Source organism: Streptomyces sp. NPDC027663, from assembly GCF_055566415.1.
The window spans coordinates 777495-833198 of record NZ_JBVHSK010000001.1; the positions used below are offsets into that span (position 1 = coordinate 777495).

Below are 55704 nucleotides of genomic sequence, written 5' to 3' on the forward strand. Positions count from 1 at the left end.
GACCACCGCGTCCGCCGATCCGGCCGCGACCTGCGCCTCCGCCGTGTAGGCGGCCGGATCTGCGTCCGCCGGCCGGACCCGGGAGCCGGCGAAGCCCACCTGGGCGCCCGGGAGGGCCAGGACCACGTCGGCTCCGGCGCCGAGGGTGGCCCAGCCGCCGCCGGTCGTCGGGTCCCGCAGGACCGCGATCTGCGGCAGGCCCGCCTCCCGGGTGAGCGCCGACTCACGGGCCACCCTCTGGAGCTGGGCCAGGGCGAGCATGCCCTCCTGCATCCGGCTGCCGCCGGTGGCGATCAGCGGCACGACCGGGAGCCGGTGCGCGCGGGCGTGGTGGTAGGCCGCCTCTATGCGGTCGCCGGTGCGCTGCCCCAGCGAGCCGCCCAGGAAGCCGAACTCGAAGGCGATCAGCACGGCCCGGGTGCCCCCGACGGTCGCGGTGCCGCAGACCACCGACTCCTGTTCACCGGTGCGGTCGGCGGCACGGGCGCGCGAGGCGTCGTAGCCCTGCCAGCCGAGCGGGCCGTCCGGCTGCGGCTGCCTTATGACACCGGGCAGTTCCCGGAAGGCCGACTCGTCCGCGACCAGCGCCAGGATCTCCCGTGCCGTGAGCCGCTCAGGCATCGGCCAGCGCCCGCTTCATGATCTTGCCCATGTCGTTGCGGGGGAGAGCCTCCAGGTAGCGGACCACGCGGGGGCGTTTGTGCGGGGCCAGCCGCCCGGCCACATGGTCCGCCAACTCCCCGGCGGCGGGCGGGGACTGCGGGTCGGCCGGGACGATCCAGGCCACGATCCGCTCGCCCAGGTCGGCGTCCGGTTCCCCGGTGACCGCCGCCTCCCGCACCCCCGGATGCTCCAGCAGGGCGTTCTCGATCTCACCGGCCCCGATCTTGTAGCCGCCGCTCTTGATGAGGTCGGTGGCCTTGCGGCCCACGATCCGGACATACCCGTCGGACTCCCGCACAGCCATGTCGCCGGTGCGGAACCAGCCGTCGGCGGTGAACGCGGCGGCCGTGGCATCGGGCCGGTTCAGGTACTCGGTGAACAGGTTCGGACCGCGCACCTGGATCTCGCCGACGCTCTCCCCGTCGTACGCGGTGATCTCCGTACCGTCCTCCTCCACCAGGCGCAGCTCCACGCCCGGCAGCGGCACCCCGACCGTGCCGGCCCTCGCCTCCCCGTCGGCCCGCACGCTGGTGTTCATCAGCGTCTCCGTCATGCCGTACCGCTCGATCACCCGCCGGCCGGTCGCCGCCGCGATCCGCTCGTGGTCGTGCACGGGCAGCGCGGCCGACCCCGACACCAGCAGCCGGGCCCGCCCGAGGGCCTTGGCCAGCTCCGGGTCGTCCGGCAGGGCCTCGGCGATGCGGTGGTACATCGTCGGCACCCCGAACACCATGGTCGCGCCCTCGTTCAGCTCGCGGGCCACCCCCTCGGTGCTGAAGCGGCCCAGGTGCCGAACCGATCCGCCGCGGCGCAGCGGCCCGAGGACGCCGAGGACCAGCCCGTGCACATGGAACAGCGGCAGCCCGTGCACCAGTACGTCGTCCCCGGTCCACTGCCAGGCGTCGGCGAGCGCGTCCAGGGTGGTGGCGACGGCCCGGCGGGGGAGCACCGCGCCCTTGGGCGGGCCGGTGGTGCCGGAGGTGTAGACGATCAGCGCCGGGTCGCCGTCCGCCGCCCGCTCCCCGGGCGCGGTGCCGGTGGCGGACGCGTCCACGTCGATCCTCGGCACGTCGCCGAACACCGGCGGGAGCCCGGCGCCGGGCGCGGCGAGAACGAGCGCCGGCGCACTGTCGGCCAGAATGTGCGCCAGCTCCTTCTCGCCCGACTTCGGGTTGAGCGGCACCGCGGCCACTCCGGCGAGCAGCGCGCCGGTCACCGCGACCGCGGTCTCCAGCTCCGGGGTGGCCCACACGGCGACCCGGCCTGCATCCCGGACCCGGGCGGCGACGGCACCCGCGGCGCCCGCGAGTTCTCCGTACGTCAGGGTCCTGGGCCCGAACCGCAGGGCGACCCGCTCGCCCGGACCGTCCGCCAGGGCGGGGAAGAGAGAGGACACGCGGCGTACTCCTTACTGCCGGCACCGCCGACGGTGCCGGCCACCGGGGACGACAGCACTTTCCTACACCAGGAGCGGAGCGTTCCGTGGATGGGCACCGTGCGACGGCGGGGTCGGCCCCGGTATTCGGTACCTCTCTTTTGGACCTCCCTCCCTGATCCTGCCGGACGGCGCAGGCCCGGGGTCAGGCCGCCGTCACGACATCGGCGACCACACAGCTGACGTCGTCCGGGACGCCGCCCGCGTTCGCCGCGTCCACCAGCGCGCGCACCGCGGCGTCGGGGGCGGCAGCGGCGGCTGTGTTGCTCGCGAACGCCCCGATCGTCAGCAGTTCCCTGCGCACCTCGTGCCCCTCGTCGTCCGCCACCGATGCCGGGGCTTGCCCGGAGGCGAAGGCCAAATGAGCTGCTCCGGTTCTGCGGCGTTGTTAGCCTCACAGCGCATCCGCCCAGCCAACCGCCGTACGACAGGGAGCCCGCCGTGCCCCGCATCGCCCTCGCCACCTACGACCCCGGAGCCGAGCCGAGCTTCGACACCGACCTGCCGGTGCTGGTGCAGGCGCTCAAGGACGCCGGCGCCGAGGCGGAGGCCCGGCACTGGGACGACCCGGAGGCGGACTGGGGCGGCTACGACTTGGTGGTCATCCGCTCGACCTGGGACTACAGCTGGCGGGCCGCGGAGTTCGCCGCCTGGGTGGAGCGGGCCGGCGCGCTCACCCGGCTGGCCAACCCGGCCCCCGTCGTGCGCTGGAACACCGACAAGCGCTACCTCGGCGAGCTGGCGGCGGCCGGCGTGCCCACCGTCCCCACCCGCTACATCGCGCCGGGCGAGCCGGCCGACCTGCCCGCCGGCCACGAGTTCGTGATCAAGCCGACCTCGGGCGCCGGCGCCCGGTTCGCCGCCCGGTACACGCCCGCCGAGCACGACACGGCGGTACGGCAGCTCGCGCGGATGCACGCGGAGGGCTTCACCGCGATGGTGCAGCCGTACATGCCGGGCATAGACGTGGGCGGGGAGCGGGCGCTGCAGTTCTTCGGCGGCCGGCTGCTGCACGCCAGCCGGAAGGGGGCCGTCCTCACACCCGGCACCCCGTACGACGCCGACAAGGTCGCCCACCCCGATCTGCAGCCCTGGCAGCCCAGGGAGGCCGAACTCGCCGTCGCCGAGAAGGCGTTGGCGGCCGTACCCGGCAGGGACGGGCTGCTGTACGCGCGGGTGGACCTGGTCGACGGGGACGACGGCGAACCGCGCCTGATGGAACTGGAGCTGGTCGAGCCGAACCTGTTCCTGTGGCTGCACCCCGGCTCGCTGCCGCGCGTGACGGAGGCGATCCTGACCGCGGCCGGGACCCCGGCCTAGCGCGTCCCTTCGGGCCGCCAGCGGCTCAGCTCTTCCGGCCGGGACGCCGTGGCCCCTTCAGGGCAGGACCGCCGTCCGCTGGAGCAGCCCCCAGGTGAACTCGGCGACCACCTCGTGCCGTACACCGTCCCTGTCCGGCGCGGTGAACGCGAGCCCCCACCGGGTGGGGGCCGTGCCCTCCAGCGGGCGGGCCGGGGCGAAGGCGCGGGCGGCCTCGTCCACCGTGCAGGACCACGGAGTGAGGTCCTCCAGGGTGCGCAGCTGCGGGGCCGGTGCGTCCGGGGCCCGCACCAGCCACTCGTTCCACACCCCGCCGTCGGGCCCGACGAGCACCTCGAAGCGCAGGCCGGGCCAGAGCGGCAGGTCCCACTGCCGGGCCTCGCAGTCGACGTCACCGAGGCGGCGGGGCAGGACGGCGTCGGGTTCGCCGAGCACCGAGCGGTAGCGGGCGGCCGCGCCCCGGGCCCGCGGCGAGCGGACCATCGCCTGCCAGCGCTTGTTCGTCTCCCGCATGTCCGCGAGCGAGGCGCCCAGTTCCCGCCGGGCGTCCTCGACGAGGCCCGGGTTGTGGTCGGCCATGCGGCGCAGCAGCACCAGCTGGAAGTCGAGACGCATGACATCCATGGTGCCCGGCCCGCTCCCGACCCATTGCCCGGGCAACTCCGCATGACTAGCCTGTGTTCGTCATGCCGATCGCCTGTTGATATCTCGAACATTCATCGCGGGGTATCCCACACAGACGCTTAGACCCAAGGGAGGGGGCCGGACGTGGGACGCCTCGTGCCTGCCGTGACCCGGGCTCTCGACATTCTGGAGCTGTTCCTCGACGGAGACGGGACGCTCTCCGCCCCCGACATCGTGCGCAGACTGCAGCTGCCGCGCACCACCGTGCACGAGCTGGTCACCACGCTCGCCGCACGGTCCTACATCGTGCCGGTGCCCGGACAGCCCGGACGGTACCGCCTCGGCGTACGGCCCTACCAGCTCGGCAGCCGCTACGCCGAGCAGCTCGACCTCGCCGCCGAGGGGCAGCAGGTGGCCCGCTCGGTCGCCGAGACCTGCGACGAGACGGTCCACGTGGCCATCCTCGAAGACACCGACGTCATCTACATCGCCAAGGTCGACTCCACGCACGCGGTCCGCATGGTCTCCGCCGCGGGCCGCCGGCTGCCGGCCCACTGCACCGCGGTCGGCAAGATGCTGCTCGCCTCGCTGCCGGAGCAGGAGCTGGCCGCACGGATCCCGGACGGTGCGGAACTGACCGCGATGACCCCGAACAGCATCACCGACCCGGCCACCCTGCGCGAGGCCCTCGCGGACATCAGGCGGCACGGGATCGCCGTGGAGAGCCGCGAGTCCAATCCGGACGTGTCCTGCGTGGCCGCGCCGGTCCGCGACCGCACCGGCCAGGTCGTCGCCGCGCTGTCCGTCTCCGTCCCGATGATCCGCTGGAGCGACGAGCGCCGGGCCGAACTGGAGCAGCTCGCCGCGAAGGGCTCGGAGGAACTGTCGGAGCGGCTGGGCCACCGGAGCGGGGCATGACCGCGTACGAGGTCGCGGTGCAGGCCGAGGCGACGCTGGGCGAGGGTCCCACCTGGGACCCGGCGACGGGCCGGCTCGTCTGGCTCGACATCCTGGGCATGCGGGTGTACACGTACGACCCGGCGACCGGCCGCCGCACAGTCCGTGCGACACCGCAGCACGCCGGCGCGGCCAGGCCCCGCGCGGGCGGCGGCCTGGTCCTGAACCTGCGGGACGGCGTCGGCCTGCTGGACCCCGACGACACGTTCCGCTGGCTCCACCACGAGCCGGTGGCGGGCCGCCGGGGCAACGATGCCGCCGTTGCCCCCGACGGTTCCCTCTGGGCGGGCACGATGCGGTACGACGAGGCGCCGGGGGGTGGCACGCTGACCCGGCTGACCGGCGACGGAACGGTACGGACGGTCCTCGCCGACGTCACGGTCAGCAACGGCACGGGCTGGAGCCCGGACGGCGGCCTGATGTACTACACCGACACCCCGACGCGCCGCGTGGACGTCTTCGATCACGACGCCGAGGGCATCCACGACCGGCGCCCGCTGGTGGAGATCGAGGAGGGCGCGGGCTTCCCGGACGGCCTCACGGTCGACGCGGAGGGCTGTGTGTGGGTGGCGCTGTGGGACGGGGGAGCGGTACGCCGCTACACGCCCGACGGCGAGCTGGACCGGGTGATCGGCTTGCCGACCCCGCGGACCACGGCGTGCGCGTTCGGCGGCGCGGACCTGACCGACCTGTACATCACGACAGCCCGCACGGGCCTCTCCGCCCCCCACCCCCTCTCGGGCTCCCTGCTGGTGGTACCGGGAGCCGGAAAAGGCCTACCCCAATCGGCATTCACAGGCTGAACGGGACACGCGCCTCGCTCCCCCGCGCAGTGGTGGACAGCGGACGGTGTTGCAACTTCCCAGGGGCGCGGGGAACTGCGCGACCGGCCACAACGCACCCGCAGCCGGCGGCCCGCCCCAGCCGGTCCCCACTCCCTCGTGGCGACGGTGGTGGACGGCGGACGGTGTTGCAACTCCCCAGGGGCGCGGGGAACTGCGCGACCGGCCACAACGCACCCGCAGCCGGCGGCCCGCCCCAGCCGGTCCCCACCCCCTCGTGGCGACGGTGGTGGACGGCGGACGGTGCTGCAACTTCCCAGGGGCGCGGGGAACTGCGCGACCGGCCACAACGCACCCGCAGCCGGCGGCCCGCCCCAGCCGGTCCCCACCCCACCGGCCCCAGCTCCACCGCTGCACCCCACCCTGCTACAGAACCCCCGCAGCCCGACGCTCCTCCACCGTCAACGGCGGAGCCGCGAGCGGGCGTTTGAGGGGCCCGACCGCTGCCGCGAGGGCAACGCTCGGGGCCAGCAGCGTCTCCGCGCCCCGTTCCAACGCCGTCACGGCGGTCACCCGGCGGGCGACCCGGCCGTTGCCCGTCGCGGTGTACAGCAGCCGGCCGACGTACGCGGCCATGACCCGGTCCCGCAGGGTCGGCCCCTTCTCGGTCGCGCCGGGGTAGAACGCGTCCGCCCCGACGGCGAGATCCCACGCGGCCCGGACCGTCCGCCCGACCTCTTTCTGCACGCCCCGGGCGAGCCCACGGCTCCCGAGCCCCTGACTCCGCACCACCTCGCGGAGCACCCGTGCGGACCGGGCCGCGACCGCCATCCCATGGCCGTAGAGAGGGTTCAGCGCGCACACCGCGTCGCCGAGGACCACGAAGTTCTCCGGCCACGCCGGCATCCGCTCGAAGTAGTGCCGCCGGTTCGCCGTCGTACGCGTGACCGCGACCTCACCCAGTGGCTCCGCGCCCCCGCCCAGCAGCTCCCCGATCAGCGGGTGCCGCAGCTCCTCACCGGCGTACCGGGCGAACTCCTCGCCGGTGGACGGGGGTTCGTCCCCGCGGCCGCCGAACAGCGTGACGATCCACTTGCCGTCCTCGACCGGCATCAGCACGCCCCCGCGCCCGGTCCCCGTACCCTTCGGATCCGGCTCGACGTTGACGATCGGGAAGCCGTGCCGCGCCTGCTTGGGCGCCCGGAACAGCCGGCTGGCGTACACCAGCCCGGAGTCGACCTCGCGCCGCTCGACGGCGGGCAGCCCCAGGCAGGCCAGCCACTGCGCCGCCCGGGAGCCGCGGCCCGTGGCGTCCACCACCAGGTCGGCCGTCAGCGTGCGCTCGGTGTGGTCGTGGGCGCGGATGCGGACGCCGGTCACCGCACGTTCCGTGCCGGCGAGCCCCGTCGCCTCGGCCCGCTCGGCGAGTTCGATCCGCCCGTCGGCGAGCACGAGCTGCCGTACCACCCAGTCCATCAGATCCCGGCTGGCGGGCAGCATGAACGCGGACTCGGCCCAGCGCCGGTACCAGCCGTACGGGGACAGCGCCACCATGTCCGTGGTCATCGGCACCCTGCTCACCCCGGCCGCGCGCAGCCGCCCGATCGCCCCGGGCAGCAACTCCTCCAGTGCGCGCGCCCCGCCCGACCACAGCTGGTGCACATGCCGGGCCTGCGGCAGCCCCTTGCGCGGCTCGGGCCCGGCGGGCAGCGTGTCCCGCTCCACCACGGTCACCCGGGCTCCGCCGGTGGACAGGGCACGGGCCGCGAGCAGGCCGGCCAGGGAACCGCCGAGCACGACGGCGGTGGGTCTGTGATCACTCATGTACGGCAACGCTCTCTGCTGGGACGGCCGCCAGCGTGCGGACCGCCTCGATGTCGTCGGGACGGCGGAGGGCTCGGGAGACGGCCCCGATCTCCTGGAGCAGGCTCGTGGTGTCGGGCCCGGCGGCCGGCTCGGACGGCTCCGGGGTACGGGCCCTGGTCTCGACGGCGTCGAGGATGCTCACCGCGGCGGCCAGCGCGCGGGCCCGCTCGGCCGGGTGGCCGAGCCCGAGAGCGGCCTCGTACGCGCGTCCCCCCAGGCCGGTGTCGATGTGCCGGGCCAGCGGCAGCAGCACGTCGCGGATGAACGTCTCGCGCCGGGTGAGCCGGAGTTCGGGCGTGGCACGCAGCAGGAACGGCACGCCCTCGCCGCTCGTGGTGCGCATCAGCTGGTACAGGGGCCGCAGTTCACGGTGGGCGAGCCGGACCTGCCAGCGGTCGTGCAGGTACTGGCCGGCGTGCGGGAGGATGAAGCCGACGGCGATGAGGATGGCGGACAGCGCGGCCACGGGCGGGGCGAGGTCGGTGCTGAGCCAGTCCAGGTCCTGGCCGCACCAGCGGGCGGTGACGGCGGTCAGCTTGATCGCGTCGAAGTTCAGGTTCAGGACGTACCCCGCGCCGAGCAGTTTCAGGCCCCAGCGCAGCCAGGCGTCCAGGCCCTCGGTGCGTACCCAGTTCCAGATGAGCCGGGAGGTGATGAGGCAGGCCACGGCGTGCGCGACGAGGTAGAGCAGGATCTCCTCGCGCATGAACGGCGTGGTCGCGTAGTAGGTGTCCAGGTCCCGCAGCCGCTCCTCGGGGCAGTCGGCGAGCAGGAACAGCACCCACAGGGCGACGATCACCCCCGCGTACATCGAGATCACCCAGCGCATCGCGCGCCGGGTGGCGGCCGAGCGGTCGGACAGACCGTTGCGCCAGGTGATGATGAGCAGCAGGCAGGAGCCGCAGAACGCGGTGAGCAGCGAATAGCACCAGGGCGCCGAGATGTTGGGCACGCCGGTGAGCCGGTTGACCCGGGCGATCGTGGACGGTGTGCAGAAGACGAACACCGCGCAGGCGAGCAGCAGCAGTCCGCCGACCGCGCGCAGCAGCGGGTCGCGCCACAGCCGGATGATCGTGGGCAGCTTGATGACCAGGGCCGCGGTGAGGACGGCGGTGGGGATCCAGAAGGAGATGTAGAACTCGCTGAGGAATCCGGAGGGGTCCAGCGCCAGCACGGTCACCGCCCGGCTTCCCTTCTTCTCGGCGCTCGGTCCGCCCGCTCGCCTCCTCGATAGCCCAGGGAACGCTGGAGCGGGTCCAGGGGCGTGTCGCGGGCCCCCGAGAGGTGGGACCTGAACCGGGTGGCCAGGCGGTGGCCGAAGTCGTCGGCCTCGGCTTCGTCGGCCTCCCGGGAGCCGTTGCGGGCGGCCACCGTGAGGGCCGCCTCCCGCCAGTCGGGCGCGTCGGCGAGGGCACGGGCGGCGGTGGCCTCGGCCAGGTGGTGGTGCCGGTGCCCGGCGTGCAGATGCCACAGCTCGTGGCCGAGGATGACCAGTTGCTGCACGGCCTCGGCCCGCTCCTCCACGATGACCAGGTCGAAGTCGGCGAACTCCACCCACAGTCCGGTGACTTCGATCTCGTCCGGGAACCGTTCGAACCGCAGCTCCACGGGCCGTCCGCCGCGCAGCGCGCTCATCTCCTCGCACAGCGCCAGCCCCAGCTCCCGTACGCCGCCGGGCCGCTCGGGCCGGGTCCGGACGGCGGCGGCGAGGTCGCCGGCCAGGGAGCGCATCGCCGATCCGGAGCGGGGGCGACGCAGCCGCGAGGCGAGCCGTGCAACTCGCCGTCGCGCGCCCGCGATGCTCATCGGTCCCCTTTCGCCCTCCCGGTCACGGCTGTTCCGAGGGTACGCGCCTGGATGTGCCCACGTCATGCGTTCCCGGCCACAGTCGTTCAACGGAGAACGGTGAGCGGGCCCTGCCCGGCGCCGGGGATCAGACGGGGCTGACCGGCAGTCCGCCGGTCGCCCGGCCGAGCAGGGTGAGGCGTGCCGAACCGGGGCCCGAGAGCGTGGTGAACTCCGAAAGGACCGCCAGCGCCAGGGTGTTGTCGCCCCGGGTGCGCAGGATGCCGTTCGGCAGCACGAAGGTGTGCTGCGGGCCGACGTTGTTGATGTACTGGCCCAGGTTCCAGCCGTTGAGGAAGATCTGCGCGCGGTAGGCCCGGTACGGGTCGTCGTCCAGGGTCAGGCCGATCGACGCGTCGATGTCGGCCGGCACCGCCAGCCGGAACGCGGTCCGGTACCAGGTCACCCCCTGCCGCCGCTCGGCGCGCGGGAAGGTCACCTTGTCCCAGTCCCGGTCCCGGAAGCCGGGCAGATGCCAGCCCTCCCGCTCGCCGTACAGCCCGCCGTTGTTCATCGGCCCGCGCACCGGGTCGGCGACGCCCGCGCCCTGGATGCGCCAGCTCACCTCGGGGGACGCCCCCTTGAAGGTGACCGCCGTCAGGCCCCGGGCCACCTTGTGCGTGTCGAGCGCCTTGCCGTCCTGGTCGTGCTGCATGCGCCGGACGAGCACCGACAGCACATGCCGGCCGGGCGAGCGCAGCTGCTCACGCACCGGGAAGACCGCCGTGTCCGCCCAGCTGCCCTTGCGGACCGTGACCTCCTTGTCCGGCACGGGCATCCGGTGTGTGCCCAGCGGCTCGCCGTCCAGCCAGGCCATCAGCAGCCCCTGGGTGCCGGTGCTGTAGGCGAGCGAGACCTCTTCGATGCCGCTGGTGCCGCTGAAGGAGCCCCGGTACCAGACGTCTCCGTAGTGGAAGCCGTAGTCGTCGGCGAACAGCACCGGACCGCCCTTCGGCACGGCGGTGGTGCTGTACGAGGAGGTCTTGTCGGCCCGCTTCCACGACGAGTCGTCGAAGCCCGGACCCGCCTCGGGGTTCTCCGTGCGCATCCGCCAGCCGCCCAGCTCGGGCAGCCGCACCTCGGGGACGGCCTGCAGCACACCGGTCGTCATCACGCTGCCGGACAGAGTGATCCGGGCGGGCAGCCTGCGCCCGTTCCACACCAGGGTGTCGATACCGCGCGGGCCCCACACCTCCACGTACGTCTCCTCGGTGACGTCACCGGTCAGGTGCACCTCCGAGCCGCGCAGTTCGACGTTCCGCAGCAGTGCCGGGCCGTAGACGAGCAGGGTCCCGGACGGGGTGTCGTACGGGAACAGGCGGACGGCGGTGGCGTCGTCGGCGAAGAGCAGCAGCAGCGGGGTCTCGGTCTCGCCCTTCTGCACCAGCACCCGGGTCAGGCCGCCCTGGCCGAGCGGCGCGTTCACGAGAAGCTCGCCCCGGTCGTAGACCCAGGCGCCCTCCGGGTCCAGCCGCTGCACGTACGGCTCGACGGGGCACTTCAGCACCAGCTCGGCCATGTCGTCGCGCCGGCCGGTGAACACGGCGATGTCCTGCCGGCCCGCCGTCAGGCACATCATGGGCTGGGCGGTCGCGTACTTCAGGGTCCGCCGGCCCAGCGGGAGCCCGGTGGTCAGCAGCCTGGCGTCCTTGCCGGGCACGGTGATCCGCAGGTCCCCGGCCTCGGTCGGCAGGTCGGTGGTCACGTCGTCCGTGCCGTCGTTGCGGGCCACGTACACGTGCGTGCCGGTGTCCTGGTTGGTGAGGTGGTAGACCTTCAGCCCCTCGGCCTTCACGTCCGCCGCCCGGTCCAGCTTGGCGAAGTCCGGGACGCGCTGCAGCAGGTGTCCCAGCTGGTGCATCGGGGCGATCTTGTCGGTGACGTTGCGGCCCTCGTCGATCGCGGCGCCGTAGTCGTAGGACGTGTAGACGACGGGCGCGGGCAGCCAGCCCCAGGAGGTCCCGCCGAATGTCATGTACACGTTGTGCAGGGTGAGCCCGTTGGCGAGGTTGGTCAGGTAGAAGCGGCGCTCGTAGGCCGCGTCCCGGGTGCGCCGCGACTCGGCGTACCCTTTGCCGTCGAACCAGGCCCCGCCCCACGGGTCGAACCAGCCGCCCCCGAACTCGGGCACGAACCCGGGCGTCGACGGCGAGGCCGTGGCCCCGCCCTTCGGCCCGCCGGGCCCGTAGTGCCCCCAGTCCGGCGGGGTCTGGGACGGTGACGGATACCCGTCGAACCCGTACAGCCAGCCGCCCTTCTCCCCGCCCGTGTCGAACGACCCGGGGATCCAGTACCCGTTGCGCCCCTTGTCGTTGTGGAACAGCGGAACGTCGATGCCGTCGGCCCGCACCTTCCGGTACAGGTGGGACATGTAGTTCCGGCCGGCGGCCTCACTCACATGGGCGTCGTACTCGTTCTCGATCTGGTAGAGCAGGACCGTGCCGCCGCCCTGCGTGAACAGGTGCCTGCGGGCGATCCGGTTCACCTGGGTCAGCCACTCGTCGACGTGACGCAGATACTCCGGGTCGTCGGTCCGGGCCCTGCCCTTCGTCGCGGTCAGCCAGCCGGGGAAGCCGCCGCCGTCGACCTCGGCGTTGATGTACGGGCCCGGCCGCAGGATGACGTACAGGCCGGTCTCGGCGGCCATGCGGAGGAAGAGGCCGAGGTCCCGCACGCCGGTGAAGTCGTAGGCGCCGGGCGCGGGGGAGTGGTAGTTCCAGGCCACGTAGATGCTGACGGCGTTGTAGCCGTGCGCCCGCATCTTCTGCAGCACGTCCCGCCACAGGGACGGGCTCGGCAGCCGGAAGGGGTGCAGCTCGCCGGACCACACCACCAGCCGGCGCCCGTCCACGAGCAGCGAGTACCGGTCGTACCCGATGGTGTGACGCTCGCCGTCGGCACTCGGGGGGGCCGGCGCCGGGCCGGTCGGCGCGCTGCTGCCCGCAAACGCCGAAGGTGCCCCGGGGCCGCCGCTGCCGCCCAGGGCGAGCCCCAGGGCGGCCGAACCGGCCAGGGCACTGAAGTTACGTCTGCTGAGCGCCAAGGTGGATCCTCCGGGCGATCTTGCGGGGGCGGGCCCGGCCATTCTCCATGGACACACGGCCCACAATGGACGCATGAGGATCTCGGCACGGGCGGATTACGCGGTACGGGCGGTACTGGAACTTGCCGTACGGCAGGGTGACGGTCCGGTGAAGGCGGAGGAGATCGCCGCCGTCCAGGACATTCCGCACAAGTTCCTCGAGGGAATTCTGGGTGATCTGCGGCGGGGCGGGATCGTCGACAGCCGGCGTGGCGGGGGCGGCGGCTACCGGCTGGCGCGGGAGGCCGCCTCGATCACCGTGGCGGACGTCATCCGGGCGGTCGACGGCCCCATCGTGTCGGTGCGCGGCGAGCGCCCGACGGGCCTCGCCTACACCGGCACCGCCCAGCCCCTGCTGCCCCTGTGGATCGCCCTGCGCGCCAACGTCCGCCGGATCCTGGAGGGCGTCACCCTCGCCGACCTCGCGGCGGACGCGCTGCCCGAGCCGGTCCGCGCGCTGGCGGCGGAACCGACGGCCTGGGAGAACCCCTAGAGCGGGCCACGGGCCCGGCCGGCCCTGCCGCGGGAAGCCTTGGACGGGCCGTCGGGGACCCGGTCGGCGCAACGGCGGTTTCCCCGGCCGGGCGCCACTCGTTGGGTCGTGCATGATCAAGAAGATTGCCTGCGTCAGTGTCCTGGCCGCCGCTCTGCTGGCCTCCGCCCCCGCCGCCGAGGCGGCGCCGAACCCCGTCCCGTCCGCCGGCGTCCCGGGAGCGCCGCTCCTGACGGCTCTCCTCGGATCGGTGGAGGTGGGGCACCCGGCCGCCTCCCTGAAGACGCTCCTGCCCGCGGGCGTCCAGGGCGCCTGAAAGGCATGGCCGCGCGGCCGGCGTGCGGTGCGTCCGGCCCGCCGGGCGCTCCGGCGTGGCGGCCCGCGGCACGCAGCGCACACCCGTGAAAACCCCGGTGTGAATGGCCGGAGTTCGCCCTCCCGGGCCCGAGCGGGGCTTCCTACGATGCCCACGCCTCCATCCCCGTTTCACAGGCGACACACAGTTTCTTCACCTTTGAACGGTCAGGGGAGGGAGACCGACCCCCCACTCGACAACCGGGAGAAACCATGGCTGGTGGACTCCTCCTGAGCGGCGCCGTCGCCGCTCTCCTCACCACCGCGCTGCCCTCGCAAGGCCCCTCCTCCGTCTTCGACGACCCGCCCCCGGACAAGATCGTCATTGACGTGGCGACGGTGAACGGTTCGGGCTGCCCCGCCGGTACGGCCGCCGTGGCGGTGTCACCGGACAACACGGCCTTCACCATCACCTACAGCGACTACCTGGCCAAGGCCGGCGGCAACGCCGACCCCACGGACTTCCGCAAGAACTGTCAGCTCAACCTGGTGGTCCACGTCCCGCAGGGCTTCACCTACGCGATAGCCAGCGCCGACTACCGCGGCTTCGCCTCGCTCCAGCGGGGAGCCTCGGCCACGCAGAGGGCGTCGTACTACTTCCAGGGCTCCCCGAGCACCGTGCCCAGGACCCACCCCTTCAACGGCCCCTACAACGACGACTGGCAGGCCACCGACTCCACCGACTGGGCCCAGCTGGTCTGGGCACCCTGCGGAGTGCTGCGCAACTTCAACATCAACACCGAACTGCGCGTGAACGCCGGCACGGCCAACCCCGACAAGGTCAGCTTCATGACCATGGACTCGACGGACGGGGAGATCAGCACGGTGTACCACCTGGCGTGGAAGGAGTGCCCGAAGCCCTAGCGGACCGCACGGGCGTACGGGAGCCCGCGTCCCCTCGGCGGAGGGGACGCGGGCTCTCGCCGGTGCCGGACGGCGAACCGCCCGGCTCGCTGCCGGCGTCGAGCACCGCGGTGCCGGCCGGCGCCCAGGTTCGGTGGCGCACCGGCTCGCCGTCAGCCTGCCGCTTGCGCGCCTGCCGCGTTCGGCCAGCTCTGGGCGTTCGGCCAGCCCGTCGCCGGGGCGGGGGTCAGGCCCGTGGGCGGGGCGGGCGCCGTCATGCCGCGGACCTGGGCGGCGGTGAGCCCGCCGCGGGCCGGCACACCGGGCGGGGTGGGAGCACCGACGACGGCCGGGACGGGGGCGGCCGGGACGAGGGCGGCCGGGACGGGGGCGGCCGGGACGGGGGCGGCCGGGACGGGGGCGGCCGGGACGGGGGCGGTCGGGACGGGGGCGGCTGGGACGGGGGTGGTCGGGACCGCGGCCGGTACGGGGGCCGGACTCGGAACCGGCGCGGGCACCGGAGTGGGCGTCGGCAGGGGTGTCTGCATGGGCACGGGAGTGGGCGTCGGCATGGGCACCGGCATGGGGGTCTGCATGGGTACGGGCGCGGGTGCGGGCGCCGGCGCCGGTGGGAACGGCGGCTGCGCGGCCGGGGCGGCCATCGGCTGGGCTGCCGCCGGCATCGGCATCCCGCCGCCGGCCGGCGCGACGGCGGCGGGGAGCGGCATGCCGGTGCCGACGGCGGGAGCGGGGGCGGCCGCGGTGAGCTGCAGGCCGGCCCCGTTGGTCTCGCTGACCAGCCGGTCCACCGCCGCCGTACCCGAGCTGTAGCTGGTCCCGGTGCCCAGCTCGGGTACGGCGGCTCCCCTCCTGGACCCGTAGAGCACCTGCTCCAGGCCGGACACCAGGCGACGCACGTCGACCTGGGGGCGCACCACGAGCCGCAGGAAGCGGCTGGAGGATCCGATCTTGTTGCCGCACTCGCGGACCAGGATCCGGTGCTCGGTGAGCATCCGGTCCCGGACCACCGTGCCCTCGGCGCCGACGGGCAGGCGCACGAAGAGGAAGTTGCCCTGGGAGGGGTACACGGTGAGGCCGGGGAGTGCGGAGAGGCGGCTGGCCATCTCCAGCCGGTCGCGGCGGACCTGCATCAGGCTCTGCGCGTACTCGGTGCCGTGCTCCTTGAGCATGAACACCACGTGCTCGGCAAAGGAGTTGAGGTTCCACTTCGGCAGCATCGAACGGACCTTGCCGGCCAGCGCCGGGTTGGCGACCAGGTAGCCGAAGCGTATGCCGTGCAGGCCGAAGTTCTTGCCGAGGCTGCGCAGGACGATCACATTGGGGCGGAGCATGGCCTCCTGGACGACGCTGGGCTCGGCCTCCGCGTCGGCGAACTCCAGGAAGGACTCGTCGACGACCACCAGGTCCAGATCGGCCATCGCGTCCATGAACTGCACCAGCTGCTGGCGGCGCAGATAGCCGCCGTCGGGGTTGTTCGGGTTGCAGACGACCGCGACCCGGGTGCCCCTGGCCCGGATGAACTCGGCGTACTGCGCGAGGTCCAGCGCGAAGCCGTTCACCTCCTGGAGCGGGAACATGTCGACCCGCTTGCCCGTCTCCATCGGCTGGTCGGTCCAGCGGCCGAACGTGGGAACCGGGATCGCCAGGGACTCGCGGACCAGCAGATGGTCGATCCAGGTGATCAGCTCGGTGGAGCCGTTGCCCATCGCCACGCACTGCGGCGGCAGCTGCAGGAGACTGCACAGCTCGCTCGTGATGGTGTCGGCGCCGCTCGGGTAGTACGTGACGATCTCCCGCAGCCGGGCCGACATCTCCTCGAACATGGCCGGTGTCGGGAAGTACGGATTGCACGGGATGCAGAAGTCCACCGGGCCGGATCCGTCGCCGCCCTCTCGCGTCAGCGCCGCCATCGAGGGGCTGTGCGCGGCGGTGCCGCGGAACAACGAGGTGACGTTGCCGGCCAAGGGGACCTCCGTTCAGGGTGGCCCGTGCGGGGGAGCACGGGCCACCCTTGGATACGGAGGCGGGTGAGGTGGCGTTCAACTCGCGGGATACGTGAGCGGGTTCACTGCGTGAGTGATGCTCACGTCCCGAACGTGTGGATCGTGGCCGACGGTACATCTGTCCCGGTCACGAACCGGACCTGCGCTTGTTCCATACGTCGAACCCGACCGCCACCAGCAGGGCGAGGCCCTTGATGACCTGCTGCCAGTCGGTGCCCACGCTGAGGAGGTTCATGCCGTTGTTGAGCACGCCGAGGACGAGACCGCCGATGATGGCACCGAGCACGGTGCCGACACCGCCGCTCATGGACGCGCCACCGATGAACGAGGAGGCGATCGCCTCCAGTTCGAAGTTGACGCCGGCCTTCGGCGAGGCCGCGTTCAGCCGGGCGGCGACCACCAGACCCGCCAGGGCCGCGAGCACGCCCATGTTCAGGAAGACGTGGAAGGTGACCTTCTTGTCCCTCACGCCGGACAGCTTGGCCGCCGGCAGGTTGCCGCCGATGGCGTAGACGTGGCGGCCGAAGACCGCGTTGCGCATGACGTAGCCGTAGCCGACGACCAGCGTGCCGAGGATGATCAGCACGATCGGGGCGCCCTTGTAGCTGGCGAGCAGCAGGGTGAGGACGAGGATCGCCGCCACCAGGGCCGTCAGCTTGAGCAGGAACAGACGGGTCGGTACCACCGCCAGGGCGAACTCCTGCTGGCGCCGCCGGTCCCGGAACTCCTGCCACACCACGGAAGCGATCAGGACGAGCCCGAGCAGCAGGGTGAGGTTGTGGTAGTTGGTGCCCGGGCCGGCCTCGGGCAGGAAGCCGTTGCCGAGCTTCTGCAGACCGCCGGGGAACGGGCCGAGGGTCTGGCCCTTGAGCAGGATCTCGGTCAGGCCGCGGAAGAGCAGCATCCCGGCGAGGGTGACGATGAAGGACGGTATGCCGAGATAAGCGATCAGACAGCCCTGCACCGCGCCGGCGACCGCGCCCACCAGCAGGCACAGCACCAGCGCGACCGGCCAGGCGACCCCGTGCTGCACCGTCAGCACGGCCGCGAAGGCGCCGACGAACGCCGTGAGCGAGCCGACCGACAGGTCGATGTGCCCGGCGATGATCACCAGCATCATGCCGATCGCGAGGATCAGGATGTAGCTGTTCTGCAGGACCAGGTTGGAGACGTTGCGCGGCAGCAGCAGGTCCCCGTCCGTCCAGATCGCGAAGAGGACCACGATCAGGCCGAGCGCGATCAGCATGCCGTACTGGCGCATGTTGCGGCGCAGCCCGGTCAGCACGAGCCGGAGCAGTCCGGTGCCGGCGGCCTCCGCGCTCCCGCCCGGCGGCGCGGGGGCCGGGCTCTTGGCGGTCACGTCCGTGCTCATCGCGACACCTCTTCGTCCTTCGCGTCGTCCGCCGGCGCCTTGTCCTTCGTCATATGGCGCATCAGCACTTCCTGGGTGGCCTCGGCCCGCGGCACCTCGCCCGTGAGCCGGCCGGCGGCCATCGTGTAGATGCGGTCGCACATGCCGAGCAGTTCGGGCAGCTCGGAGGAGATGAAGACGACCGCCTTGCCCTGGGCGGCGAGCCGGTCGATGACCGTGTAGATCTCGTACTTGGCGCCCACGTCGATGCCACGGGTCGGTTCGTCGAGGATCAGCACATCGGGGCCGGCGAAGATCCATTTGCTGAGGACGACCTTCTGCTGGTTGCCGCCCGAGAGCTTGCCCACCGGTTCGAAGACCGTCGGCGCCTTGATGTTCATGGACTTCCGGAAGCCCTCGGAGACCTGCCGCTCCTCGTGCTCGTCCACGATTCCGCGCCTGGCCACCTTGTCCAGCGCGGTCAGCGAGATGTTGCGGTTGACGGTGTCGATGAGGTTGAGGCCGTAGTGCTTGCGGTCCTCGGTGACGTAGGCAATGCCGTGCCGGACCGCCTCCGGGACGGTCCTTGTCCGGATCTCGGTGCCGTCCTTCAGGACCGTGCCGCCCGCGTACCGGCCGTAGGTGCGCCCGAAGACGCTCATCGCGAGTTCGGTGCGGCCCGCGCCCATCAGGCCCGCGATGCCGACGATCTCCCCGCGGCGCACCAGGAGCGACACGTCGTCCACGACCTTGCGCTGCTGGTCGACAGGGTGGCGCACGGTCCAGTCGCGGATCTCCAGCGCCGGTGGCGCGCCCTCCTCCGGCCGGTGCGGGGTGCGTTCGGGGAAGCGGTGGTCGAGGTCGCGGCCGACCATGCCGGCGATGATCCGCTCCTCGGTCGTCTCCGGCGCCTTCACGTCGAGGGTCTCGATGGACCGGCCGTCCCGGATGATCGTCACCGAGTCGGCGACCTCGCGGATCTCGCCCAGCTTGTGCGAGATGACGATCGAGGTGATGCCCTGGTCCTTCAGTTCCAGGACGAGGCCGAGGAGTTTGCCGCTGTCCTCGTCGTTCAGGGCCGCCGTCGGCTCGTCCAGGATCAGCAGCCTCACCTCCTTCGACAGCGCCTTGGCGATCTCCACCAGCTGCTGCTTGCCCACGCCGATGTCGGCGACCCGGGTCTCCGGGTGCTCGTCCAGGCCGACCCGGCGCAGCAGTGCGGTGGCGTGGCGCAGGGTGTCGCGCCAGTTGATGAGTCCGCGCCTGGCGTGCTCGTTGCCGAGGAAGAGGTTCTCCGCGATGGACAGGTGCGGCACCAGTGCCAGCTCCTGGTGGATGATGACGATGCCGTGCTGCTCGCTCGCCCGGATGTCCCTGAACCGGCAGACCTCCCCCTCGAAGAGGATGTCGCCCCCGTAACTTCCGTACGGGTGGACGCCGGAGAGCACCTTCATCAGGGTGGACTTGCCGGCGCCGTTCTCTCCGCACACGGCGTGGACCTCGCCCTGCCGGACGGTCAGGGTGACGTCCGACAGCGCCTTGACGCCGGGAAAGGTCTTGACGATCGAGCGCATCTCCAGGACGGGTCCCGCCATGGTCGTGCCTTCCAATCCGTGGGGAACAGGGGCGGGTTACTTGAGGTCGGCTTCGGTGTAGTAACCCCCGTCGACCAGCACCTTCCGGTAGTTGCTCTTGTCGACGCTGACCGGCTGGAGCAGGTAGGCGGGCACGACCTTGGTCCCGTTGTCGTAGGTCTTGGTGTCGTTGACCTCGGGCTTCTTGCCCTTCAGGGAGTCGTCCAGCATCGTGGCGGCGACCTCGGCGAGCTTGCGGAGGTCCTTGTAGACGGTCTGCGTCTGCTGGTCCGCGATGATCGACTTCACCGAGGCCAGTTCGGCGTCCTGACCGGTGAGGACCGGCAGCGGCTTGCTGCCCGAGCCGTAGCCGTCCGACTTCAGGGCGGACAGGATGCCGATGGAGATGCCGTCGTACGGCGAGAGGACCGCGTCGACCCGGCCGCTCCTGTAGGCCGAGGTGAGGATGTCCTCCATGCGCTTCTGCGCGGTGGTGCCGTCCCAGCGCAGGGTGACGACCTTGTTCAGCGCGGTCTGGCCGGATCTGACCACCAGCTGCTTGTTGTCGATGTACGGCTGGAGGACGCTCATGGCGCCGCCGAAGAAGTACTTGGTGTTGTTGTCGTCGTTGGAGCCGGCGAACAGCTCGATGTTGAACGGGCCCTTCCTGCCCTTGCTCAGCCCGAGCTTGTCGACGATGTACCGGCCCTGGAGCCTGCCGACCTTCTCGTTGTCGAACGAGGCGTAGTAGTCGACGTTCTTGCTGCCGAGGATCAGCCGGTCGTAGGAGACGACCGGTATGTTCGCGTCCGCGGCCTGCTGGAGCACGCTGTTCAGGGACTTGTTGTCGATGGCCGCGATGATCAGGCCCTTGACGCCCTGCGTGATCAGGTTCTCGATCTGCGAGACCTGCTGCTCCGGGTCGTCCTCGCCGTAGACGAGCTTGGTCTTGTAGCCCTTGGCCTCCAGGTCCTTGACGACGTTCCTGCCGTCGGCGATCCAGCGCTCGGAGGACTTCGTCGGCATCGCGATGCCGATGGTGGCGCCCTTGACGTCGCCCGGCTTCTCCTTGCTGCCGCCCGCACCGCTCTGCCCGCAGGCGGTGAGGGCGAGGGCGAGCGAGGCGGCTGCGGCCATGGCGGCCAGGGCGCTTCTGCGAGTAGGCATGGTGATCGTCCTGTTCTTCTCATCGTCGAGGGTTCGGTGAGGTCGGGTTGCAGCGCCCTGAAGGGGCGCGGGGACTGCGCGACCGGCCACACACGGCCCGCAGCCCCCTCGGTCATCCAGGGGCACCTTCGGAGGGGAACCGGTTCAAAGACCCCGGCAGCCGGGAGCCGAGCGGCGCCATGCCGCCGTCCGCGCCGTGCCGGGCGAGCAGGTCCAGGGCGAGCCGGCCGCGCCGCACCCGCTCCCGGGCGGTGTCCAGGGCCAGGTCCCGCAGATGGGCGCCCCACGGGTAGATGCCGGGGGCCCTGGACAGGCCGAACTTCAGGTAGAGCGGTGCGCCGCGCCGGATCAGCTCGGCGACCTCGTACATCCGGACGTAGCCGCCGAGGTCGTCGGGGGCCTCGATGTACATGTCCATGGGGGCGCCGGACACCCGGCGGATCTCGGTGAGGTGGTCCAGCGTCAGATCGCTGGGCACGTTGACGGAGTCGGCGCCGAGCCGCTCGAAGACGGCGTACGAGGCCGGGTTGACCGGGCCGATCAGCGCCGAGACCTTCAGCGTGGTGCCGGCCGGGATGATGCCCGTCTCGCGCGCCCGGTGCAGGGTCCACAGCACGCCCTCGTCGGCGACCAGCAGACACCTGACGCCCAGCTCGGTGGCCCGGACTGCGTCCTCCACGCAGCCGGCGACGGCGTCGTGGCCCCGGGCGCGCAGTCCGGCCCCCCGCGAGTCGGACCGCACCGAGCCGCCGGTGTCCCAGGTGCCGCGGGGGCCGGTGAACAGGCAGAGTTCGATGTCGCGTTCGGCGGTGGCCTCGGCCATCTCGGTGATCTCGGCGTCGGTGAGCATCCACACGCCGCTTCCCTGGCTGATCCGGTGGATCGGCACATCGAGGCGCGAGGCCTCCTTGAGGACGACCGCCAGCGCTTCGGGACCCTCGCACGAGGGGATCTCGGTGCGCCAGCGGCCGCCGCCGGGGAAGCTGTGGGCGGAGGCGTCGGCGGGGTCGAGGGCAGGCGCGCCCAGGCCGAGTGCGGTGAGCAGCTGCTCGCCGGGCCTGCGGACTGCCGGGGCGGATGCGTCGGTCACAAGCCGTCCTTTAGTGTTCGGTATTTCGGACAAGGTTCGACTCTCAGGGCAGGGAAAACGCCGGGTGGTACGCCGGTCAGGGCGCCGCCGTACCAGCGCCGACCGGCGTACGGCGGACCGTGTCTTCCGCATCAGGGCTCGGCGTGACCCGGAAGACACGGGCCTAGGGGCGCAGCAGCACCTTGCCCACCCTCGGATCGCCGGCCCCCACCAGCTCGACGGCCCGCGCGAACCCGGTCAGCGGCAGCTCGTGCGTGACCAGCGGCAGCGGGTCCAGCAACCCGGCCCCCAGCATCCGGACGGCATGGGCCCAGGCGGCAGGCGGCGCCCCGAAGACCGTGTGCACCTCCAGCTGCCGAACGACGAGAGCGGTCGGGTCGAGCCCGTCCGCGCCCGGCGCCGGGATCCCGGTGAGGACCAGACGCCCGCCGCGCCGGAGGAGCGAGGCGGCGGTACGCGCGGCGGACGCGGACCCGGCGGTCTCGATCACCACGTCGACGTCGTCGGGGAGTGCGGGACCTTCGGCGTTCGTGATCCGGAAATCGGTGGCCCCGAACCGCCGGGACAGCGCCTCCCGGTCGCCCCGCGCGCCCACCACCAGCAGCTGGGCCGGTGACACGGCCTTCAGGAACTGCACGGCGAACATCCCGAGCGTGCCCGTGCCGACCACCGCGACCCGCTCACCCGGCCGGGTGTCCGCCTTCAGCGCGGCGGCGGCGACGCAGGCGGCCGGCTCCAGCAGTGCCGCGGCGGTGAGGTCGGCGTCGTCCGCCAGGACGTGCAGCAGCCGGGCGGGCAGCGTCAGCGTGGCCGCCATGGCGCCGGGCCGGGTGAACCCGGTCTCCTCGTACCCGGCGGTGCACAGCGTGGTCTCGCCCGCGTGGCAGCGGTCGCAGACCTGGCAGTTGCGAAAGCCCTCGCCGACCACCTTGCGCCCGACGAGCGCCCCGGGCACCCCGGCGCCCACCGCCGTGACCGTACCCGACCACTCGTGGCCGGGAGTGAGCGGATAACGGACGTACCCCTCGGGCCGGTTGCCCTGGTACACCTCGCGGTCGCTGCCGCAGACGCCGGCCGCGTGCACGGCCACCAGTGCCTCGCCGGGACCGGGCTCGCGAGGCGTGTGGGCCTCGATCCGGTGCACGCCCGGCGCCTCGACCAGCACCTGGGAACTCACTTCGTCCCCTCCGGCCTGCGCTGCTCCCAGCCCTCGGCCCACAGGTCGAACCGGGCCTGCTGCTGCGGGAACTCGGCAGCTGCGTCCACGTCCAGCTCGACGCCGAGCCCGGGCGCGTCGGACAGCTCGAAGTACCCGTCCACGACCTCCGGCGCCCCCTTGACCACCTTCTTGATCTCCGCGTCCGCGAAGTCGTTGAAGTGCTCCAGGATCTTGAAGTTCGGCGAGGTGAAACCGACTTGGAGGGAGGCGGCGGTCAGCACGGAGCCGCCCACGTTGTGCGGGGCGACCAGCATGTAGTGCGTCTCGGCGGTCGCGGCGAGCTTCCGGGTCTCCCAGATGCCGCCGATGTGGCCGACGTCGGGCTGGATGACGTCCACGGCCTGGCTCTCGAACAGCTCGCGGAACTCGATCCGGTCGTGGATGCGTTCACCGGTGGCGACCGGCATGTCGACCTTGGCCGCGACCTTCTCCAGCGCCTTCAGGTTCTCCGGCGGCACCGGCTCCTCCAGCCAGGCCGGCCGGAAGGGGGCCAGCTCCTTGGCCAGCCGGACGGCGGTGGCGGGGGAGAAGCGGCCGTGCATCTCCAGCATCAGCTCGGCCTCCGGGCCGATGGCGTCCCGCACGGCCTCGATCAGCGAGACGGCGTACAGGGTCTGCCGGTGGTCGAGTTCGAAGTGTCCGGTGCCGAACGGGTCGATCTTCAGCGCCTTGTAGCCCCGTTCCACGACCCCCTGCGCGGCCTTGTGGTACGCCTCCGGCGTTCGCTCGGTCGTGTACCACCCGTTGGCGTACGCCTTGACCCGGTCGGTGACCTTCCCGCCGAGCAGCTGCCACACCGGCACGCCGAGCGCCTTGCCCTTGATGTCCCAGCACGCCATCTCGACCACCGCGATGCCGGACATGACGATTTCACCGGCTCGCCCGTAGTCGCCGTACTTCATGCGGCGCACGAGATCCTCGGCCGCGAACGGGTCCGAGCCGAGAACGTGGTTGGCCTCGGCTTCCCGCAGGTAGCCGATGAGCGCGTCGGTGCGACCGAGCATCCGGGTCTCGCCCACTCCCGTGATGCCCTCGTCGGTGTGCACCTGGACGTAGGTCAGGTTGCGCCACGGCGTGCCGACCACGTGTGTGCTGATTCCGGTGATGCGCACGGCAGTTGCCTCTCAGCTGTTCGAGATTTCGTCACACGTTCGAAATGTTGGCGTGACAGTAAGGAGGGGGCGGCAAGGGTGTCAATGGGGCGAACAGGTAACGGTTTCGGCAAAGGTTTCGACCACTCTTTCGGTCCCGCACGAAACCTTCACAGGGGCGCCTGGAACCTGACCCGTGCGGACTCTAGTCTTCCCGCGTCATGGACTACTGCCTCCCGTGCCAACGGCACCTCAATGGCGCTCTGGCCTGCCCGGGGTGCGGAACTCCGGCCGACCGGCTCGCCGTCGCGGCGGGCGCGCCGGTCGCGCACGCGCGCGACTACGCACAAGGCCCCGCGCAGCCGCCGCCGGCACCGTACGGGGGGCACACGCACGAGCGGCCGTACCACGGGCCGTACGAGGAACACGCGTACCAGGAGCACGCGCACGGGGGGCATGCGCACGAGGAGCCGGCGTCCGAGGGGCACGCGTACGAGGGGCCGTACGACGAACAGCACGAACAGCATGACGAGCGGCACGACGGTCCGGACGGGTCCGCGGAGCCGTCCTGGCCGGCGGATACGGACGAGGACGAGGACGACCAGGAGGCGGCCGAGGACGGCGCTCCCGCCGTCCGGCGTGCCCGTTCCGGGGTGAGCCGGCGGGACCGCAAGGCCGCCGTGCACCGGCGCCGCCGACGCCGTACCGTGCTGGTCGCCGCCGGATTCGTGCTCGCGGCGGGCGGACTCAGCGTCGCCGAACTCGGCACGGACGTACCCTTCTCGCCCTTCGCCGGCGACACACCGGCCACGGCGGGGGACACCGCGGCGGACGGCGGCGCCGCCTCTCCCGCGCCGGACCGCCCCGCCGACCCGCTGGACGCCTCCTCCGGCGCGACCCCGGGCGCGGGCGGCTCCGCCTCCCCGGACGTCTCGTCCTCCGCGTCCGCCTCGAAGTCCCCCAAGGCCGAGGACTCCGCCTCGCCCTCCGCCGAGGAGACCGGCGAGGCCCAGCATTCGGCCACGACGGGCTCCGGCACGAGCGTCACCACCACCGCCGCCCCGGCCCCCAGCCGGCCCGCCACCACCCCGACCGCGGCCCCGACGACCGCCGCCCCCACCCCCGAGCCGTCGCCCACCAAGACCTGCAACCGCTTCCTGTGGTGGTGCACCTGACCGGTACGGCGCACGCCGTGCCGCCCTCCGGAAGACGGGCTCCGGCAACGACCTGAAGGGGCGCGAGGAACCGCGCGGCCGGCCGGACGCAACCCGGCCCCGGAGGTGCACCCCACCCGGCAGACGCGAACCGGAACGACGCAGCCGCATCCCACGTCCAGGGATGCGGCTGCTGTCGTGGTGAACGACCGGCGTCAGACCAGCGTCACGGTGATGTTCCCCCGCGTCGCCTTCGAGTACGGGCACACCTGGTGCGCCTTTTCGACCAGGTCCTTCGCGGTCGCCGCGTCGACGTCCGGAATGCTCGCCGAGATCTCCACGATGATCCCGAAACCCTCGTCGTTCTTGCCGATGCCGACCTTGGCCGTGACCGTCGAGCCGGACACGTCGGCGCCTTCCTGCCGGGCCACGACACCCAGCGCCCCCTGGAAGCAGGCGCTGTACCCCGCGGCGAACAGCTGCTCCGGATTCGTGCCCGCACCGTTGCCGCCCATCTCCTTGGGCGGGTTCACGACGACGTCGAGCCTGCCGTCGTCGGTGGCTACGCGGCCGTCGCGGCCGTTCTCGGCGGTGGCGACGGCGGTGTACAGGACGTCGGACTGCGTGATGGGCATGCGGTTGTCTTCCTCCTCGGTCCGCCGCGACTCGCGCCCACGATCGCCGACGGATTTCGGAAAGAAGTTACCGCATGCCGAAATCGACGGGAAGGCCGTCAGAGCTTGACGACCATCTTCCCGATGTTGTCGCCGCGCAGGACCCCGAGGAACGCCTCCAGGTTGTTGTCGATGCCCTCGACCACGGTCTCGCGGTACTTCAGCGCGCCCGAGGCGACCCACGGGCCCACCTCCTGGACGAACTGGGGCTGCAGGTCGTAGTGGTCGCCGACCAGGAAGCCCTCGATGCGGCCGCGGGTCTGGATGAGGCGCGCGAGGTTCCTGGGGCCGGGGGCGGGCTCGGTGTTGTTGTAGACCGAGATCATGCCGCAGACCGCGATCCGGCCGCCCTGGTTCAGCGAGCCGATGGCCGCCTCCAGGTGGTCCCCGCCGACGTTGTCGAAGTACACGTCGATGCCGTCGGGTGCGGCCTGGCGCAGCTGCTCGTCGACCGGGCCGCTCTTGTAGTTGAACGCGGCGTCGAAGCCGTACTCCTCCACCAGCAGCTCGACCTTCTCGTCGGACCCGGCCGAGCCGATGACCCGGGAGGCGCCCTTGAGCTTGGCGATCTGGCCCACCTGGCTGCCCACGGCACCGGCCGCGCCCGACACGAACACGACGTCGCCCTCCTTGAAGGAGGCGGTGCGCAGCAGGCCGGCGTAGGCGGTCAGGCCGGTCATGCCGAGCACGCCCAGGTACGTCGACAGGGGCGCGGCCTGCGGGTCGACCTTGACCGCGTTCTTCGCGTCCAGCGCCGCGTACTCGCGCCAGCCGAAGAAGTGGAGCACGTGGTCGCCGACCGCGATGCCCTCGGCGTTGGACTCGATCACCTCGCCGACCGCACCGCCCTGCATGACCTTGCCCAGCTCGTAGGGCGCGGCGTACGACTTCGCGGCGCTCATCCTGCCGCGCATGTACGGATCGACGGAGAGGTACTTGTTCCGCACCAGCACCTGGCCCTCGCCCGGGGCCGGGACCGGCGCCTCGACCAGGGCGAAATCCTCGGGCTTGGGCCAGCCGACGGGACGGCTGAGCAGGTGCCACTCGCGGTTGATCATGACAGAGCCTTTCTCGGTCTTGCAGAGGGTTACTTCAGTACCTGAAACAACCATGCTCCTGAATATTTCATGATGTCAAGTAACCGGCTATCCTGGTGGGCATGTCCACCCCATCGAAGACCCACCGCCCCGACGCGCTGACCCTGGAGGTCGTCGAACTGATCGGTGACGTCGTGGCCCGGTTCTACGCGGACTACGAGAAGGCGGCGGGCGAGCACACCCTCACCGGCCCGCAGGCCCGGCTTCTCAGCATGCTCGCGCTGGAGCCGCTGCCCATGCGCAAGCTGGCGCAGAAACTGAAGTGCGAGCCGTCGAACGTGACCGGGATCGTGGACCGCCTGGAAGCCCGCGGCCTGGTCGAACGCCGCCCGGACCCGGCCGACCGCCGGGTGAAGGTGGCCGCCGCCACCGAGGAGGGCCGGAGCGTCGCCCGCGATTTGCGCGAGGGCCTCCACTTCGCCCGCGAACCCCTCGCCGGCCTCTCCGACGACGAACGCCGCTCCCTGCGGGACCTGCTCCGCCGGATGCTGGACGACTGACCGCCCGCACTGTCACACCGAGCCAGTAAAGTCCTCGCCATGCGCGATCTTGGGGTGGGTTTCGGTTATCTGCTGAAGGGCCAGCGGTGGGTGGCCCTTCACGGCCGGCAGTACGGGTTCGGGCTGCTGCCCGGCCTGATCACGCTGGTGCTGTACGCCGGCGCGCTCGTCGCGCTCGCCCTGTGGGGCGAGGACGCGGTCACCTGGGCGACGCCGTTCGCGGACGACTGGGCGAGCCCCTGGCAGGGCCTGTTCCGCGGCTTCCTGACGGCCGTCCTCTTCGCCCTCGGGCTGCTGCTGGCCGTGCTGACCTTCACGGCCGTTACCCTGCTGGTCGGCCAGCCCTTCTACGAGAACCTCTCGGAGAGGGTCGACGCCGACGTCTCGCCCGACGGCACCGCCCCCCGCTCGGACCTGCCGCTCTGGCGCGAACTGTGGATCTCGGCCCGGGACAGCCTGCGCGTCCTGGTCCGAGCCGGCCTGTGGGGCCTGCTGCTCTTCGCCCTCGGCTTCCTGCCCGTCGTCGGGCAGACCGCCGTCCCCGTGATCGGCTTCTTCGTCACCGGCTTCTTCCTCACCGAGGAACTCGCCGCCGTGGCCCTGCAGCGCCGGGGCGTCGAACTCCGCAGCCGCCTCACCCTGCTCCGCTCCCGCAAGACCCTGGTCTGGGGTTTCGGCACGCCCCTGGGTGTGGCCTTCCTGGTGCCGTTCGTCGCGGTGTTCCTGATGCCGGGCGCGGTCGCGGGTGCCACCCTCCTCGCCCGTGACCTGCTGGGCGAGGAGAGCGCGGACGACGAGACCGGGCAGGAGCAGGAGGTCACCTCCTGAACGCGGTCTCCGCGGCCACCGTCACGATGGACCGCACCTGCGCGATGATGTCCAGCCGGTTCTGCACGAAGTCGGGATCGGTGACCTCGGTGGTGTTCCCGGCGCCGAACTGCAGGACCGGCGTGTGCACATGCCCGCCGGGCAGCGTGTCGTGCAGCCCGAGCCGGTCGCGCAGCAGGGTCGCCCGGTAGGCGATCTCGTTGGAGAGGTAGTCGCCGCCCGCCCCGGCGCGGGCGGTGGAGCCGGGGGTCGGCCCGTCCGGGCGTACGACGGGGCCGGTCCCTCCCGCCGGGATCTCGGTCACCTCCGTGTGGTCGTACACCGGGAACCGGCCCGTGGGTGCGGCCACGACGGCCGCGTACGGCAGGGTCGTGCCCGTCCACTGCGGCTGTGACGCCGGGTCGGCGACCGGGACCGTCCCGGTCCGGGAGACGTCGTCGTTGTCCGGGAAACCGCCGCGCCAGGCGCCGTTGGTGCGCTCGATGTCGAACCGTCCGGCGCGGCCCTGGCTCACGGTCGTGAACAGGTCTACCTCCGGCAGGTACGGCCGCAGTGTCCGCTCCACCGTGCCCTCGGCGAAGTCCTGCCAGCGCACCGGGAACACCGCGGTCTCGATGCGTGCCGGCCCCTGCGCGGTCTCCACGACCGTGCCGTCCAGCGCGAGCGCGGTCGCCCCCGACGGATTCGAGATACGGATGTCCCGGTCGAGCGTGAAGGGGTCGAAGCCGGTGAGCAGGATCCGGCGCAGATGACCCCCTTCCGGGTAGCGGATGTCGGTCTGCCCGCGCGAGGTCCGCTCCAGCCGGTCCGACAGCGAGGCCCGTTGCCCGTCCGTGAGTCCGAACTCCGGCTGCCAGGTGCGCACCTGACGGGTCAGCCCCAACCGCGCCCAGTACAGGGGCCGGTCGTCGTCCCGGGACAGGTCCGCCCGTCGCCCGTCACCAGCCTTTCGGCGAAGCGCTCCGCGCCCTTCCGGTCCCGTCGGCTCCCGTCCCTGCGCCCGGTCCACGGCCCGCCGCCACAACGCGGAGCCCTCCCGTTCGACGATGCGGCGGGCCTGCGCATAGGAGTGCGCGCGTGCCAGCGACCGGCCGAACTCCGGGGCCACGTCGTCGAATCCGGAGCGCCGGAGGATCTCCTGCGGCACGGCCCTGTCGAGCCGCTGTTCCTCGACGGTGGGGGAGGGGGCGGCCGGGCCGGCAACGGCCACGGGTGTGGGGGCGGACAGGCCGGTCAGCAGGGCCAGTCCGAGAACGCCGAGGCGAAGGCGCATAAGGCTCAAGGGAGTTCGGGTCCTTCCGTCGCTGTGGGGCGCGTGGTGCGGTGGACGCCGGCAGTATCGCGTGACGGAAGCGGCCTACGCCATGGTGCGTGCGATCTCCCCGGCCTGCGCACGCAGCACCCCGAGGAACGCCCGCACCGCCGGCGCCGTCGGCCGGCCGCGTACGGGGGCCGCGTACACCGCCCGCGCCGGCGCCTCCGCACCTCTCAGGGGCGCTCGTGGGCCGGCACCCTCAGTCCACCCGTGCCCCCAGCAGCCGCAGGAAGTCGCGGAACGCCCCCGGCATGTCGACCGACTCCGGGTCCAGCAACCACTGGTACTGCAACCCGTCCATCACGGCGACGGAGCAGCGGCGCGACCCGCTCCGGCGTGAGCCCGTTCGGCAGCCGGTCCCCGCACTCGGCCCGCAGCATCCCCGCCATCGACTCCCGCACCCGCGCGTACCGCTCGCCGGAGTACCGCCGGGCCGGATGTCCCTCGCCGCCCTACAGGTGGCGCATGCACGATGGGAGGCACCTGCACGGACTCGACGAGGAGGAACCGATGGCGGCATCCCAGCCCAGCCCGGCCGAGAAGGCCCGCGAGGCGGTCGTGGAGGCCGCCCTCGGCAGACTCGGCCTCGACGCCAAGGCCCGGCTGCTGGCCGGCCAGGACACCTGGAGCCTGCCCGCGCTGCCCGAGATCGGCCTGAAGTCCCTGGTCATGTCCGACGGCCCGATCGGCGTCCGGGGCGTGCGCTGGACCGCCGACGACCCCTCCGTCGCCCTGCCCTCGCCGACCGCGCTCGCCGCCACCTGGGACCCGGAACTCGCCCGCCGGGCCGGGGTGCTGCTCGCCCAGGAGGCCCGCCGCAAGGGCGTCCACGTCCTGCTCGCGCCCACGGTCAACCTGCACCGCTCCCCGCTCGGCGGACGCCACTTCGAGTGCTACAGCGAGGACCCGTACCTCACCGGCGCCATCGGCACCGGTTACGTCCGCGGCGTCCAGTCCGGCGGAGTCGGCACCACCGTCAAGCACTTCGTCGCCAACGACGCCGAGACCGACCGCTTCACGGTGAACAACCTCGTATCCGAACGCGCCCTGCGCGAGTTGTACCTGGCCCCCTTCGAGGCGATCGTCGAGAACGCCCACCCCTGGGGCATCATGACCGCCTACAACAAGGTCAACGGCACGACGATGACCGAGCACCACCACCTGGTCAACGAGGTGCTGCGCGGCGAATGGGGCTTCGACGGCTGCAACGTCTCCGACTGGACGGCCGCCCGGGACACGGTCGCCGCCCTCGACGGCGGCCTCGACATCGCCATGCCCGGCCCCGGGACCGTGTACGGCCTGGCCCTCGCCCGGGCCGTACGGGAGGGCAGGACCGACGAGGCCACGGTCGACGCCGCCGTCCGCCGGGTGCTGCGGCTCGCCGCCCGCGTCGGCATCCTGGACGGCGCCGGACCGGCCGTCACCGAACTCCCCGCACCGGTCGACGGAGAGGCCCTGGCCCGTGAGATCGCCCGCCGGTCCTTCGTCCTCGTCCGCAACGAACGGGGCGCCCTCCCGCTGAAGGCCGGCACCGTGGCCCTGATCGGCGCCGCCGCCCGTGACGCACGCATCCTCGGCGGCGGCTCCGCCACCGTCTTCCCGGCCCGGATCGTCTCCCCGCTCGACGGCCTCACCGCCGCGCTCCCCGAAGGCACCCTCACCTATGCCGTCGGCGCCGACCCGGCCACCGAACTGGCCGCCGCCGGGCAGGGCTTCCGCCTGCGGGCCGTCTGCCGGGACGCGGACGGCGAGGTCATCGGCACCCGTTCCGCGCCGGGCGGCCTGATCCAGTGGACGGGCACGGACCTTCCCGACGGTGTCACCCTCCCCCGGGCTCTCGGCTCCGCCCGGACCGAGGGGTCCCCCGCCACCCTCCACACCATCGAGCTGACCGGCACCTTCACCCCGCGCGAGTCCGGTCCGCACACCTTCGGCATCAAGGGAACGGGCGCCTTCACCCTCACCATCGGCAGGACGACGTACTACGACGACGTCCAGCGCCCCGACAAGGAGACCCCCTTCGAAGCCTTCTTCGGCGCCCCCGTGCCCCGTGCCCGGGCCGAACTCACCGCCGGCGAGCCCGTCGACGTCTGTCTCACCCACGTCGTCCAGCTGCCCGACGACATGCCGATGCCGGTGGTCGCCTTCGCGCTCGCCCACTCCGCGCCGCGGCGCGACGCCGACGAGCTGATCGCCGAGGCCGTCGAGGCGGCCCGCGCCGCCGACACCGCCGTCGTCGTGGTCGCCACCACCGACCGCGTGGAGTCCGAGGGCTTCGACCGCGGGGACCTCAAGCTCCCCGGCCGGCAGGACGACCTGGTCCGGGCGGTCGCCGCCGCCAACCCGGACACCGTCGTCGTCGTCAACTCCGGCTCCCCGGTGGAACTGCCCTGGCGCGACGAGGTCGCCGCGGTCCTGCTCAGCTGGTTCCCCGGCCAGGAGGGCGGCGCCGCCCTCGCCGACGTCCTCACCGGCGCCCACGAGCCCGGCGGGCGGCTCCCCACCACCTGGGGCTCCCTCGCCGACGCCCCGGTCACCCGGGTCGTCCCGGTCGACGGCGAGCTGCCGTACAGCGAGGACGTCTTCATCGGCTACCGCGCCTGGGAACGGGCCGGGCGCGCCCCCTCGTACCCCTTCGGCCACGGCCTCGGCTACACCGACTGGGCCTACGACTCCCTCGACGTCGACGGCACCACCGTCCGCGTCCGGCTCCGCAACACCGGTGAGCGGCCCGGGCGCGAGGTCGTCCAGGTCTACGTCTCCCCGGCCGGGCCCGGTCCTGAGCGCCCCGCGCGCCGCCTGGCCGGCTTCGCGTCGGTCGAGGCCGGGCCCGGCGAGAGCGCCGAGGTCACCGTGGAACTCCCGCGCCGGGCCTTCGAGGTCTGGGACGAGACGGCGAAGGCGTGGGCATGTGTGAAGGGTTCGTACGAGATCTCCGCCGGACGCTCCATCGCCGACCGCAGGCTCACCGCGCCGATTAACGTCTGATCCGGGACAGTCCCCGCACACCGGGGACAAAGCCCCCCATGAACAGCCCCGGTCCGGGACCTGACACCTGGACCGGGGCTGCACGGCCCCCCACCACGGTGCCGGGCGGTGCCGGAGGACGGCACCGGACGTCGGATCACGGATTCCTCGCCGTGATCGTCCGGTACGCGATGTCCGCCAGCCGGGCCTGGCCGTCCTTGCTGGGGTGGAACCAGTCCCAGTGGCTGAGCTGATCCGTGCCGAACCGGTAGTCGTACACCGCGTTCCGGTCGAAGCGGCAGCGGCGGTCCTTGGCGCAGACCTCCTTCAGCACCTTGTTGTACTCGACCACCCGCTGCTGCACGGAGTCCCGCCGCAGCATCGCCGCGCTGGTCAGATCGTCGGCGTCGCCCAGCATCGACGGACAGATGCCGAGCTTCCACACCTGCTTGCCCAGCATGTTCGTCCGGCCCTCGGACCACAGCCGCTTCAGATTCGGCACGCTCGCCACGTACACCTGTGTCTTCGGCAGCGCCGAGCGCAGCGTGCCCATCGCCTCCTCGAAATCCGCGCGGAAGGCGGACACCGAGGTCATCGCGGACGCCGACGAACGGCAGGCGTCGTTCGCCCCCACCATCACCGTCACCAGCTCCGGACCGTGGGCGACCGCCTGCTCGATCTGCTCCGGCAGATCGGCCATGCGGGCACCCGTCACCGCGTAGTTCCAGCTGCGCTCCGCCGCCCCCTGCGCGCCCAGCAGCCGCACCGCCAGGCTGTCCACCCTGGCGTCGCTGCCCGTCGCCCACGACACCTCCGGACAGTCCGACAGCACCGTGCACGCGTCGAAGCCGCGTGTGATGGAGTCGCCCACCGCGGCGACCGAGTCCGGGCTGCGGTCCCACACCGGAGGCCGGGCCGCGTGCGCCTTCGTGCCGTCGGGCGCGGGCGCACTGCCGCCCATGCCGTCGCATCCGGCGGCGCCCAGCAAGGCGGCCGTCACGACGGCGAGAACGGCCCGCACACGGTGGCTTCGCTTCCGCATCCCTGCAGTTCCCCTCGGTCGACGGTCCGGCACTCCCTCCCATAACAACGTGCGAGGGTTCCCGGCCGGGCACCCGGGAACGGCGCACCCCCGTACAAGCGTCCCCCTGGGTGAATGGCAGCGTTTCCTGGCAGCGGGACCGACGGTACGTCACACTCCTTGCGCCGCCGCAGGGTAGCCTCGCCATCAACGCGGCCGTCGCGCCACTGCCGCCCAGCCAGTCCGCAAGATGTCCCGCTCTGCCCGGAGGTTCCGGTGACGACACGTGGAGTTCTGTACGTGCACTCCGCGCCGCGCGCGCTGTGCCCGCATGTCGAGTGGGCCGTCGCCGGGGTGCTCGGCACGCGCGTCAACCTCGACTGGATCCGTCAGCCCGCGGCCCCCGGCACCTGGCGCTCGGAGTTCTCCTGGCAGGCCGAGGCCGGCACCGCCTCCAAGCTCGCCTCCGCCCTGCGCGGCTGGCAACTGCTCCGCTTCGAGGTCACCGCCGAGCCCTGCCCCACCGCCGAGGGCGAGCGCTACAGCTGCACCCCCGACCTCGGCATCTTCCACGCCGTCACCGGCATCCACGGCGACATCCTCATCCCCGAGGACCGCCTCCGCGCGGCCCTGACCAGGTCTCAGCGGGGAGAGACGGACCTGGAAGCCGAGCTGGCCAAGCTCCTCGGCAAGCCATGGGACGACGAACTGGAGCCCTTCCGCTACGCGGGAGAGGGAGCCCCGGTGCGCTGGCTGCACCAGGTGGTGTGAGCATCCGGACATGAGTGAAGGGCCCCACCTGCAGGTGGGGCCCTTCACTCATGGTCCTCAGACGGTGCGGAAGGCCAGCACCACGTTGTGCCCGCCGAAGCCGAACGAGTCGTTCAGCGCGGCGATGCGGCCCTCGGGCAGCTGACGCGCCTCACCGACGACGACATCCGCGTTGACCTCGGGGTCCAGCTCACGCACGTTGATCGTCGGCGGAGCCGTACGGTTCACCAGCGCCAGGATCGACGCGACGGTCTCGACACCACCGGCACCACCGAGCAGGTGACCCGTCATCGACTTGGTCGCCGAGATGGCCATGTGGTCGACGTCGTCGCCGAAGACCTTGCGCAGCGCCTTGATCTCCGCGACGTCACCCTGCGGCGTCGACGTGGCGTGCGCGTTCACGTGCACGATCTCGGCCGGCTTCAGGTCCGCGTTGTCGAGCAGGTTCTGCAGCGCGTGGGCGATGCCGTTGCCGGACGGCTCGGGCTGCGTGATGTGGTGGGCGTCGGCAGAGATGCCCTGCCCGACCGCCTCGGCGTAGATCCGCGCGCCGCGGGCCTTCGCGTGCTCCTCGGACTCCAGCACGATCACACCGGCGCCCTCGCCGAGCACGAAGCCGTCACGGCCGGCGTCGTAGGGACGCGAGGCGCCCTGCGGGTCGTCGTTGTTCTTGGACATCGCCATCATGTTGCCGAACGCGACGATGGGAAGCGGGTGGATGGCGGCCTCGGTACCACCGGCGACGACCACGTCCGCACGCCCGGTGCGGATCATCTCGATCGCGTACCCGATGGCCTCCGCGCCCGAGGCGCAGGCCGAGACCGGGGTGTGCACACCGGCGCGGGCACCCAGCTCGATACCGACGTTGGCCGCCGGGGAGTTGGGCATCAGCATCGGCACGGTGTGCGGGGAGACGCGGCGGACGCCCTTCTCCTTGAGCACGTCGTACTGGTCCAGGAGGGTCGTGACACCACCGATGCCGGAGGCGATGACGGCACCGAGACGGTCCGGGTTCACGGACGCGTCCTCGCCGGCCCTGGCGGTGAAACCGGCGTCCTTCCAGGCCTCCTGAGCGGCGATCAGCGCGAACTGCGCGGACCGGTCCAGCTTGCGGGCCTGCGGCCGGGGGATGATCTCGCCCGGCTCGACGGCGATCTGCGCGGCGATACGGACCGGCAGCTCGGCCGCCCACTCCTGCTCCAGGAGGCTGACACCGGACTTGCCGGCGACGAGGGCCTCCCAGGTCGAGGCTGCGTCGCCACCCAGCGGTGTGGTTGCGCCGATACCGGTGACGACCACGGTGCGATTGGTCGGGCTCACGGGAATTCTTTCTCCAACGGATGCGGGATTCGACGGCGCCACCGCCGGGTGGCGGGGCCTTGCAGCCTGACGGCCTACAGCCTGGCTCAGGCCTGGTGCTTGAGGATGTAGTCGGTCGCGTCGCCGACGGTCTTGAGGTTCTTGACGTCCTCGTCCGGGATCTTCACGTCGAAGCGCTCCTCGGCGGCGACGACGACCTCGACCATGGACAGCGAGTCGACGTCCAGGTCGTCGGTGAAGGACTTGTCCAGCTGGACGTCCTCAACCGGGATGCCGGCGATCTCGTTCACGATTTCGGCGAGACCGGCGACGATCTCTTCCTGAGTGGCGGCCATGTCAGGCGCTCCTTCTTAGATATTCCAGACGGTTTGTGGCATTTGCCCCCCTGCCGAATCGCATGATCCGGCACGGAGTGCCTAGGGGAGGGTAACGACCGTGGCGGCGTAGACGAGACCCGCCCCGAATCCGATGACGAGCGCGGTGTCGCCGCTCTTCGCCTCCCCGGTCGCCAGGAGCCGCTCCATCGCGAGCGGGATCGAGGCGGCCGAGGTGTTGCCGGTGGTGCGGATGTCACGGGCGACCGTGACATGCTCCGGCAGCTTGAGCGTCTTCACCATCGAATCGATGATCCGCACGTTGGCCTGGTGCGGGATGAAGACGTCCAAGTCGTCCGCGGTGATTCCGGCCGCGTCCAGCGCCTGCTGGGCGACCTTCGCCATCTCGAACACGGCCCAGCGGAACACCGCCTGGCCCTCCTGCGTGATCGCAGGGAACTTGACGTTGCCCTCGCTGTCGACGGGCAGTTCGGTGAGGTCGCCGATCCTGAAGCGGTCCCACGGGACGGTCTGCTTGATCGTCTCGGACTTGTCGCCCTCGGAGCCCCACACGGTCGGGCCGATGGCCGGTTCCTGTGAGGGGCCGACGACGACCGCGCCGGCGCCGTCACCGAAGAGGAACGCGGTCGCCCGGTCCTCCAGGTCGGTCAGGTCGCTCAGCCGCTCCACGCCGATGACGAGCACGTACTCGGCGGAACCTTCCACCACCATGCCCTTGGCGAGGGTGAGGCCGTAGCCGAAGCCCGCGCAGCCGGCCGAGATGTCGAAGGCGGCGGCCTTGCCGGTGCCGAGCTTGTCGGCGATCTCGGTGGCGACGGCCGGGGTCTGACTGAAGTGCGAGACGGTCGAGACGACCACGGCACCGATCTGCTCGGCGTCGATGCCGGCGTCCGCGATCGCCTTGCCGGAGGCCTCGATCGCCATCGCGGCCACGGTCTCGTCGGGACCCGCCCAGTGCCGGGTCTCGATGCCGGAGCGCGAACGGATCCACTCGTCGGACGAGTCGATCTTCTCGAGGATCACCTCGTTCGGCACGACCCGGGTCGGCCGGTAACCGCCGACGCCGAGGATGCGCGCATACGGGGAGCCCTTGCTGGGCTTGATCTTCGCCATGCTGCTCGGACTCCTTGTCAGGCCGTGTGCTCGGCGATGAGCTCGCGAGCCGCCTCGAGGTCGTCGGGGGTCTTCAGGGCCAGCGTCTTCACGCCGGGCAGGGCGCGCTTGGCCAGGCCGGTCAGGGTGCCGCCCGGGCACACCTCGACCAGTGCGGTGACGCCCAGCCCCTTGAAGGTCTCCATGCACAGGTCCCAGCGCACGGGGTTGGCGACCTGGCCCACGAGGCGCTCCAGCACCTCGGCGCCGGAGTCGACGGTCTGCCCGTCCTTGTTGGAGACGTAGGTGACCTTCGGGTCGGCCGGCGACAGCCGCGCCGCGGCCTTCGCCAGCGTCTCGACCGCGGGGGCCATGTGCCGGGTGTGGAAGGCGCCGGCGACCTTCAGCGGGACGACCTTGCGGACGCCCTCGGGCTTGTCCTCGTTCAGCGCGGCCAGCTGCTCCAGCGTACCGGCGGCGACGATCTGGCCCGCGCCGTTGATGTTCGCGGGGGTCAGCCCCAGCTTCTCCAGGTGCGCGACGGACGTGTCGGGGTCGCCGCCGAGCAGCGCCGACATGCCGGTCTCGGTGATCGCGGCGGCGTCGGCCATCGCCAGACCCCGCCTGCGGACGAGACCGAGGGCGGCCGTGTCGTCCAGGACCCCGGCGAACACGGCGGCGGTGATCTCACCGACGCTGTGCCCCGCGACGGCGCCCGGGACGATCACGGTGCCCGCCGCGTCAGCGGTCAGCGAGTAGGCACCGAGTGCCGCGGCGGACAGGATCCCGGCGGCGACCAGCAGCGGCTGGGCCACCGCGGTGTCACGGATGGCGTCGGCGTCGGCCTGGGTGCCGTAGTGGGCGAGGTCCAGTCCGATGGCGTCGGACCACGCGGCGACGCGGTCCGCGGCGCCGGGCAGTTCGAGCCAAGGAGTCAGGAAGCCGGGCGTCTGGGCGCCCTGGCCGGGAGCGACGAGTACGAGCACTCTCACACTCTCTCTTGGGGACGGGCACGGCCGCCCGTGAGGACAGGGACGAAGAACACGGAGGGCTTTTGTGGGCCCTCGACAAAACCCTATGCCTGGGCTTCGGCGTCGGCCAGACGCCCCAGGATGAGCGCAATCCGCAGTGTGAAGGCGGATCGTACATCGGAAGGCGACCATCCGGTGACATCAGTCACACGTCGGAGCCGGTAGCGCACGGTGTTCGGGTGAACGAAGAGCATCCGGGCCGCGCCTTCCAGGCTGCTCGCCTGCTCCAGGTAGACACTCAGTGTTTCCAGCAGCGCCGACCCCGCCTCTTCCAGCGGTCTGTAGATCTCCTCCACCAGCTGTTCGCGGGCGCTCGGATCGCCCGCCATGGCACGCTCCGGCAGCAGATCGTCCGCCAGCACCGGCCGCGGCGCGTCCTGCCAGGCGGAACAGGCCTTCAGCCCGGCGGCGGCGGCCTGCGCGGACCGGGTGGCGGCCAGCAGATCCTGTACGACGGGCCCCGCGACCACGGGCCCGGCGGCGTACGGGCCGATCAGCGACTTGGCGACGGCGAGCGGATTGGCACTGCCGCCGGCGATGACGACCAGCCGGTCCCCGAGCACCCCCGTCAGCACCTGCAGCTTGGCGTGCCGGGCGGCCCGCCGGATGGCCTCCACGGTCAGCTCGCTGTCACCGTCGGGCGCGGTGCCGAGCACCACGCACACGTGCTCGGGCGAGTTCCAGCCCAGCGCGGCGGCCCGGCTGACGGCCCCCTCGTCGGCCTCCCCGCTCAGCACGGCGTTCACGACCAGCGACTCCAGCCGCGCGTCCCAGGCACCGCGTGCCTCGGCGGCCTGGGCGTACACCTGGGCGGTGGCGAAGGCGATCTCGCGGGCGTACACGAGCAGCGCCTCCCGCAGCACGCTCTCGTCTCCCGGCGCGGCCACCTCGTCGATGGCGCTCTCCATCACCTCGATCGTGGTGCGCACCATCTCCACGGTCTGCCGCAGCGTGATGGCGCGGGTCAGCTCGCGCGGTGCGGTCCCGAAGACGTCCGTGGAGATCGCCTGGGGCGCGTCCGGGTGCCGGAACCACTCGGTGAACGCCGCGATGCCCGCCTGGGCCACGAGCCCGATCCAGGAACGGTTCTCCGGGGGCATGGCCCGGTACCACGGCAGGGTCTCGTCCATGCGCGCGATGGCCTGCGCGGCGAGACTCCCCGAGGACTTCTCCAGCCGCTTCAGGGTCGCGGTGTGCTGGTGGGCGTCGGATGGTGAGGGACCGCTGCTGTGGGATTCGGGTTCGGGCACGGGGACAAGACTGCCTTATCGGGACGGGCCCGTGCGCCGCCGGGGTCGGCGCCGAGCTGCCCGGCGGGCCTCGGGCCGGGTCCGCGGTGCGGCCGCCGCGCGGTCTACGGTGGTGCCCGTGATGGACGTACGGCGCGCCGTGGAGCGCTACCGAGGCGGGGACCCCGAGGCCGGGATCGAGACCCGCCACGCCTTCTCCTTCGGCCCGCACTACGACCCGGACAATCTCCGCTTCGGCGCGGTGATCGCCTGCAACGAGGAGCGGCTCGCCCCCGGCGCCGGTTTCGACGAACACCCGCACAGCCACACCGAGATCCTCACCTGGGTGGTCGAGGGCGAGCTGACCCACCGTGACTCCACGGGCCGCGAGACCCGGGTCCGCGCCGGAGACGTCCAGCACCTCAGCGCGGCGGCGGGGGTGCGCCATGTGGAACGCAACGACGGCGAGCTGCCGCTGACCTTCCTCCAGATGTGGCTGGCCCCGCTGCGGCCCGGCGGTGAACCGTCGTACGACATCGTCCACGGGATCGCCGACGCGACGCCCTACGCGGTCCCGGCGGCCGGCGCGATGCTCCACGTCCGCCGCCTGGGCCCCGGCGAGCGTGCGGCACTCCCGGACGCGCCGCACCTCTACGTCCACGTGGTCCGCGGCGACGTGCACCTCTGCGGAGACCGGCTGGGTCCCGGAGACTCGGCCCGGATCACCGGGGCGGAGGGTATGGAGACGGTGGCGACGACACCCGCGGAACTGCTCCTGTGGGAGATGACCTGACCCCGTGAGCCGGCCGTCGCCCGCCTGCGGGTGAGCAGTGGCCGGTCGCGCAGTTCCCCGCGCCCCTTGCGGGGTGCTGCGGTCGTCGCCTACCTGCGGGTGGGTGGTGGCTGGTCGCGCAGTTCCCCGCGCCCCTTGCGGGACGCGGTCCGCCGTCCTCAGCCTGCGGGCCGTCGTGGGGCCGCGTAGTTGCCCGCGCCTCTGGTGGGGTGCGGTTCGCCGGCCCCAGCAGCCTGCGGGCAGTCGTGCCGCTGGGGCGGCACGGGTGGGCGCGGGCGGCACCCCGCAAGCGCGGGTGAGTGAATCCGGCCCCGGTTCGCCGCAGGAGGGGTCAGCCTCGTAGTTCCGTGAGCAGCGCGTCGGTGAACGGCGGCCACGCCTCCGTCGCCCAGGGCCCGAACGCCCGGTCCGCCAGGGCGACCGCCGCCAGCCCCGCGTCGGGATCGACCCACAGGAACGTGCCGGACTGCCCGAAATGACCGAACGTGCGAGGCGAGGACGCGCTGCCCGTCCAGTGCGGGGACTTGCCGTCCCGGATCTCGAAGCCAAGACCCCAGTCGTTCGGGTTCTGGTGGCCGTACCCCGGCAGCACCCCCTTCGTCCCCGGATACTGGACCGTCATCGCCTCCGCGACCGTCCGCGGATCCAGCAACCGCGGCAGCTGCACCTCCGCCGCGAACCGCAGCAGATCCGCCACCGTGGAGACCCCGTCCTTCGCCGGTGACCCCGCCAGCGACGTCGACGTCATGCCCAGCGGCTCCAGCACGGCCTGCCGCAGATACTCGGCGAACGGAATGTCCGTCGCCTTGGCGATGTGGTCCCCGAGCTGCTCGAACCCGGCGTTGGAGTACAGCCGCCGCTCCCCGGGCGGAGCCGTCACCCGGTGCTCGTCGAAAGCCAGCCCGGACGTGTGCGCGAGCAGGTGGCGGACGGTCGACCCGGGCGGACCGGCCGGCTCGTCCAGCTCGATCGCGCCCTCCTCGTACGCGACCAGTGCCGCGTAGGCCGCCAGCGGCTTGGTGACGGAGGCCAGCGGAAAGCGGTGCCCGACGGGGCCGTGCGTCCCGAGCACGGTCCCGTCGGCTCGTACGACACCCGCCGCGGCGGTGGGGACGGGCCAGTTCTCGATCAGCGCCAGACTCTGCAACGACATGCGCCCGAGCCTATGCGGCTCACAGCAGCAGCCGCATCGACGGGTCCGGATCGCGCCGGAAGCCGAGGGAGGCGTACAGCGGCTCGGCCTCCGGGGAGGCGTTGAGCAGCACGTGCCCGGCACCCCGCGCCCGGAACCAGGCCAGCAGCTCCTCCATGCACGCGCGCGCATACCCCCGCCGGCGGGCGTCGGGGTCGGTCGCGACGCAGAAGACGTACCCGACCCGCCCCTGCGGACTCCTGGCGTTCCCGATCCGGTAGTCCACCGACCCCGCCACCAGCGCGGCCAGCGTCCCCGGCCGGCCGGACCGTTCCACGACGAACGCGGTGAAGTCCCCGTTCTCCTCGGCGAGCCGATCCCGTAGCGTCGGCAGCGACTCCGCGTGCCACTCGGCCGGGCCGGCGCCCCCGCCGGCCCACAGGGAATCGATCATCACCTGGCGCAGTCGCAGTACTTCCGCGGCGTCCTCGGGCCGGGCCCGGCGTGCAACACTCATGCGCCGCACGGTAGTTGCCCAACTCCTGGACGTCCTGCGGTTTTCTTGCCGGACCGGCTTGCTTGGAGTGCACTCCAACGTCATAGCGTGGGGGCCATGACGGTGATGCAGACCACGCCAGCGGCCACCCAGCTCGCAACCCCCGCCGACATCTGCTCCGCCCCGCCCCGGCGCCATCCCCGGCCCGACGGGCAGGACCGCTACACGATCAGCGAGGTCGTCGCCTTCACCGGCCTGACCGCGCACACCCTGCGCTGGTACGAGCGGATCGGCCTGATGCCGCACGTCGACCGCTCGCACACCGGGCAGCGCCGCTACAGCAACCGGGACCTGGACTGGCTGGAGTTCGTGAACAAGCTCCGGCTGACCGGCATGCCGGTGGCGGACATGGTGCGGTACGCGGAACTCGTCAGGGAGGGCGAGCACACCTACGCCGAGCGGCGGGACCTGCTGGTGTCCACCCGCAGCGACGTCCTGGACCGGATCGCCGAACTGCAGGACACGCTCGCCGTGCTCGACCGGAAGATCAGCTTTTACGCGACGGAGGGGACCACTCGATGACCGACCTCAGGATTCCGACGGTACGGCTCGGCACACAGGGGCCGGAGGCCGGCGTCCAGGGACTCGGCTGCATGGGCATGAGCGCGGTGTACGGCCCCACCGACAAGGACCAGGCACGGGCGGCGCTGGACCGGGCCCTCGAACTCGGCGTCACCCTCTACGACACCGCCGACTTCTACGGCACGGGCGACAACGAGCGGTTCCTCGCCCCCTTCTTCCAGGCCCACCGCGACGAGATCGTCATCGCGACCAAGTTCGCACTGTCCTACGACCCGGCCGACCGGACCAAGCGGATCATCCGCAACGACCCGCCGTACATCCGTGACGCCGTCGAGGGCAGCCTGAAGCGGCTCGGCGTCGACGTGATCGACCTGTACTACATGCACCGCCGCGATGTGAACGTCCCCATCGAGGAGACCGTCGGGACGATGGCGGAGCTGGTCACCGAGGGCAAGGTCAAGCACCTCGGCCTCAGCGAGGTCACCGCCGAGGAGCTGCGCGCCGCCCACGCCGTGCACCCGATCGCGGCCGTGCAGTCGGAGTGGTCCCTGTTCAGCCGGGACATCGAGGCACGGGTCGTACCGGCCGCACGGGACCTGGGCGTCGCTCTCGTGCCGTACTCGCCGCTGGGCCGCGGCTTCCTCGCCGGCTCCTTCACCGATGCCGGCCGGGACCTCGCCGGCGACGACTTCCGCCGCCTCCAGCCCCGCTTCACCGGCGCCAACGCGACCGCCAACGCGGCCCTGCTGGAGCCGGTCCGCAAGATCGCCGAGGCGCACGGCGCCACGCCCGCCCAGATCGCGCTGGCCTGGGTCCAGCAGCGCGCGGCGGTCGACGGCCTGACGGTGGTCCCCATTCCGGGCACCCAGAAGCCGGGCCGGGTGGCGGAGAACGTGGCGGCGACCCGGATCGTGCTGACGGAGGAGGAGCTGGCCTCGCTGGAACCGATTGCGGCGAAGGTGGCGGGCGACCGCTACGCGGACATGACCTTCGCATCCGCAGGCAGGGAGTAGCGCAGCGCCCTGCCGGGCGCGGGGCTGTGCAGACCTGTGGCTCCGGCGTGTGGCCGCGGTCAGTCGCTCGCGATCCGCACGATCTGCGGCTCCGCCGCGTGGGCGCGGTCGCCCGTGGTCCGTAGCCGTCGGCGAACCGGACCGCGGCAGGCGCTACAGCTCGGCCAGCAACTCGGCTTTCTTGGAGGAGAATTCCTCGTCGGTCACCAGCCCGGCCTGATGCAGCTCCCCGAGATGCCGGATCCGCTCGGCGATGTCGGCGGGGTCACGCCGTGCCGGGGCCGGTGCCACGGGTACCGGCCCCCGCGAGCGCACGGCGGCGAGCACGGCCGCGGCGAACGGCAGGGACTCGTGCACCGGCCCGTACCCGAGGCCGAACACGACGGCCGCCGGATCCTGGTCCGGCTGCGTGGACCGGCCGGAGCCCGGGTCGCGGGGAAGCAGCCGCAGATGCCCCTCGAAGACCTCCGGTGAGCGCCACTCCACCCCGCTGAGGTCGGTGACCGCGAAGCTCTGGTCGCCGGCCTTCCACTTCGCCGAGGACGCGCCCGTCCACGACCAGCGGAACTGCACCGACGTACCGTCGAAGGACGCCTTCCCGTCGTACGCCTTGAACTGCAGCGGCACCTCGGGCGCCGCCACCAGGTGTCGCTCGGCGGGCCCGGACTCGGTCAGCAGGCCCTTCAGCTCGTCGGCGTAGTACTCGGCGAGGGTCTCCCGCTCGGCCGGCAGCACCAGCCGGTACGGGTCGGACCCCTCCTTCAGCTGGCCGTCGGCCGCCTCCATCAGCGGGTCGGCGCCGGGGCGGGGCCGAAGCCGCAGGACGACCGTGCCACGCTTGCCCGGGGCGAGGGTCACCTGTTCGATCGCGGACAGCGGGATCCGCCGTTCGCCGAGCGCCTGGAACAGCTTCGGTGATCGAATCCCCCGTTCGTAGCGGATGAGCACGGAGCCGGACTCGAACTCCCAGACGGCATGAAAACCCGCCAGTACGTCACCCATGCGGCTCATCGTATGCGGCACGTGCTCCTCCGTCGCCACCCGCGCAGACCGCACTTCCTGCTGTTTCTACGCGCGTCCGGCCGTCGTCGCGCCGGACAGACCGGACCGGCACGCATCGTTCTCCCGTGCGCACGTCACCGCCTCGTACGCGCCCACGCCGACGTCGGCGAGGTTGCGCAGGCTGTCCGTGCCCGGCAGGAAGTATCCGCTGTGGCCCTGGGCGTCCCGGGCCGACAGCACCCGCGCCCCGAACGACGAGGCCACCGGGTCCGCGCCGTGGCCGAGGCCGCCCAGTTCCAGGTACGGCACGTCCTGCACCCAGTCGGTGGCGTCGCGCATGGCCCACACCCGGGCCGTGGTGCCCAGGTGGGCGGCGCTGGCGGCGCGCATGCCGGGACTCGCGGCGACGGCTATGTCGGCGACCCGGCGCGGCATGCCCTGCGCGGCCACCCCGCAGACCACCGAGCCGTAGCTGTGGCAGAACACCGACACCGGGGCCCGGCCGGGCAGACCGCGTAGCAGCGCGTTCAGCCGTACGGCTCCCTCCTCGGCGCGCAGGCCGGTGGCCGCGTCCACGCCGAGCCCGTCGGGGGAGGTGTAGTCGGCCCAGGCGATCACGGCGGTGCGGGTCGCGGGGCTCGCCGCGCGCTCCGCCGCGTGCAGGGCCTTGGCCATGCCGACCGGGGCGCTGTACTTGCGGTTCGTCCGCTGGAAGGTCAGCAGGTCGGTGTCGACGCCGGGGACGACGACCGAGATCCGCTGTGCGGTGGTGAGGTTCCCGAACACCTCGGCGACCCGGCCCGAGCCCTCGGGGTCGAAGGCCAGGATCTTCCGGCCGGGGCTCAGCAGGTCCTCGTAGCGGTGCATCCTGCGGCCCGCGTCCTGCTGGCCCGCCGTGCTGAGCCGGCTGTCGTGCATGCGTTTGCGCTCGACCTTGCGGGCCTGACCCAGGGCGATGCGGTTGGCCTTGTAGCGCAGGGAGACGGGAGCGCCGTTCATGTTGCCGACCGCGAGCGGGTAGCGGCGGGCGAGGCGGTCGTGCTCCTGCGGCGTGAGGGAGGCGAAGAAGCGGGTGAGGCGGGCGGGGGAGGCCCCGGGGTCCGGCAGGTGGTGGCCGTGGATGCGGCCGTGCCCCCACTTGGCGAGCGAGGCCTGCAGTGCGGTCGACTCCCGGTGACTGCGCATGGCGGTCCAGCCGGTGGTCGCGAGCATCACGAACACCACGGCCAGCGCCAGCATTGCGCGCCACACGTTGAGTTGCGGGGAGGTGTCGAAGGAAGTCACTGGGAGGACACACTAGGAGAACGAGAGGGTCTCGCGGTAACCGAGTGACAGGTATCACGTTTCGGTGAGTGCTGGACCCGGTGCCGGTGTTCTGCCCAACGCTCTCAGGTGGCGCGCCAGTTCCCGGTGAGCGCCGAACCCACCTGATCGAGGTACGACGCGGTGAGCGTGCGGATCGACTCCAGGCTGAGGTCCTCGCTCGTCCACCAGTGCCGTTCGCAGACCCGCATCACCCCGCCGAACACGGCCACCGCCAGCCGCGGCCGTGCGTCCGTGTCCACGTCGACGCCCTCCCGCTCGGCCAGTACGCGCGCGAGGGTCTCCTCCGTCGCCGCCGAGCGGCGCAGATGCGCGGCGAGCAGCGCGGGCGTGGAGTCGATGGTGCGGTACATGCGCAGATACAGCTCGACGGGGACGGCCGACTCGACGGTCTCGCGGATCGCGTCCCAGCCCTCCAGGAACGCCTGCCGCAGCGCCTGCATCGGCGCCTCCTGCGGCGGACGCGCGCGTACGGCCGCGACGAAGGCTGCCTCCGTCGTCGCCTGGACCGCGAAGGCCACGTCCTCCTTGCCGGCGAAGTAGCGGAAGAAGGTGCGCTGCGAGACGTCGACGGCATCGGCGATCTCGTCGACGGTCGTCCGCTCGTACCCCTGGGTGGTGAACAGTTCCAGAGCGGCCCGCAGCAGTGCTTCCCGGGTACGCCGCTTCTTGCGCTCGCGCAGCGTCTCCATGACCTCTCCCCCGTGAACGTCCGGCCTGCTCAGCCTATCCGCCGATGCCATGTCAGTCACCGCCTAGTGAACTGGTTTGTCAATTGTCAGTGACTGTCACTAGCCTCGGAAGTATGACTAGTCAGACCACCATCGACGCCACGGGGCCGGGAGACAAAGCGCCGGCAGCCCCGTCGGAGCCGACCCCCGCCGCGGGGCTGCGCGGCCATCCGTGGCTCACACTGCTCACCGTCGCCGTAGGGGTCATGATGGTGGCCCTCGACGGCACCATCGTGGCCATCGCCAACCCGGCCATCGGCAGGGATCTGCATGCCAGCTGGGCCCAGCTGCAGTGGATCACCAACGCCTACTTCCTCGCCCTCGCGGTCTCCCTGATCACCGCGGGCAAGCTCGGTGACCGCTTCGGGCACCGGCAGACCTTCCTGATCGGCGTGACCGGCTTCGCCGCCGCCTCCGGCGCGATCGGCCTGTCGGACAGCATCGCCGCGGTCGTGACCTTCCGTGTCTTCCAGGGACTGTTCGGCGCGCTGCTGATGCCGGCCGCGCTCGGCCTGCTGCGGGCAACCTTCCCGGCCGAGAAGCTCAACATGGCGATCGGCATCTGGGGCATGGTGATCGGCGCGTCCACCGCGGGCGGCCCGATCCTCGGCGGTGTCCTCGTCCAGCACGTCAACTGGCAGTCGGTCTTCTTCATCAACGTGCCCGTCGGCGCCCTGGCCCTCGGACTGGGACTGCTGATCCTCCTCGACCACCGCGCCGAGAACGCCCCGCGCTCCTTCGACCTGCTCGGTATCGCGCTGCTCTCGGGCGCGATGTTCTGCCTGGTCTGGGCTCTGATCAAGGCCCCGGCGTGGGGCTGGGGCGACGGCAAGACGTGGCTGTTCATCGGTGCGTCGGTCGCCGGCTTCGCCCTGTTCTCCTTCTGGGAGACGCGGGTGAGGGAGCCGCTGATCCCCCTGGCGCTGTTCCGCTCGGTCCCGCTGTCCGCGGGCGTCGTCCTGATGGTCCTCATGGCCATCGCGTTCATGGGCGGACTGTTCTTCGTCACGTTCTACCTGCAGAACGTGCACGGCATGAGCCCGGTCGACGCGGGCCTGCACCTGCTGCCGCTCACCGGCATGATGATCGTCGGTTCGCCGCTGGCGGGCGCGATGATCACCAAGCTCGGCCCGCGGATCCCGCTGGCGGGCGGCATGGCCGCCACGGCGATCGCCATGTACGGCATGTCCACGCTGAAGGAGGACTCCGGCAGTGGGCTCATGTCCGTGTGGTTCGCCCTCCTCGGCCTGGGTCTCGCGCCGGTCATGGTCGGCGCCACGGAGGTCATCGTCGGCAACGCGCCGATGGAGCTGTCCGGCGTCGCCGGCGGTCTTCAGCAGGCGGCGATGCAGATCGGCGGCAGCCTCGGTACGGCCGTGCTGGGCGCGGTGATGGCCTCCAAGGTCGACAACACCCTCGGGGACAACTGGACGGGCGCGGGTCTGCCGGAGCTGACCCCGCAGCAGCTGCACCGGGCGGCCGAGGCCGTCCAGCAGGGTGTCGCTCCGGTACCGAAGGGCACGCCGGAACCGATCGCCGCGAAGATCACCGAGGTCGCCCACCACACGTTCGTCACCGGCATGAGCCTCGCCTCCCTCGTGGCGGCCGGCGTGGCGGCGGTCGCCGTCCTCGTCGCGCTGCTCACCAAGCGGGGCGCGAACGCCGAGGCGGGCGCGGGCGTGGGCCACATCTGACCCCGTTCCCACGCCTCTTGCCGGCGGAGTTCCCCTATCAGGGTGACTCCGCTAAAGATCCCTCGCACTCGGCACGCGCCGCAGGTCACAGTGGGTCAAGTCCTCCGCAGGGCATGGGAGGACGCCGGGCCGCGGCGCGCGCTGTCGGAGGGGGACAGCGCGCGCAGGCCTGCCCCGGCGGAATCGGGGTACCCGCACCGCGAAGCCGAACTGTCCACAGGTCTCAGGGAGTTGATGATGGCAGGCTTCGGGCACGGAACACGCGGGTACCCCCGGTCGCGTGGCCGGACGTGGCAACGGACCGGGCCGGACCGCGCGACGCTCGGGATCATCGGCGCCATCTGCGCGGTGGCCGGTTTCTTCGCGCTGGGGATCGTCCTCGGGCCCGTCGCGATGTTCTGCGGCTGGCAGTCGATGGGCCGCAAGTGGTCCGGCGAAGGCCATGTGCCGGCGCTGGTGGCCCTGATCCTGGGCGCCATCGACACCCTGCTGGCCGTCATCGCCCTGGCGGGCGCGGCCACGTGGGGCCACGGGATCCTCTAGCCGACGGCACCCCGTCGCCGCGATGCCTCGGCCGACGGCGCCTCGCCGTGGCGGCGGGGCGGTTCACCGGCGGCGGGAGCGCGGGGAGCCGGACGAGTGGCTCCCCGCGCCCCTTCGGGGTCCTGTGTCAGCCGGGTCACCTCGGCCCGCAGCAGCCGGACTTCCTCGGTCAGGGAGGCGATCGCCTCCGTCTGCCGCCGCTCCTCCACGTCGTCCTTCTCGAACCGCGAGATGAACCACGCGGCGATGTTCGCGGTGACGACACCCAGCAGCGCGATCCCGGACAGCATCAGCCCGACCGCGATCATCCGCCCGAGCCCGGTGGTCGGCGCGTGATCGCCGTACCCCACGGTCGTCATCGTCGTGAACGACCACCACACGGCGTCACCCAGCGTCCGGATGTTCCCGTGCGGTGACTCCCGCTCCACGGACAGCACCGCCAGCGAACCGAACATCAGCAGTCCGATCACGGCCCCGACGACATAGGTGGTCAGCCGGATCTGCGGAGCCATCCTGGCGCGCCGGCCCACCAGCATCAGCGTCGACACCAGCCGGAGCAGCCGCAGCGGTTGCAGGATGGGCAGCAGGACCGCGCACAGGTCCAGCCAGTGCCGCCGGACGAACTCCCGGCGGCGTGGGGCGAGCGCCAGCCGGACCAGGTAGTCGAGGGCGAACGCCCCCCACACCATCCACTCCACCGCCGTGCACAGGGCCGTCACCGAGTGACCGGCGGAGGCGTCCACGATCGGCACCGCGTACGCGACGGCGAAGGCCACCGCGAACGCCAACAGCGGCCGTTGGGTGTGCCGCTCCCACCGTGCCTGCGCCGACAGTTGCTCCATGACCGCAATCGTAAAGAACGAGTAAGGGCGGTGGAGACTCGAACTCCACCGCCCTCCAAGCGCCCGAAGAGGCGCGGGGCCGGGTTCGGCGCGCGGCTCCGCCGCGACGTCCTCGAGCGCCCTGAAGGAGCGCGGGGAACGGCGCCACCAGCCCTCACCGACCCGCAGATCCCCACGGCCCCGGCTCACGGGCCCGCGATTTCCCACGGCTCCGGCTCACCGGCCCACAGCATCACGCGGTCCCGGCTCACCGGCCCACAGCATCACGCAGTCCCAGCTCACCGGCCCGCGGTTGCCCACAGCCTTCCTCGGCCGAAGCCGAGCGCAGCGTCAGGCGTCAGGCGTCGCCGCCCGCCGCTCCCGGGTCCGCCGCCGAGACGTCCAGCAGCTGGTACCGGTCGATGGCCTGCTTCAGCACGGACCGGTCGACCTTGCCCTCGCGGGCCAGCTCGGTGAGCACCCCGAGCACGATCGACTGGGCGTCGATGTGGAAGAAGCGGCGCGCGGCGCCCCGGGTGTCGGCGAAGCCGAAACCGTCGGCCCCGAGCGACTGGTACGTGCCGGGCACCCAGCGCGCGATCTGGTCCGGAACCGATCGCATCCAGTCGGACACGGCCACGAACGGACCTTCGGACCCGCTGAGCCTGCGCGTCACGAACGGCACCCGCTGCTCCTCCTCCGGATGCAGCAGGTTGTACTCCTCGCAGGCCACGGCCTCGCGGCGCAGCTCGTTCCAGGAGGTCGCCGACCACACGTCCGCCCGGACGTCCCACTCCTCGGCGAGGATCCGCTGGGCCTCCAGCGCCCACGGCACGGCCACGCCGGACGCCATGATCTGCGCCGGGACCGAGCCGCCGGTGCCCTCGCTGAGCTTGTGGACGCCCTTGACGATGCCCTCGACGTCCACGTTCGCCGGCTCGGCCGGATGCTGGATGGGCTCGTTGTAGACGGTCAGGTAGTAGAAGACGTCCTCGCCGTGCGGGTGCTCGGGCGAGCTGCCGTACATGCGGCGCAGGCCGTCCTGCACGATGTGCGCGATCTCGTAGGCGTACGCCGGGTCGTACGCCACGCACGCCGGATTGGTGGACGCGAGCAGCTGGGAGTGGCCGTCCGCATGCTGCAGACCCTCGCCGGTCAGGGTCGTACGGCCGGCGGTCGCCCCCAGGACGAAACCGCGCGCCAACTGGTCGGCCATCTGCCAGAACTGGTCACCGGTGCGCTGGAAACCGAACATCGAGTAGAAGACGTACACCGGGATAAGCGGCTCGCCGTGGGTGGCGTACGCGGAGCCCGCCGCCATCAGCGAGGCCGTGCAGCCCGCCTCCGAGATGCCGTCGTGCAGCATCTGGCCGGTCGGCGACTCCTTGTAGGCGAGCAGCAGCTCGCGGTCGACCGACTCGTACTGCTGGCCCAGCGGGTTGTAGATCTTCGCACTCGGGAAGAACGAGTCCATGCCGAACGTGCGGTACTCGTCCGGTGCGATCAGTACGAAGCGCTTGCCGATCTCCTTGTCCCGCATGAGGTCCTTGAGGAGGCGCACAAAGGCCATGGTCGTTGCGATGGACTGCTGACCCGTGCCCTTCTTCACGGTCGCGTACGCAGAGTCGTCCGGCAGGGCGAGCGGCTGGGAGCGTACGACGCGGGTCGGGACGTAACCGCCGAGTCCCTTGCGGCGGTCGTGCATGTACTGGATCTCCTCCGAGTCCGGACCCGGGTGGTAGTACGGCGGCAGGCCGGACTCCAGCTCCTTGTCGGAGATCGGGAGGTGCAGACGGTCCCGGAAGCGCTTGAGGTCGTCGACCGTCAGCTTCTTCATCTGGTGGGTGGCGTTGCGGCCCTCGAAGTTCGGGCCCAGCGTCCAGCCCTTGATCGTCTTGGCCAGGATGACCGTCGGCTGGCCCTTGTGCTCCGTGGCCGCCTTGAACGCCGCGTAGATCTTGCGGTGGTCGTGACCGCCGCGGCCCAGGTGCAGGATCTGGTCGTCGGTCATGTTCTCGACCATCGCGCGCAGCCGGTGGTCGTCGCCGAAGAAGTGCCGGCGGATGTAGTCGCCGGACTCGGTGGCGTACGTCTGGAACTGGCCGTCCGGGGTCCGGTTCATCTTGTTCACGAGGATGCCGTCCCGGTCCTGCGCGAGCAGCGGGTCCCAGGTGCGGTCCCAGATCAGCTTGATCACGTTCCAGCCGGCGCCCCGGAAGACCGACTCCAACTCCTGGATGATCTTGCCGTTGCCGCGCACCGGGCCGTCCAGCCGCTGCAGGTTGCAGTTGACGACGAAGGTCAGGTTGTCCAGGCCCTCGCGGGCGGCCAGGGTGAGCTGACCGAGCGACTCCGGCTCGTCCATCTCGCCGTCGCCGAGGAACGCCCACACGTGCGACTTCGAGGTGTCGGCGATGCCGCGCGCCTGCATGTAGCGGTTCATGCGCGCCTGGTAGATGGCACCGAGCGGGCCGAGGCCCATGGAGACGGTGGGGAACTCCCAGAAGTCCGGCATCGAGCGCGGGTGCGGGTAGCTGGACAGGCCGTTCGGGTACTTCGACTTCTCCTGGCGGAAGCCGTCCAGCTGCTCCTCGGTGAGCCGGTCGAGCAGGTACGCGCGCGCGTAGATGCCGGGGGAGGCATGGCCCTGGAAGAAGACCTGGTCGCCGCCGTCGCCCTCGTCCTTGCCGCGGAAGAAGTGGTTGAAGCCGACGTCGTACAGGGACGCCGAGGAGGCGAAGGTGGCGATGTGGCCACCCACGCCGATGCCCGGGCGCTGGGCGCGTGAGACCATGACGGCCGCGTTCCAGCGGGTCGCGTTCAGGATCCTGCGCTCGATCTCCTCGTTGCCCGGGAAGAACGGCTCGGCCCGGGTGGGGATCGTGTTGACGTAGTCCGTGCTGCGCATCTCGGGCACGGCGACGCGCTTCTCGCGTGCCCGCTCGATCAGGCGCAGCATGAGATAGCGGGCCCGCTCCCGGCCACGCTCGTCGACGGCGGCGTCCAAGGAGTCGAGCCACTCCTGGGTCTCTTCGGGATCGAAGTCAGGAACCTGACTCGGAAGGCCGCCAATGATGATCGGATTGCGATCGGATCCGGAAGCCACGCTGTTCCTTACCTGTCAGAGGGCCAGTCTTTTGCACCTGCCTACACCGTTCCCCATCGTGTACCTCGGGAAGGCGTACGTCATCTCCACCGTCGTCCCCGCCGGTCAAAATGCAACGATACGCCCGAGGTGTGATGCGATAGGCAAAGTTGTTCGAGCTGCGCAAGGGAGAATGATTCCAAATTGCGCAAACCGGGCACACCAGTGTGATGTGGGTTCCGAGAAATCGGGATACGGTGCCAGGAGTTGCGACGACACGGCCGGGATCGTCACCGTTTCGACGGTCCCGACGGCCGGGTACTTGCGCGATCCGTCCCGCCCGTGTGGACTACGGCCAATGCTTCGCGTACGCGCGTGGCTGAGATATTCACCAAGACATGATCAGGAGGCAACCCGTGAGCGCGACCGCGGACCACGCGGAGGAGCGGACGAACCCTGCCGCCAGGCTGGGGTTCCAGCCCGGGCAGGTGGTCCAGGAGATCGGCTACGACGACGACGTCGATCAGGAGCTCCGCGAGGCCATTGAGGAAGCCGTCGAAGGCGACCTGATGGACGAGGACTACGACGACGTGGCCGACGCCGTTGTGCTGTGGTTCCGTGACGACGACGGTGACCTGACGGATGCGCTGGTGGATGCCACCACGTACATCGAAGAGGGCGGCACGATCCTGCTCCTCACGCCGAAGACCGGCCGTTCGGGGTACGTGGAGCCGAGCGACATCCAGGACGCCGCCACGACGGCCGGCCTGACCGCGTCCAAGAGCGTCAGCGTCGGCAAGGACTGGAGCGGCAGCCGGCTGGCGACGCCGAAGGCGGCCAAGTCCAAGAAGTGACCGTTGCGTCACCACCGGACGGGCCGCGAACCCGGCCCGTCCGGTACCTCCCGGTGATCGCTGCGTAGGGTGGACCCGAGCGTTTGCTGTGCTCTCACCCGAACAGCCCACCGAAGGGATGCACGACCATGGCGATCCAGGTCGGCGACAAGGCGCCGGACTTCGAGCTCAAGGACAACCACGGCCGGACCGTGAAGCTCTCGGACTTCCGCGGCGAGAAGAACGTCGTCCTGCTCTTCTACCCCTTCGCCTTCACCGGCGTGTGCACGGGCGAGCTGTGCGAGCTGCGTGACAACCTGCCGAAGTTCTCGGACCGCGACACCCAGCTGCTCGCCGTCTCCAACGACTCCATCCACACCCTGCGCGTCTTCGCCGAGCAGGAGGGGCTGGAGTACCCGCTGCTCAGCGACTTCTGGCCGCACGGCAACGTCTCGCGCGCGTACGGCGTCTTCGACGAGGACAAGGGCTGCGCCGTCCGGGGCACCTTCATCATCGACAAGGAAGGTGTCGTGCGGTGGACCGTGGTCAACGGCCTGCCGGACGCCCGTGACCTGAACGACTACGTGAAGGCGCTGGACACCCTGTGAGTTCCGGCGGCTCGACACCTGTGAATCTTCAGGTCCAGGGTCTGCGGAGGGCGGGAACCCGTCACTAGGATCGGCACGTTGATCCCATATCCGAAGCACGACGGGGCTCCCCGCCCCTGAACACCACATGGAGGACCCGTGGGAGTCAGCCTCAGCAAGGGCGGCAACGTATCGCTGACGAAGGAGGCCCCGGGCCTGACCGCCGTCATCGTCGGTCTGGGGTGGGACGTGCGGACCACGACCGGCACGGACTTCGACCTCGACGCCAGCGCACTGCTGCTGAACAACTCCGGCAAGGTCATCAGCGACCAGCACTTCGTCTTCTTCAACAACCTCAAGAGCCCCGACGGCTCCGTCGAGCACACCGGTGACAACATCACCGGTGAAGGCGAGGGCGACGACGAGCAGATCAAGGTCAACCTGGCCGGTGTCCCGGCCGACATCGAGAAGATCGTGTTCCCGGTCTCGATCTACGACGCCGAGAACCGCCAGCAGTCCTTCGGTCAGGTCCGCAACGCCTTCATCCGCGTCGTGAACCAGGCCGGCGAACAGGAGATCGCCCGCTACGACCTGAGCGAGGACGCCTCCACCGAGACCGCCATGGTCTTCGGCGAGCTGTACCGGCACGGGGCGGAGTGGAAGTTCCGCGCCATCGGCCAGGGCTACGCCTCGGGCCTGCGTGGCATCGCACAGGACTTCGGCGTCAACGTCTGACGCGTCAGAGCCCTCGATTCCGGCGCCGCACCGTTTACGGGCGGCGCCGGACGTGCAGGACAACCAGGGAAGTACCACCAGGGGAGGACAGCATCATGGGCGTCACGCTCGCCAAGGGAGGCAATGTCTCCCTCTCCAAAGCCGCACCGAACCTCACCAACGTCCTGATCGGGCTCGGCTGGGACGCGCGTTCCACCACCGGCGCCCCCTTCGACCTGGACGCCAGCGCCCTGCTGTGCGGTGCCGGCAACCGGGTGATGGGCGACGAGTGGTTCGTGTTCTACAACCAGCTCAAGAGCCCCGACGGCTCGGTCGAGCACACCGGTGACAACCTCACCGGTGAGGGCGAGGGCGACGACGAGTCGATCCTGGTGGACCTCGCCAAGGTGCCGTCGCAGTGCGACAAGATCATCTTCCCTGTCTCCATCCACATGGCGGACGAGCGCGGCCAGACCTTCGGGCAGGTCTCCAACGCCTTCATCCGCGTCGTCAACCAGGCCGACGGCCAGGAACTGGCCCGCTACGACCTCAGCGAGGACGCCTCCACCGAGACCGCCATGATCTTCGGTGAGCTGTACCGGTACCAGGGCGAGTGGAAGTTCCGTGCGGTCGGACAGGGGTACGCATCGGGCCTCCGGGGCATCGCTCTAGACTTCGGAGTCAACGTTTCGTAAAGCCGCGTACGGCGCGGGGGAGACCCTCCCCCAGACTCCGTCTGGGAGGGCCCCCAACAGATATGGGGTAGCCAGTGCTTCTCAAAACCTTCGGCTGGTCGTTCGCGGTCACCGCGCTCGGCCTGGTCGCAGCGGCGTTCTACGGGGGGTGGACCGCCTTCGGCATCGTGGCGATCCTGGCCATCCTGGAGATCTCGCTGTCCTTCGACAACGCGGTGGTCAACGCCGGGATCCTGAAGAAGATGAATGCCTTCTGGCAGAAGATCTTCCTCACCGTCGGCGTCCTCATCGCCGTCTTCGGCATGCGGCTGGTCTTCCCCGTCGTCATCGTCGCGATCAGCGCCAAGATGGGCCCGATCGAGGCCGTCGACCTTGCGCTCAACAACAAGGACCGCTACCAGGAGCTGGTCACCGACGCCCACCCGGCGATCGCCGCCTTCGGTGGCATGTTCCTGCTCATGATCTTCCTCGACTTCATCTTCGAGGACCGGGACATCCAGTGGCTGCGCTGGATCGAGCGGCCCCTGGCCAAGCTCGGCAAGGTCG

At 71.5% G+C, this 55704-nt stretch carries 52 protein-coding genes and 1 pseudogene (2 of these 53 running past the window's edge); 21 read left to right on the forward strand and 32 right to left on the reverse strand.

Going from position 1 to position 55704, the window contains the following annotated elements:
* From ACZ4SF_RS03425 to ACZ4SF_RS03435, 3 genes are all read right to left on the reverse strand, one after another.
* Positions 1-621, reverse strand: the 5' end (the start) of a protein-coding gene (locus ACZ4SF_RS03425) for a carboxyl transferase domain-containing protein (RefSeq protein ID WP_468377569.1). The gene continues 741 nt to the left of window position 1, outside the view; the window shows 621 of its 1362 coding nt (coding positions 1-621); the start codon lies at positions 619-621; its stop codon lies off the left edge, out of view.
* The gene (locus tag ACZ4SF_RS03430) at positions 614-2059 is read right to left on the reverse strand and encodes an acyl-CoA synthetase (RefSeq protein WP_468377572.1); all 1446 of its coding nucleotides are present in this window, start codon (positions 2057-2059) and stop codon (positions 614-616) included. Before ACZ4SF_RS03430 ends, ACZ4SF_RS03425 begins: the two co-directional genes overlap by 8 nt.
* Before the next feature lie 184 nt (positions 2060-2243).
* Complete coding sequence (locus ACZ4SF_RS03435; protein ID WP_468378328.1) at positions 2244-2459, reverse strand: hypothetical protein; 216 nt, start codon at positions 2457-2459, stop codon at positions 2244-2246.
* Positions 2460-2539: 80 nt separating this feature from the next.
* Between ACZ4SF_RS03435 and ACZ4SF_RS03440 the strand changes: the two genes are divergently transcribed.
* Positions 2540-3418: an ATP-grasp domain-containing protein gene (locus tag ACZ4SF_RS03440; protein ID WP_468377575.1), complete on the forward strand. Its 879-nt coding sequence runs from the start codon at positions 2540-2542 to the stop codon at positions 3416-3418.
* Positions 3419-3475: 57 nt separating this feature from the next.
* Here the strand turns inward: ACZ4SF_RS03440 and ACZ4SF_RS03445 are convergent, their stop codons facing one another.
* A complete protein-coding gene (locus tag ACZ4SF_RS03445) occupies positions 3476-4042 on the reverse strand; it encodes a hypothetical protein (protein ID WP_468377577.1) in 567 nt (188 codons plus the stop codon).
* A 144-nt stretch (positions 4043-4186) separates the two neighbouring features.
* Here ACZ4SF_RS03445 and ACZ4SF_RS03450 point away from each other — a divergent pair, with 144 nt between their 5' ends.
* Both ACZ4SF_RS03450 and ACZ4SF_RS03455 read left to right on the forward strand, forming a co-directional pair.
* A complete protein-coding gene (locus ACZ4SF_RS03450) occupies positions 4187-4960 on the forward strand; it encodes an IclR family transcriptional regulator (protein ID WP_468377580.1) in 774 nt (257 codons plus the stop codon).
* On the forward strand, positions 4957-5802 hold the full coding sequence (locus ACZ4SF_RS03455; RefSeq protein WP_468377583.1) for an SMP-30/gluconolactonase/LRE family protein: 846 nt from the start codon (positions 4957-4959) through the stop codon (positions 5800-5802). The genes ACZ4SF_RS03450 and ACZ4SF_RS03455 overlap by 4 nt, the downstream gene beginning before the upstream one ends.
* A 405-nt stretch (positions 5803-6207) precedes the next feature.
* Here ACZ4SF_RS03455 and ACZ4SF_RS03460 read toward each other — a convergent pair whose 3' ends face one another.
* The 4 genes from ACZ4SF_RS03460 to ACZ4SF_RS03475 form a co-directional block, all read right to left on the reverse strand.
* The gene (locus tag ACZ4SF_RS03460; protein ID WP_468377585.1) at positions 6208-7605 is read right to left on the reverse strand and encodes an NAD(P)/FAD-dependent oxidoreductase; all 1398 of its coding nucleotides are present in this window, start codon (positions 7603-7605) and stop codon (positions 6208-6210) included.
* Positions 7598-8827 carry an MAB_1171c family putative transporter gene (locus tag ACZ4SF_RS03465; RefSeq protein ID WP_468377587.1) on the reverse strand — a complete coding sequence of 410 codons (1230 nt, stop codon included), beginning with the start codon at positions 8825-8827 and terminating at the stop codon, positions 7598-7600. The genes ACZ4SF_RS03460 and ACZ4SF_RS03465 overlap by 8 nt, the downstream gene beginning before the upstream one ends.
* Complete coding sequence (locus tag ACZ4SF_RS03470; RefSeq protein WP_468377590.1) at positions 8824-9453, reverse strand: toxin-antitoxin system, toxin component family protein; 630 nt, start codon at positions 9451-9453, stop codon at positions 8824-8826. Before ACZ4SF_RS03470 ends, ACZ4SF_RS03465 begins: the two co-directional genes overlap by 4 nt.
* A gap of 127 nt (positions 9454-9580) precedes the next feature.
* Positions 9581-12535, reverse strand: coding sequence for a beta-galactosidase (locus tag ACZ4SF_RS03475; RefSeq protein ID WP_468377593.1), 2955 nt, complete (start codon positions 12533-12535; stop codon positions 9581-9583).
* A 73-nt stretch (positions 12536-12608) separates the two neighbouring features.
* Between ACZ4SF_RS03475 and ACZ4SF_RS03480 the strand changes: the two genes are divergently transcribed.
* The 3 genes from ACZ4SF_RS03480 (at position 12609) to ACZ4SF_RS03490 (ending at position 14285) form a co-directional block, all read left to right on the forward strand.
* Positions 12609-13067 (forward strand): RrF2 family transcriptional regulator, encoded by a 459-nt coding sequence (locus ACZ4SF_RS03480; RefSeq protein ID WP_468377595.1) that lies wholly within the window; start codon positions 12609-12611, stop codon positions 13065-13067.
* Between the two features lie 112 nt (positions 13068-13179).
* On the forward strand, positions 13180-13383 hold the full coding sequence (locus ACZ4SF_RS03485) for a hypothetical protein (protein ID WP_468377598.1): 204 nt from the start codon (positions 13180-13182) through the stop codon (positions 13381-13383).
* 251 nt (positions 13384-13634) lie between these two features.
* Complete coding sequence (locus tag ACZ4SF_RS03490) at positions 13635-14285, forward strand: DUF4360 domain-containing protein (protein WP_468377601.1); 651 nt, start codon at positions 13635-13637, stop codon at positions 14283-14285.
* A gap of 152 nt (positions 14286-14437) precedes the next feature.
* Here ACZ4SF_RS03490 and ACZ4SF_RS03495 read toward each other — a convergent pair whose 3' ends face one another.
* The 7 genes from ACZ4SF_RS03495 to ACZ4SF_RS03525 all read right to left on the reverse strand — a co-directional run bounded on the left by ACZ4SF_RS03495 (position 14438) and on the right by ACZ4SF_RS03525 (position 23801).
* Complete coding sequence (locus ACZ4SF_RS03495) at positions 14438-16249, reverse strand: pyridoxal phosphate-dependent aminotransferase (protein WP_468377603.1); 1812 nt, start codon at positions 16247-16249, stop codon at positions 14438-14440.
* A gap of 166 nt (positions 16250-16415) precedes the next feature.
* Complete coding sequence (mmsB, locus tag ACZ4SF_RS03500) at positions 16416-17660, reverse strand: multiple monosaccharide ABC transporter permease (protein ID WP_468377606.1); 1245 nt, start codon at positions 17658-17660, stop codon at positions 16416-16418.
* Positions 17657-19234 carry a multiple monosaccharide ABC transporter ATP-binding protein gene (gene mmsA, locus ACZ4SF_RS03505; RefSeq protein WP_468377608.1) on the reverse strand — a complete coding sequence of 526 codons (1578 nt, stop codon included), beginning with the start codon at positions 19232-19234 and terminating at the stop codon, positions 17657-17659. The genes mmsB and mmsA overlap by 4 nt, the downstream gene beginning before the upstream one ends.
* A gap of 36 nt (positions 19235-19270) precedes the next feature.
* On the reverse strand, positions 19271-20380 hold the full coding sequence (chvE, locus tag ACZ4SF_RS03510; RefSeq protein WP_468377610.1) for a multiple monosaccharide ABC transporter substrate-binding protein: 1110 nt from the start codon (positions 20378-20380) through the stop codon (positions 19271-19273).
* A gap of 112 nt (positions 20381-20492) precedes the next feature.
* Positions 20493-21470, reverse strand: coding sequence for a hypothetical protein (locus ACZ4SF_RS03515; protein WP_468377613.1), 978 nt, complete (start codon positions 21468-21470; stop codon positions 20493-20495).
* A gap of 163 nt (positions 21471-21633) precedes the next feature.
* Complete coding sequence (locus ACZ4SF_RS03520; protein ID WP_468377615.1) at positions 21634-22647, reverse strand: zinc-dependent alcohol dehydrogenase; 1014 nt, start codon at positions 22645-22647, stop codon at positions 21634-21636.
* Positions 22644-23801 (reverse strand): mandelate racemase/muconate lactonizing enzyme family protein, encoded by a 1158-nt coding sequence (locus ACZ4SF_RS03525; protein WP_468377618.1) that lies wholly within the window; start codon positions 23799-23801, stop codon positions 22644-22646. Before ACZ4SF_RS03525 ends, ACZ4SF_RS03520 begins: the two co-directional genes overlap by 4 nt.
* A gap of 200 nt (positions 23802-24001) precedes the next feature.
* On the opposite strand from ACZ4SF_RS03525, the gene ACZ4SF_RS03530 reads away from it, so the two are divergent.
* Positions 24002-24955 carry an SCO2400 family protein gene (locus ACZ4SF_RS03530; RefSeq protein WP_468377621.1) on the forward strand — a complete coding sequence of 318 codons (954 nt, stop codon included), beginning with the start codon at positions 24002-24004 and terminating at the stop codon, positions 24953-24955.
* Positions 24956-25149: 194 nt separating this feature from the next.
* Here the strand turns inward: ACZ4SF_RS03530 and ACZ4SF_RS03535 are convergent, their stop codons facing one another.
* Positions 25150-25569, reverse strand: a complete 420-nt coding sequence (locus ACZ4SF_RS03535; protein ID WP_468377624.1) for an organic hydroperoxide resistance protein — start codon at positions 25567-25569, stop codon at positions 25150-25152.
* Positions 25570-25667: 98 nt separating this feature from the next.
* Positions 25668-26666: an NADP-dependent oxidoreductase gene (locus ACZ4SF_RS03540; protein WP_468377626.1), complete on the reverse strand. Its 999-nt coding sequence runs from the start codon at positions 26664-26666 to the stop codon at positions 25668-25670.
* A gap of 101 nt (positions 26667-26767) precedes the next feature.
* Here ACZ4SF_RS03540 and ACZ4SF_RS03545 point away from each other — a divergent pair, with 101 nt between their 5' ends.
* On the forward strand, positions 26768-27205 hold the full coding sequence (locus ACZ4SF_RS03545; protein ID WP_468377629.1) for a MarR family winged helix-turn-helix transcriptional regulator: 438 nt from the start codon (positions 26768-26770) through the stop codon (positions 27203-27205).
* A 39-nt stretch (positions 27206-27244) separates the two neighbouring features.
* Positions 27245-28033 carry an EI24 domain-containing protein gene (locus ACZ4SF_RS03550; protein WP_468377631.1) on the forward strand — a complete coding sequence of 263 codons (789 nt, stop codon included), beginning with the start codon at positions 27245-27247 and terminating at the stop codon, positions 28031-28033.
* Here the strand turns inward: ACZ4SF_RS03550 and ACZ4SF_RS03555 are convergent.
* Both ACZ4SF_RS03555 and ACZ4SF_RS03560 read right to left on the reverse strand, forming a co-directional pair.
* Positions 28023-29306 (reverse strand): pyroglutamyl-peptidase I, encoded by a 1284-nt coding sequence (locus ACZ4SF_RS03555; RefSeq protein WP_468378293.1) that lies wholly within the window; start codon positions 29304-29306, stop codon positions 28023-28025. The two genes, ACZ4SF_RS03550 and ACZ4SF_RS03555, sit on opposite strands and share 11 nt — an antisense overlap.
* A 241-nt stretch (positions 29307-29547) precedes the next feature.
* Positions 29548-29794: pseudogene (locus ACZ4SF_RS03560) on the reverse strand (TetR family transcriptional regulator C-terminal domain-containing protein); the annotation flags it as partial.
* A 64-nt stretch (positions 29795-29858) separates the two neighbouring features.
* Between ACZ4SF_RS03560 and ACZ4SF_RS03565 the strand changes: the two are divergent.
* Positions 29859-32336 carry a glycoside hydrolase family 3 protein gene (locus ACZ4SF_RS03565; RefSeq protein WP_468378297.1) on the forward strand — a complete coding sequence of 826 codons (2478 nt, stop codon included), beginning with the start codon at positions 29859-29861 and terminating at the stop codon, positions 32334-32336.
* Positions 32337-32472: 136 nt separating this feature from the next.
* Here the strand turns inward: ACZ4SF_RS03565 and ACZ4SF_RS03570 are convergent, their stop codons facing one another.
* Entirely contained in the window at positions 32473-33357 is an 885-nt protein-coding gene (locus ACZ4SF_RS03570; RefSeq protein WP_468377633.1) for an SGNH/GDSL hydrolase family protein, read from the reverse strand.
* 255 nt (positions 33358-33612) lie between these two features.
* On the opposite strand from ACZ4SF_RS03570, the gene ACZ4SF_RS03575 reads away from it, so the two are divergent.
* Positions 33613-34107 (forward strand): DUF3145 domain-containing protein, encoded by a 495-nt coding sequence (locus ACZ4SF_RS03575; protein WP_468377636.1) that lies wholly within the window; start codon positions 33613-33615, stop codon positions 34105-34107.
* 57 nt (positions 34108-34164) lie between these two features.
* Here the strand turns inward: ACZ4SF_RS03575 and fabF are convergent, their stop codons facing one another.
* The 5 genes from fabF to ACZ4SF_RS03600 form a co-directional block, all read right to left on the reverse strand.
* On the reverse strand, positions 34165-35427 hold the full coding sequence (gene fabF, locus ACZ4SF_RS03580; RefSeq protein WP_468377638.1) for a beta-ketoacyl-ACP synthase II: 1263 nt from the start codon (positions 35425-35427) through the stop codon (positions 34165-34167).
* A gap of 86 nt (positions 35428-35513) precedes the next feature.
* Positions 35514-35762 carry an acyl carrier protein gene (locus ACZ4SF_RS03585; RefSeq protein ID WP_030341284.1) on the reverse strand — a complete coding sequence of 83 codons (249 nt, stop codon included), beginning with the start codon at positions 35760-35762 and terminating at the stop codon, positions 35514-35516.
* Between the two features lie 81 nt (positions 35763-35843).
* The gene (locus ACZ4SF_RS03590) at positions 35844-36875 is read right to left on the reverse strand and encodes a beta-ketoacyl-ACP synthase 3 (RefSeq protein ID WP_468377641.1); all 1032 of its coding nucleotides are present in this window, start codon (positions 36873-36875) and stop codon (positions 35844-35846) included.
* A 17-nt stretch (positions 36876-36892) separates the two neighbouring features.
* The gene (locus tag ACZ4SF_RS03595) at positions 36893-37840 is read right to left on the reverse strand and encodes an ACP S-malonyltransferase (RefSeq protein WP_468377643.1); all 948 of its coding nucleotides are present in this window, start codon (positions 37838-37840) and stop codon (positions 36893-36895) included.
* Between the two features lie 89 nt (positions 37841-37929).
* Entirely contained in the window at positions 37930-39135 is a 1206-nt protein-coding gene (locus ACZ4SF_RS03600; protein ID WP_468377646.1) for a PucR family transcriptional regulator, read from the reverse strand.
* 121 nt (positions 39136-39256) lie between these two features.
* Here ACZ4SF_RS03600 and ACZ4SF_RS03605 point away from each other — a divergent pair, with 121 nt between their 5' ends.
* Complete coding sequence (locus tag ACZ4SF_RS03605; protein ID WP_468378300.1) at positions 39257-39907, forward strand: pirin family protein; 651 nt, start codon at positions 39257-39259, stop codon at positions 39905-39907.
* A gap of 331 nt (positions 39908-40238) precedes the next feature.
* On the opposite strand, the gene ACZ4SF_RS03610 is transcribed toward ACZ4SF_RS03605, so the two are convergent.
* Complete coding sequence (locus ACZ4SF_RS03610; protein WP_468377648.1) at positions 40239-41060, reverse strand: serine hydrolase domain-containing protein; 822 nt, start codon at positions 41058-41060, stop codon at positions 40239-40241.
* Positions 41061-41079: 19 nt separating this feature from the next.
* The gene (locus ACZ4SF_RS03615) at positions 41080-41556 is read right to left on the reverse strand and encodes a GNAT family N-acetyltransferase (protein WP_468377650.1); all 477 of its coding nucleotides are present in this window, start codon (positions 41554-41556) and stop codon (positions 41080-41082) included.
* Positions 41557-41652: 96 nt separating this feature from the next.
* Between ACZ4SF_RS03615 and ACZ4SF_RS03620 the strand changes: the two genes are divergently transcribed.
* Both ACZ4SF_RS03620 and ACZ4SF_RS03625 read left to right on the forward strand, forming a co-directional pair.
* Entirely contained in the window at positions 41653-42117 is a 465-nt protein-coding gene (locus tag ACZ4SF_RS03620) for a MerR family transcriptional regulator (protein WP_468377652.1), read from the forward strand.
* Complete coding sequence (locus tag ACZ4SF_RS03625; protein ID WP_468377655.1) at positions 42114-43130, forward strand: aldo/keto reductase; 1017 nt, start codon at positions 42114-42116, stop codon at positions 43128-43130. The genes ACZ4SF_RS03620 and ACZ4SF_RS03625 overlap by 4 nt, the downstream gene beginning before the upstream one ends.
* Positions 43131-43283: 153 nt before the next feature.
* Here ACZ4SF_RS03625 and ACZ4SF_RS03630 read toward each other — a convergent pair whose 3' ends face one another.
* From ACZ4SF_RS03630 to ACZ4SF_RS03640, 3 genes are all read right to left on the reverse strand, one after another.
* Positions 43284-44132 (reverse strand): DUF4429 domain-containing protein, encoded by an 849-nt coding sequence (locus ACZ4SF_RS03630; protein ID WP_468377658.1) that lies wholly within the window; start codon positions 44130-44132, stop codon positions 43284-43286.
* A 66-nt stretch (positions 44133-44198) separates the two neighbouring features.
* Complete coding sequence (locus ACZ4SF_RS03635) at positions 44199-45416, reverse strand: alpha/beta hydrolase (RefSeq protein WP_468377660.1); 1218 nt, start codon at positions 45414-45416, stop codon at positions 44199-44201.
* A 104-nt stretch (positions 45417-45520) separates the two neighbouring features.
* Positions 45521-46147 (reverse strand): TetR family transcriptional regulator, encoded by a 627-nt coding sequence (locus tag ACZ4SF_RS03640; protein ID WP_468377663.1) that lies wholly within the window; start codon positions 46145-46147, stop codon positions 45521-45523.
* 113 nt (positions 46148-46260) lie between these two features.
* Between ACZ4SF_RS03640 and ACZ4SF_RS03645 the strand changes: the two genes are divergently transcribed.
* Complete coding sequence (locus ACZ4SF_RS03645; RefSeq protein WP_468377666.1) at positions 46261-47880, forward strand: MFS transporter; 1620 nt, start codon at positions 46261-46263, stop codon at positions 47878-47880.
* A 237-nt stretch (positions 47881-48117) separates the two neighbouring features.
* Positions 48118-48423, forward strand: coding sequence for a small hydrophobic protein (locus tag ACZ4SF_RS03650; RefSeq protein WP_468377669.1), 306 nt, complete (start codon positions 48118-48120; stop codon positions 48421-48423).
* Here ACZ4SF_RS03650 and ACZ4SF_RS03655 read toward each other — a convergent pair.
* Together ACZ4SF_RS03655 and aceE are read right to left on the reverse strand one after the other, a co-directional pair.
* Positions 48420-49265, reverse strand: coding sequence for a potassium channel family protein (locus tag ACZ4SF_RS03655; protein WP_468377672.1), 846 nt, complete (start codon positions 49263-49265; stop codon positions 48420-48422). The two genes, ACZ4SF_RS03650 and ACZ4SF_RS03655, sit on opposite strands and share 4 nt — an antisense overlap.
* A 337-nt stretch (positions 49266-49602) precedes the next feature.
* On the reverse strand, positions 49603-52350 hold the full coding sequence (gene aceE, locus ACZ4SF_RS03660; RefSeq protein WP_468377674.1) for a pyruvate dehydrogenase (acetyl-transferring), homodimeric type: 2748 nt from the start codon (positions 52348-52350) through the stop codon (positions 49603-49605).
* A 395-nt stretch (positions 52351-52745) separates the two neighbouring features.
* Between aceE and ACZ4SF_RS03665 the strand changes: the two genes are divergently transcribed.
* From ACZ4SF_RS03665 to ACZ4SF_RS03685, 5 genes are all read left to right on the forward strand, one after another.
* Positions 52746-53183 (forward strand): DUF3052 domain-containing protein, encoded by a 438-nt coding sequence (locus ACZ4SF_RS03665; RefSeq protein ID WP_468377677.1) that lies wholly within the window; start codon positions 52746-52748, stop codon positions 53181-53183.
* Positions 53184-53311: 128 nt separating this feature from the next.
* Entirely contained in the window at positions 53312-53770 is a 459-nt protein-coding gene (locus ACZ4SF_RS03670; RefSeq protein ID WP_468377680.1) for a peroxiredoxin, read from the forward strand.
* Between the two features lie 138 nt (positions 53771-53908).
* Positions 53909-54484: a calcium homeostasis/redox stress adaptation protein gene (locus tag ACZ4SF_RS03675; RefSeq protein WP_468377682.1), complete on the forward strand. Its 576-nt coding sequence runs from the start codon at positions 53909-53911 to the stop codon at positions 54482-54484.
* 95 nt (positions 54485-54579) lie between these two features.
* Positions 54580-55158: a TerD family protein gene (locus ACZ4SF_RS03680; RefSeq protein WP_468377685.1), complete on the forward strand. Its 579-nt coding sequence runs from the start codon at positions 54580-54582 to the stop codon at positions 55156-55158.
* A 74-nt stretch (positions 55159-55232) separates the two neighbouring features.
* A protein-coding gene (locus ACZ4SF_RS03685; protein ID WP_468377688.1) for a DUF475 domain-containing protein crosses the window boundary here: on the forward strand, positions 55233-55704 show its 5' portion. The gene runs 668 nt beyond the window's last position; only the first 472 of its 1140 coding nucleotides appear in the window; it begins with the start codon at positions 55233-55235; the stop codon falls past the right edge of the window.

Bases quoted from the DNA above. Each gene is read 5' to 3' on its own strand.
- chvE (WP_468377610.1), bottom strand. From the start codon at position 20,380: ATGCCTACTCGCAGAAGCGCCCTGGCCGCCATGGCCGCAGCCGCCTCG.
- ACZ4SF_RS03655 (WP_468377672.1), bottom strand. From the start codon at position 49,265: ATGGAGCAACTGTCGGCGCAGGCACGGTGGGAGCGGCACACCCAACGG.
- ACZ4SF_RS03445 (WP_468377577.1), bottom strand. From the start codon at position 4,042: ATGGATGTCATGCGTCTCGACTTCCAGCTGGTGCTGCTGCGCCGCATG.
- ACZ4SF_RS03650 (WP_468377669.1), top strand. From the start codon at position 48,118: ATGGCAGGCTTCGGGCACGGAACACGCGGGTACCCCCGGTCGCGTGGC.
- ACZ4SF_RS03670 (WP_468377680.1), top strand. From the start codon at position 53,312: ATGGCGATCCAGGTCGGCGACAAGGCGCCGGACTTCGAGCTCAAGGAC.
- ACZ4SF_RS03565 (WP_468378297.1), top strand. From the start codon at position 29,859: ATGGCGGCATCCCAGCCCAGCCCGGCCGAGAAGGCCCGCGAGGCGGTC.
- ACZ4SF_RS03530 (WP_468377621.1), top strand. From the start codon at position 24,002: ATGGACTACTGCCTCCCGTGCCAACGGCACCTCAATGGCGCTCTGGCC.
- ACZ4SF_RS03630 (WP_468377658.1), bottom strand. From the start codon at position 44,132: ATGGGTGACGTACTGGCGGGTTTTCATGCCGTCTGGGAGTTCGAGTCC.
- ACZ4SF_RS03680 (WP_468377685.1), top strand. From the start codon at position 54,580: ATGGGCGTCACGCTCGCCAAGGGAGGCAATGTCTCCCTCTCCAAAGCC.
- ACZ4SF_RS03460 (WP_468377585.1), bottom strand. From the start codon at position 7,605: ATGAGTGATCACAGACCCACCGCCGTCGTGCTCGGCGGTTCCCTGGCC.
- ACZ4SF_RS03490 (WP_468377601.1), top strand. From the start codon at position 13,635: ATGGCTGGTGGACTCCTCCTGAGCGGCGCCGTCGCCGCTCTCCTCACC.
- ACZ4SF_RS03640 (WP_468377663.1), bottom strand. From the start codon at position 46,147: ATGGAGACGCTGCGCGAGCGCAAGAAGCGGCGTACCCGGGAAGCACTG.
- ACZ4SF_RS03570 (WP_468377633.1), bottom strand. From the start codon at position 33,357: ATGCGGAAGCGAAGCCACCGTGTGCGGGCCGTTCTCGCCGTCGTGACG.
- ACZ4SF_RS03610 (WP_468377648.1), bottom strand. From the start codon at position 41,060: ATGTCGTTGCAGAGTCTGGCGCTGATCGAGAACTGGCCCGTCCCCACC.
- ACZ4SF_RS03455 (WP_468377583.1), top strand. From the start codon at position 4,957: ATGACCGCGTACGAGGTCGCGGTGCAGGCCGAGGCGACGCTGGGCGAG.
- ACZ4SF_RS03545 (WP_468377629.1), top strand. From the start codon at position 26,768: ATGTCCACCCCATCGAAGACCCACCGCCCCGACGCGCTGACCCTGGAG.
- ACZ4SF_RS03555 (WP_468378293.1), bottom strand. From the start codon at position 29,306: ATGCGCCTTCGCCTCGGCGTTCTCGGACTGGCCCTGCTGACCGGCCTG.
- ACZ4SF_RS03645 (WP_468377666.1), top strand. From the start codon at position 46,261: ATGACTAGTCAGACCACCATCGACGCCACGGGGCCGGGAGACAAAGCG.
- ACZ4SF_RS03540 (WP_468377626.1), bottom strand. From the start codon at position 26,666: ATGATCAACCGCGAGTGGCACCTGCTCAGCCGTCCCGTCGGCTGGCCC.
- ACZ4SF_RS03620 (WP_468377652.1), top strand. From the start codon at position 41,653: ATGACGGTGATGCAGACCACGCCAGCGGCCACCCAGCTCGCAACCCCC.
- ACZ4SF_RS03585 (WP_030341284.1), bottom strand. From the start codon at position 35,762: ATGGCCGCCACTCAGGAAGAGATCGTCGCCGGTCTCGCCGAAATCGTG.
- ACZ4SF_RS03485 (WP_468377598.1), top strand. From the start codon at position 13,180: ATGATCAAGAAGATTGCCTGCGTCAGTGTCCTGGCCGCCGCTCTGCTG.
- ACZ4SF_RS03605 (WP_468378300.1), top strand. From the start codon at position 39,257: ATGGACGTACGGCGCGCCGTGGAGCGCTACCGAGGCGGGGACCCCGAG.
- ACZ4SF_RS03625 (WP_468377655.1), top strand. From the start codon at position 42,114: ATGACCGACCTCAGGATTCCGACGGTACGGCTCGGCACACAGGGGCCG.
- ACZ4SF_RS03535 (WP_468377624.1), bottom strand. From the start codon at position 25,569: ATGCCCATCACGCAGTCCGACGTCCTGTACACCGCCGTCGCCACCGCC.
- ACZ4SF_RS03590 (WP_468377641.1), bottom strand. From the start codon at position 36,875: ATGGCGAAGATCAAGCCCAGCAAGGGCTCCCCGTATGCGCGCATCCTC.
- ACZ4SF_RS03480 (WP_468377595.1), top strand. From the start codon at position 12,609: ATGAGGATCTCGGCACGGGCGGATTACGCGGTACGGGCGGTACTGGAA.
- mmsB (WP_468377606.1), bottom strand. From the start codon at position 17,660: ATGAGCACGGACGTGACCGCCAAGAGCCCGGCCCCCGCGCCGCCGGGC.
- ACZ4SF_RS03615 (WP_468377650.1), bottom strand. From the start codon at position 41,556: ATGAGTGTTGCACGCCGGGCCCGGCCCGAGGACGCCGCGGAAGTACTG.
- mmsA (WP_468377608.1), bottom strand. From the start codon at position 19,234: ATGGCGGGACCCGTCCTGGAGATGCGCTCGATCGTCAAGACCTTTCCC.
- ACZ4SF_RS03550 (WP_468377631.1), top strand. From the start codon at position 27,245: ATGCGCGATCTTGGGGTGGGTTTCGGTTATCTGCTGAAGGGCCAGCGG.
- ACZ4SF_RS03470 (WP_468377590.1), bottom strand. From the start codon at position 9,453: ATGAGCATCGCGGGCGCGCGACGGCGAGTTGCACGGCTCGCCTCGCGG.